This window comes from Streptomyces sp. NPDC059169, from assembly GCF_042755225.1.
Classification (GTDB): domain Bacteria; phylum Actinomycetota; class Actinomycetes; order Streptomycetales; family Streptomycetaceae; genus Streptomyces.
The window spans coordinates 57,672-109,458 of record NZ_JBHZCF010000024.1 but is presented as its reverse complement, the minus strand read 5'-3'; the positions used below and the strand labels follow the sequence as shown (position 1 = coordinate 109,458).

The 51,787-nt window shown below is 69.9% G+C and carries 48 protein-coding genes and 6 pseudogenes (1 of these 54 running past the window's edge); 23 read left to right on the top strand and 31 right to left on the bottom strand.

Going from position 1 to position 51,787, the window contains the following annotated elements; genetic code table 11:
• A partial coding sequence (locus ACFXOM_RS32705; protein ID WP_385040917.1) for a hypothetical protein occupies positions 1-399 on the bottom strand: 399 nt, incomplete at its 3' end.
• Positions 400-443: 44 nt separating this feature from the next.
• Between ACFXOM_RS32705 and ACFXOM_RS32700 the strand changes: the two genes are divergently transcribed.
• Positions 444-935, top strand: coding sequence for a hypothetical protein (locus tag ACFXOM_RS32700; RefSeq protein WP_385040914.1), 492 nt, complete (start codon positions 444-446; stop codon positions 933-935).
• Positions 936-945: 10 nt separating this feature from the next.
• Here ACFXOM_RS32700 and ACFXOM_RS32695 read toward each other — a convergent pair whose 3' ends face one another.
• A complete protein-coding gene (locus ACFXOM_RS32695) occupies positions 946-1,347 on the bottom strand; it encodes a hypothetical protein (protein WP_385040928.1) in 402 nt (133 codons plus the stop codon).
• Positions 1,348-1,556: 209 nt separating this feature from the next.
• On the opposite strand from ACFXOM_RS32695, the gene ACFXOM_RS32690 reads away from it, so the two are divergent.
• Positions 1,557-2,651 (top strand): hypothetical protein, encoded by a 1,095-nt coding sequence (locus ACFXOM_RS32690; RefSeq protein WP_385040911.1) that lies wholly within the window; start codon positions 1,557-1,559, stop codon positions 2,649-2,651.
• Between the two features lie 195 nt (positions 2,652-2,846).
• Here the strand turns inward: ACFXOM_RS32690 and ACFXOM_RS32685 are convergent, their stop codons facing one another.
• From ACFXOM_RS32685 to ACFXOM_RS32675, 3 genes and pseudogenes are all read right to left on the bottom strand, one after another.
• Complete coding sequence (locus tag ACFXOM_RS32685) at positions 2,847-3,209, bottom strand: hypothetical protein (RefSeq protein WP_385040931.1); 363 nt, start codon at positions 3,207-3,209, stop codon at positions 2,847-2,849.
• A 61-nt stretch (positions 3,210-3,270) separates the two neighbouring features.
• Positions 3,271-3,363 (bottom strand): annotated as a pseudogene (locus ACFXOM_RS32680) (single-strand DNA-binding protein); the annotation flags it as partial.
• Positions 3,364-3,420: 57 nt separating this feature from the next.
• Positions 3,421-3,639, bottom strand: a pseudogene (locus ACFXOM_RS32675) (peptidoglycan-binding protein); the annotation flags it as partial.
• Positions 3,640-3,851: 212 nt separating this feature from the next.
• Here ACFXOM_RS32675 and ACFXOM_RS32670 point away from each other — a divergent pair.
• From ACFXOM_RS32670 to ACFXOM_RS32660, 3 genes are read left to right on the top strand one after another with little or no spacing between them, the layout of a single operon-like run.
• The gene (locus ACFXOM_RS32670) at positions 3,852-4,928 is read left to right on the top strand and encodes a tyrosine-type recombinase/integrase (protein ID WP_385040908.1); all 1,077 of its coding nucleotides are present in this window, start codon (positions 3,852-3,854) and stop codon (positions 4,926-4,928) included.
• Complete coding sequence (locus ACFXOM_RS32665; RefSeq protein ID WP_385040906.1) at positions 4,925-5,257, top strand: helix-turn-helix domain-containing protein; 333 nt, start codon at positions 4,925-4,927, stop codon at positions 5,255-5,257. The genes ACFXOM_RS32670 and ACFXOM_RS32665 overlap by 4 nt, the downstream gene beginning before the upstream one ends.
• 4 nt (positions 5,258-5,261) lie before the next feature.
• Positions 5,262-6,854 carry a hypothetical protein gene (locus ACFXOM_RS32660; protein ID WP_385040904.1) on the top strand — a complete coding sequence of 531 codons (1,593 nt, stop codon included), beginning with the start codon at positions 5,262-5,264 and terminating at the stop codon, positions 6,852-6,854.
• Between the two features lie 52 nt (positions 6,855-6,906).
• Here ACFXOM_RS32660 and ACFXOM_RS32655 read toward each other — a convergent pair whose 3' ends face one another.
• The 6 genes and pseudogenes from ACFXOM_RS32655 to ACFXOM_RS32630 form a co-directional block, all read right to left on the bottom strand.
• Positions 6,907-7,314 carry a hypothetical protein gene (locus tag ACFXOM_RS32655; protein ID WP_385040901.1) on the bottom strand — a complete coding sequence of 136 codons (408 nt, stop codon included), beginning with the start codon at positions 7,312-7,314 and terminating at the stop codon, positions 6,907-6,909.
• Between the two features lie 337 nt (positions 7,315-7,651).
• On the bottom strand, positions 7,652-8,656 hold the full coding sequence (locus ACFXOM_RS32650) for a recombinase family protein (protein ID WP_385040898.1): 1,005 nt from the start codon (positions 8,654-8,656) through the stop codon (positions 7,652-7,654).
• Between the two features lie 195 nt (positions 8,657-8,851).
• On the bottom strand, positions 8,852-9,370 hold the full coding sequence (locus tag ACFXOM_RS32645) for a GNAT family N-acetyltransferase (protein ID WP_385040896.1): 519 nt from the start codon (positions 9,368-9,370) through the stop codon (positions 8,852-8,854).
• Entirely contained in the window at positions 9,339-10,847 is a 1,509-nt protein-coding gene (locus ACFXOM_RS32640; RefSeq protein WP_385040893.1) for an MFS transporter, read from the bottom strand. Before ACFXOM_RS32640 ends, ACFXOM_RS32645 begins: the two co-directional genes overlap by 32 nt.
• Positions 10,844-11,440, bottom strand: coding sequence for a helix-turn-helix domain-containing protein (locus tag ACFXOM_RS32635; protein WP_385040890.1), 597 nt, complete (start codon positions 11,438-11,440; stop codon positions 10,844-10,846). The genes ACFXOM_RS32640 and ACFXOM_RS32635 overlap by 4 nt, the downstream gene beginning before the upstream one ends.
• A 99-nt stretch (positions 11,441-11,539) precedes the next feature.
• Positions 11,540-11,763, bottom strand: a pseudogene (locus ACFXOM_RS32630) (Tn3 family transposase); the annotation flags it as partial.
• A gap of 344 nt (positions 11,764-12,107) precedes the next feature.
• Between ACFXOM_RS32630 and ACFXOM_RS32625 the strand changes: the two are divergent.
• Positions 12,108-13,001: a pentapeptide repeat-containing protein gene (locus ACFXOM_RS32625; RefSeq protein ID WP_385040887.1), complete on the top strand. Its 894-nt coding sequence runs from the start codon at positions 12,108-12,110 to the stop codon at positions 12,999-13,001.
• 123 nt (positions 13,002-13,124) lie between these two features.
• Entirely contained in the window at positions 13,125-13,676 is a 552-nt protein-coding gene (locus tag ACFXOM_RS32620; RefSeq protein WP_385040886.1) for a hypothetical protein, read from the top strand.
• A gap of 31 nt (positions 13,677-13,707) precedes the next feature.
• Here the strand turns inward: ACFXOM_RS32620 and ACFXOM_RS32615 are convergent, their stop codons facing one another.
• The 6 genes and pseudogenes from ACFXOM_RS32615 to ACFXOM_RS32590 form a co-directional block, all read right to left on the bottom strand.
• Positions 13,708-14,127 (bottom strand): DUF6262 family protein, encoded by a 420-nt coding sequence (locus ACFXOM_RS32615; protein WP_385040883.1) that lies wholly within the window; start codon positions 14,125-14,127, stop codon positions 13,708-13,710.
• Between the two features lie 5 nt (positions 14,128-14,132).
• The gene (locus tag ACFXOM_RS32610) at positions 14,133-16,286 is read right to left on the bottom strand and encodes a tyrosine-type recombinase/integrase (protein ID WP_385040880.1); all 2,154 of its coding nucleotides are present in this window, start codon (positions 16,284-16,286) and stop codon (positions 14,133-14,135) included.
• Positions 16,286-17,218 carry a tyrosine-type recombinase/integrase gene (locus ACFXOM_RS32605; RefSeq protein WP_385040925.1) on the bottom strand — a complete coding sequence of 311 codons (933 nt, stop codon included), beginning with the start codon at positions 17,216-17,218 and terminating at the stop codon, positions 16,286-16,288. The genes ACFXOM_RS32610 and ACFXOM_RS32605 overlap by 1 nt, the downstream gene beginning before the upstream one ends.
• Positions 17,219-17,287: 69 nt before the next feature.
• Positions 17,288-17,410, bottom strand: a pseudogene (locus tag ACFXOM_RS32600) (site-specific integrase); the annotation flags it as partial.
• A gap of 118 nt (positions 17,411-17,528) precedes the next feature.
• Positions 17,529-20,535, bottom strand: a pseudogene (locus tag ACFXOM_RS32595) (Tn3 family transposase); the annotation flags it as partial.
• Positions 20,536-20,811: 276 nt separating this feature from the next.
• Positions 20,812-21,369 carry a TetR/AcrR family transcriptional regulator gene (locus ACFXOM_RS32590; protein ID WP_385040877.1) on the bottom strand — a complete coding sequence of 186 codons (558 nt, stop codon included), beginning with the start codon at positions 21,367-21,369 and terminating at the stop codon, positions 20,812-20,814.
• 93 nt (positions 21,370-21,462) lie between these two features.
• Between ACFXOM_RS32590 and ACFXOM_RS32585 the strand changes: the two genes are divergently transcribed.
• Positions 21,463-22,065: a DUF2867 domain-containing protein gene (locus tag ACFXOM_RS32585; RefSeq protein ID WP_385040874.1), complete on the top strand. Its 603-nt coding sequence runs from the start codon at positions 21,463-21,465 to the stop codon at positions 22,063-22,065.
• Between the two features lie 322 nt (positions 22,066-22,387).
• Here ACFXOM_RS32585 and ACFXOM_RS32580 read toward each other — a convergent pair whose 3' ends face one another.
• The 4 genes from ACFXOM_RS32580 to ACFXOM_RS32565 form a co-directional block, all read right to left on the bottom strand.
• Positions 22,388-23,017: an MBL fold metallo-hydrolase gene (locus tag ACFXOM_RS32580; protein ID WP_384928792.1), complete on the bottom strand. Its 630-nt coding sequence runs from the start codon at positions 23,015-23,017 to the stop codon at positions 22,388-22,390.
• Positions 23,017-24,102, bottom strand: coding sequence for an S-(hydroxymethyl)mycothiol dehydrogenase (locus ACFXOM_RS32575; protein WP_384947193.1), 1,086 nt, complete (start codon positions 24,100-24,102; stop codon positions 23,017-23,019). The genes ACFXOM_RS32580 and ACFXOM_RS32575 overlap by 1 nt, the downstream gene beginning before the upstream one ends.
• A 339-nt stretch (positions 24,103-24,441) precedes the next feature.
• Positions 24,442-25,509 carry an MBL fold metallo-hydrolase gene (locus ACFXOM_RS32570; protein ID WP_384928796.1) on the bottom strand — a complete coding sequence of 356 codons (1,068 nt, stop codon included), beginning with the start codon at positions 25,507-25,509 and terminating at the stop codon, positions 24,442-24,444.
• 504 nt (positions 25,510-26,013) lie between these two features.
• Complete coding sequence (locus tag ACFXOM_RS32565) at positions 26,014-27,396, bottom strand: S1 family peptidase (RefSeq protein WP_384928799.1); 1,383 nt, start codon at positions 27,394-27,396, stop codon at positions 26,014-26,016.
• A gap of 402 nt (positions 27,397-27,798) precedes the next feature.
• Between ACFXOM_RS32565 and ACFXOM_RS32560 the strand changes: the two genes are divergently transcribed.
• The 4 genes from ACFXOM_RS32560 (at position 27,799) to ACFXOM_RS32545 (ending at position 32,470) form a co-directional block, all read left to right on the top strand.
• Positions 27,799-27,960, top strand: a complete 162-nt coding sequence (locus tag ACFXOM_RS32560) for a hypothetical protein (protein WP_385040871.1) — start codon at positions 27,799-27,801, stop codon at positions 27,958-27,960.
• A 303-nt stretch (positions 27,961-28,263) separates the two neighbouring features.
• Complete coding sequence (locus tag ACFXOM_RS32555; protein WP_385040868.1) at positions 28,264-30,327, top strand: discoidin domain-containing protein; 2,064 nt, start codon at positions 28,264-28,266, stop codon at positions 30,325-30,327.
• Positions 30,328-30,387: 60 nt separating this feature from the next.
• Positions 30,388-31,026, top strand: coding sequence for a TetR/AcrR family transcriptional regulator (locus ACFXOM_RS32550; RefSeq protein WP_384947205.1), 639 nt, complete (start codon positions 30,388-30,390; stop codon positions 31,024-31,026).
• Positions 31,027-31,234: 208 nt separating this feature from the next.
• Positions 31,235-32,470 (top strand): cytochrome P450, encoded by a 1,236-nt coding sequence (locus tag ACFXOM_RS32545; RefSeq protein ID WP_384928807.1) that lies wholly within the window; start codon positions 31,235-31,237, stop codon positions 32,468-32,470.
• An 86-nt stretch (positions 32,471-32,556) separates the two neighbouring features.
• Here ACFXOM_RS32545 and ACFXOM_RS32540 read toward each other — a convergent pair whose 3' ends face one another.
• Positions 32,557-33,177 (bottom strand): hypothetical protein, encoded by a 621-nt coding sequence (locus ACFXOM_RS32540; protein ID WP_384947208.1) that lies wholly within the window; start codon positions 33,175-33,177, stop codon positions 32,557-32,559.
• 56 nt (positions 33,178-33,233) lie between these two features.
• Positions 33,234-34,154, bottom strand: coding sequence for a zinc metalloprotease HtpX (htpX, locus tag ACFXOM_RS32535; protein WP_384928810.1), 921 nt, complete (start codon positions 34,152-34,154; stop codon positions 33,234-33,236).
• A 369-nt stretch (positions 34,155-34,523) separates the two neighbouring features.
• Here htpX and ACFXOM_RS32530 point away from each other — a divergent pair, with 369 nt between their 5' ends.
• Positions 34,524-35,405, top strand: a complete 882-nt coding sequence (locus tag ACFXOM_RS32530) for an RNA polymerase sigma factor SigF (RefSeq protein ID WP_384928813.1) — start codon at positions 34,524-34,526, stop codon at positions 35,403-35,405.
• A 473-nt stretch (positions 35,406-35,878) separates the two neighbouring features.
• Here the strand turns inward: ACFXOM_RS32530 and ACFXOM_RS32525 are convergent, their stop codons facing one another.
• Positions 35,879-36,925 carry an alpha/beta hydrolase family protein gene (locus ACFXOM_RS32525; RefSeq protein ID WP_384928816.1) on the bottom strand — a complete coding sequence of 349 codons (1,047 nt, stop codon included), beginning with the start codon at positions 36,923-36,925 and terminating at the stop codon, positions 35,879-35,881.
• A gap of 82 nt (positions 36,926-37,007) precedes the next feature.
• Positions 37,008-37,955: an alpha/beta hydrolase family protein gene (locus ACFXOM_RS32520; protein ID WP_384949073.1), complete on the bottom strand. Its 948-nt coding sequence runs from the start codon at positions 37,953-37,955 to the stop codon at positions 37,008-37,010.
• 240 nt (positions 37,956-38,195) lie between these two features.
• On the opposite strand from ACFXOM_RS32520, the gene ACFXOM_RS32515 reads away from it, so the two are divergent.
• Positions 38,196-38,786 (top strand): TetR/AcrR family transcriptional regulator, encoded by a 591-nt coding sequence (locus tag ACFXOM_RS32515; RefSeq protein ID WP_384928821.1) that lies wholly within the window; start codon positions 38,196-38,198, stop codon positions 38,784-38,786.
• A gap of 247 nt (positions 38,787-39,033) precedes the next feature.
• Here ACFXOM_RS32515 and ACFXOM_RS32510 read toward each other — a convergent pair whose 3' ends face one another.
• Positions 39,034-39,762, bottom strand: a complete 729-nt coding sequence (locus ACFXOM_RS32510) for a GntR family transcriptional regulator (RefSeq protein WP_384949070.1) — start codon at positions 39,760-39,762, stop codon at positions 39,034-39,036.
• Positions 39,763-39,938: 176 nt separating this feature from the next.
• Between ACFXOM_RS32510 and ACFXOM_RS32505 the strand changes: the two genes are divergently transcribed.
• Positions 39,939-40,886, top strand: coding sequence for a hypothetical protein (locus ACFXOM_RS32505; RefSeq protein ID WP_384928827.1), 948 nt, complete (start codon positions 39,939-39,941; stop codon positions 40,884-40,886).
• Between the two features lie 58 nt (positions 40,887-40,944).
• On the opposite strand, the gene ACFXOM_RS32500 is transcribed toward ACFXOM_RS32505, so the two are convergent.
• Positions 40,945-41,862, bottom strand: coding sequence for an alpha/beta hydrolase (locus ACFXOM_RS32500; protein WP_384928830.1), 918 nt, complete (start codon positions 41,860-41,862; stop codon positions 40,945-40,947).
• A 162-nt stretch (positions 41,863-42,024) separates the two neighbouring features.
• Complete coding sequence (locus tag ACFXOM_RS32495) at positions 42,025-42,462, bottom strand: ATP-binding protein (protein ID WP_384928833.1); 438 nt, start codon at positions 42,460-42,462, stop codon at positions 42,025-42,027.
• A 479-nt stretch (positions 42,463-42,941) separates the two neighbouring features.
• Between ACFXOM_RS32495 and ACFXOM_RS32490 the strand changes: the two genes are divergently transcribed.
• The 5 genes and pseudogenes from ACFXOM_RS32490 (at position 42,942) to ACFXOM_RS32470 (ending at position 47,049) form a co-directional block, all read left to right on the top strand.
• Positions 42,942-43,304, top strand: coding sequence for an STAS domain-containing protein (locus tag ACFXOM_RS32490; protein WP_384928836.1), 363 nt, complete (start codon positions 42,942-42,944; stop codon positions 43,302-43,304).
• Between the two features lie 90 nt (positions 43,305-43,394).
• A complete protein-coding gene (locus ACFXOM_RS32485) occupies positions 43,395-43,817 on the top strand; it encodes an ATP-binding protein (protein ID WP_384928839.1) in 423 nt (140 codons plus the stop codon).
• A 205-nt stretch (positions 43,818-44,022) separates the two neighbouring features.
• Positions 44,023-45,657: a PP2C family protein-serine/threonine phosphatase gene (locus ACFXOM_RS32480; protein WP_385040866.1), complete on the top strand. Its 1,635-nt coding sequence runs from the start codon at positions 44,023-44,025 to the stop codon at positions 45,655-45,657.
• Positions 45,654-46,738: pseudogene (locus tag ACFXOM_RS32475) on the top strand (B12-binding domain-containing protein). The gene ACFXOM_RS32480 and the pseudogene ACFXOM_RS32475 overlap by 4 nt, the downstream one beginning before the upstream one ends.
• Positions 46,735-47,049: an STAS domain-containing protein gene (locus ACFXOM_RS32470; RefSeq protein ID WP_384928846.1), complete on the top strand. Its 315-nt coding sequence runs from the start codon at positions 46,735-46,737 to the stop codon at positions 47,047-47,049. The pseudogene ACFXOM_RS32475 and the gene ACFXOM_RS32470 overlap by 4 nt, the downstream one beginning before the upstream one ends.
• A 257-nt stretch (positions 47,050-47,306) precedes the next feature.
• On the opposite strand, the gene ACFXOM_RS32465 is transcribed toward ACFXOM_RS32470, so the two are convergent.
• Positions 47,307-47,621 (bottom strand): DUF5133 domain-containing protein, encoded by a 315-nt coding sequence (locus ACFXOM_RS32465; protein WP_384928848.1) that lies wholly within the window; start codon positions 47,619-47,621, stop codon positions 47,307-47,309.
• A 385-nt stretch (positions 47,622-48,006) separates the two neighbouring features.
• The gene (locus ACFXOM_RS32460) at positions 48,007-48,699 is read right to left on the bottom strand and encodes a hypothetical protein (protein ID WP_384949067.1); all 693 of its coding nucleotides are present in this window, start codon (positions 48,697-48,699) and stop codon (positions 48,007-48,009) included.
• Positions 48,700-48,803: 104 nt separating this feature from the next.
• On the opposite strand from ACFXOM_RS32460, the gene ACFXOM_RS32455 reads away from it, so the two are divergent.
• Entirely contained in the window at positions 48,804-49,307 is a 504-nt protein-coding gene (locus tag ACFXOM_RS32455; RefSeq protein WP_384928852.1) for a MarR family transcriptional regulator, read from the top strand.
• A gap of 446 nt (positions 49,308-49,753) precedes the next feature.
• Here ACFXOM_RS32455 and ACFXOM_RS32450 read toward each other — a convergent pair whose 3' ends face one another.
• On the bottom strand, positions 49,754-50,149 hold the full coding sequence (locus tag ACFXOM_RS32450) for a cupin domain-containing protein (RefSeq protein WP_384928854.1): 396 nt from the start codon (positions 50,147-50,149) through the stop codon (positions 49,754-49,756).
• A 52-nt stretch (positions 50,150-50,201) separates the two neighbouring features.
• On the opposite strand from ACFXOM_RS32450, the gene ACFXOM_RS32445 reads away from it, so the two are divergent.
• Together ACFXOM_RS32445 and ACFXOM_RS32440 are read left to right on the top strand one after the other, a co-directional pair.
• Complete coding sequence (locus ACFXOM_RS32445; protein WP_384949064.1) at positions 50,202-51,224, top strand: GlxA family transcriptional regulator; 1,023 nt, start codon at positions 50,202-50,204, stop codon at positions 51,222-51,224.
• 250 nt (positions 51,225-51,474) lie between these two features.
• Positions 51,475-51,787, top strand: the start of a protein-coding gene (locus ACFXOM_RS32440; protein WP_384928860.1) for an ATP-dependent Clp protease ATP-binding subunit. 2,228 nt of this gene lie beyond the right edge of the window; 313 of the gene's 2,541 nt are visible here — the first part of the coding sequence; its start codon is at positions 51,475-51,477; its stop codon lies off the right edge, out of view.

The window sequence follows — 51,787 nt, the reverse complement described above, 5'->3', positions numbered from 1 at the left end:
AATAACGCGACAATCCACGCAAAGGCCCTCCGGCTCCTCAAGGACACGATCGGCTTCTTCTAACCCACCTGTCCACAGGTCTTGACGATTACTCGTGACCTGCTTATGGACAGCGGTGTCCTCCCGCGAGTCAACCGGCAGCTCCTGCTCTACCAACGCTGGCTGACCGAACGGCTCGCCACCATCGAGGAACCCGAACACCGTCAGCTTCTGCGGCACTTCGCCATCTGGCACCAGTTGAGGCACCTGCGGGCAAAGGCAGAGAAGGCACCCTTGGGACGCTCCCAGACCAACCACACCAAGCAGGAAATCACCCAGGCCGGCGCCTTCCTCGCATGGCTCGCCGACCGAGGGCGCACAATCGGGCAGTGCCAGCAGGCCGATATCGATGCATGGCACACCGAGAGCCTGGCCACCCGCCGTCCGTCCCAGTCATTCCTGCGGTGGTGCATGAAGACCGGCCGGATGCCCCGCCTCGCGCTACCGCCCGCCGTCATCACCCAATCCTCTATGCGCAACCCGTCAGCCGCATCGTTCGCCTCACCATCGACGACATCATCGACGACGAGACGACCGTCACCGTCCGACTGGGAGAGCCGCCATCTCCACTGCCGGAGCCCGTCGCCGAGCTGATGCGGGCCTACATCCGGTCCCGCCAGCACCTGCCCTACGCCAGCAGCAGGAGCTCAGCGTGGCTCTTCCCCGGCCGTCAGCCCGGACAGCCCATGAACCCGGTCAGCCTGCAAGTCCATCTGCGTGAGATCGGCGTCCCGCCGCAGCGCGGCAGGACCTCCGCCATTCGGCATCTCGTCCTCCAGGCCCCGGCTCCCGTCATCGCGAAGGCGCTTGGCTATCACTACAAGACAGCCACTCGCTTGGTCACGGAAGCCGGAGGAACATGGAGCCGATACGCCCCCGGTGACCACCAGCGATGAAGCGCGGTACTTACGCTGGGTCCGCTGAGCCGCGATTGTCCTCAACATGGACGACGTGAAGCTCGGTGCCGTCTCGGTGGCGCTTGGAACGTCCGAATAGCCCGACAGCGATCTGCGACTGATCCTGAGGCTCATCAGGGCCGACATAGGTAAGTACGTCGTTGTGATGCCCAGTGACGACCCATCCCTCGACGTCCTTGGGGTCGATCACCCCAAAGTCTCCTGCCGAAGATCCGGCATGAGCCGGGCCGAACTTCTTCAGGAGGTCGGTGGCTTGTTCAGCAAGCTCCCCTTCCGGAGTGGTCAGCACGACACAAGTGCCATGCTCGAACAGCACCCACGACTTGCGAGGGTCGGCTAGAAGCCGCTGCCAGACGTCTATCAGTATCTCGGTGTCCACGCTGGTCATCATGCCGCAGAGCACCGACACAGGGTGACGATCGGCCTGCGGCTACGGCGAATACGCGACACCTGAACATGCGGGCCTACCAGTCCCAAGGCCGGGCTCCGCCTGTCCCCACCGACCGCGAAGGCGGACCCATTCATTTGACAGCTTCTTTCAGGCTGCGGATCATCAAGAAAAACGGGGTGGTAGGACTAACCGGGGGGACGGTTCGAACGATGCCGGACGCGCAGGACATCACCGAAGGCGAGGACGAGGAGCACCTCTTCGTCGATCCGATCCTTCCCAGCGAGACACGAGATGCCCTGGAGGCATCCGCTGGCTATTTGTTGACTGCCGAACAGAAACGTGAGCTCCCCCGGGAACCCGCCGAGCGAAAGCGCAGTCCCGTCCTGCGCGCCGTCGGCTGGCTGCTGACGACGGCGGCTTTGATCGCCATGCTCGTGAGCTCGCAGTCCAAGATCGGGATCGCGATCACGGTGGTGGTCTTCGGACTGTGCTGCATCGGTGCCCTCGGCAAGGAAGCAGAGACGGCCAGCTGCCTCGCGGTCGTCTACGGGCTGGGCGTCCTCGTCATGCTGTTCTTCCTGCCGGCCGGGTGGATGGTGCTGGCAGCGGCCGGATATCTGGGCTGGCTGGGGCTGCTGGTCACCCTGCGTCCCGGCGGCTCCGGGAACCGTCTGGAGCGCGAGTACCGCCGCCACTACGTGCGCCTCACCGACCTCGACGGTGAGGGCCGAAGGATCGCACTGCGGACCGTACAGTCCTCGCTGGCCGGGGAGGAGCTAGCCGGGAGCGTGCCCGCAGATGTCAACGTTGCGCCCGCCTGTCAGTTGGTCGCGGAGCAGCAGTGGCACATCGTTCAGACGCTCGCACTGCGTGAGCAGCTTCGCAGCGAGCTGGCGGACCGGATCGGCTCCACCGGGTCCCCACAGGTGCTGGCTGCCGCAGGTCCGCAGATCGAGGTACTGGAGACCGTGCTCCACGTCATGGACAGCCAGGCCAGGGCTCTTGAGGAGTACGTGGCCCGCGTGCGGCGAGCCGTCGAGTTGGCCGACGAACGACGTCAGATCGTGGAGATCACCGACCGCAACGACGCCTATGCCGACCTGATCGCTCTGGCAACCGGCGGACAGCCGGTCGAGATGGCCATCGACTCCCATGACGTGACGGAGGCGGAGCGGGAGCGCGATCTGTTGACGCGGGAGATGGTGGACGCCGGGCGGTGGTTGTCAGCAGCCGCAGCCGAGGCACGCGCCGAGGTGGAAGCGAAGCTGACCACTTTGGCCAACCCGCTGGATCGATCCCACTGAGCGACTCTGATGCGTTAATAACAGCTGGTCAGAGTGGGTGTGAGCATAGCTGGCTGCCCGGTGGTCGCGGAGGACCGCCAGGTGTCCGGGCTGCTGGTCAGGCTGTGTCTTCCCTCGGGTTGAGGGTGACGGTGAAGCCAAGCTGGTTGAGCTGGTCGATCGCTCGGCGGGTAGCGCGTTCGGGGTCGCGGCGGGTCAAACAGTCGCCGCCGAGCTCGTGGTAGGGCAGAGTATGTGCCAGATCGCGGTGATGATCGAGTGTTCGACGGCGACCAGCGCCCTGATCGGGCCGCGGCGGGCGGTCAGCCGCTTGTAGCGGTGATCGAGCACCTGGGCGAGCAGCTGGGTACCGAGGACGGCTCGTGTATCAAGCGGTACACCGAGCGGCAGATGACGGCGTACGAGCACGCGTGGGAGATCCGGGGCTTGCAGGAATGAGTCCATGGTCCGTGCCGCACCGAACGCGGCCATCCCCAACGCCCCTTTCAGGTAGGGGTTGACACCACCTCCGACCTGGACGATCCGCTGGCCAGGCTCGACCGACACACCGCCGATCACCAGGAAGAATCCTCCGCCGAGCCAGCTACGTGATCAACCCCCGAAGGACTTCCGGACCGGACCACTTAGCTACTGCGGCGCCAGAGGGAGTGAAGCGGAGTTCGGGGTCTTCGACCAGGTTGCCTGCGACGGTGATGACGGTCTCGCCTGCCATGGACGGGCCTTTCGAGGGGAGGGGCCGGCCCGCGGGTGCGGGCCGGCTGGGAGGGGGTCAGGAGAACAGGATCTTCCAGGTCTGCGGTCCGGGGATGCCGTCGGCGTCGCCCTTGAGGGAGGCGTGCGCGAGCTGGAAGTCGCGGACGTTCCTGCGGTCCGCGTTCGACCACTTCGGCCCTGGGCCCAAGGCGTAGTGCTTGCCGAAACCCTTCCGGACGAGCTGCTGCCCGAGCAGGGTGATGGACGCGTTGTTCTTGCCGGGGCCGAACTTGGCAGCGCCGGGGAACGGCGGGGCCGGCTTCGCCGTGACCTTGTGTGCGACATCCCGCGAGTTCCCCTGAGCCCCGCTGGTTCCCTGGGCCCATGGCCAGGGGGTTCTTCCTCTTTCGCGTGCTTTGCTGGCTTGTGACGTAACTTCGGGATTCTTGAAGCGTTCTCATCTCGTCCGACCGATTCGCAGTCGGGTCGAAGGCGGGGAGGCTCGGGTTGGCGGCGCTGGCAGTCGTACGGGACCTGCGTGAGCACTGGGCGCCCGCGTCGGCTGAGGAGCTGGAGCGGTTCGAGACCGATGTGCTGTCCGGGTTTGTCCTGGCACGGGCCTCAGCAGGGCTGGCGGACGGCACCATCCGCGGGGACGTCGGTCACCTGGATCAGATCAGGACCTGGTTCGGCCGGCCCTTGTGGGACATGAAGCCAGCCGACGCGGACGTGTACTTCGGGAAGGTTCTGCGGCACTCACCCAGCGGCACCCGGCTGGGCCGGTCGCAGGCGCTGAGCACGTACTTCATGTTCCTGGAGCTGCGGCACAAGGTCGAGATCCATCGTATGACCGGCCGGGTGGCCGAGTGCCCGATCGACGAGATGAACCGGCCGCGCGGGGCCAAGGACGCCCAGCTGCGGATCCCGCCGAGTGAGCCGGAGATCGCGACGTTGTTCACCGGCTGGGGCGGCGAGCTGGCCACCTGCCGGAAGTTCCCCCCAACCCGGAACTACACCGCCTCGAAGTTGATGTCCCAGGTCGGCCTGCGGGTGAGCGAGGCGTGTGGGCTCGACCTGGACGACATCAAGTGGGACCTGGGCCGCTTCGGCAAGCTCCACGTCCGCCACGGCAAGGGGGCCCGCGGCTCGGGGCCGCGCGAGCGGATGGTTCCGCTGATCAATGGTGCCGACCGGACACTGCGGTGGTTCATCGAGGACGTGTGGGGCCAATTCGACGACGATCACACTCGCCCTGGTGCCCCGCTGTTCCCCTCTGAGCGCAAGAACACCGACGGCTCCGCCCGCCGGGTCGGCGACGACGCCCTGCGCAACGGGCTCGACAACGCGGTCCAGGCTCATCTGCCGAGCTGGACGGACAGGTTGACACCGCACGTCCTGGGGCATTTCTGCGCGTCCCAACTCTACGGAAACGGGCTGGACTTGCTCGCAATCCAGGATGTCTTAGGACATTCCTGGATCGCCACGACCATGCGGTATATCCACGTGCAGCAGACCCGGGTCGAGGACGCCTGGGCCGCCGGGATGGAACGGGCCGCGAAGCGGCTGGAAGGACTGGCCCGATGAGGTGGAACCTGCGGCTGACCGCCGCGAACAAGGGTATCTGGAAGGCGTCCGAGCTCCAGCGGAGCCTGGCCGAGCACGGCCTGGTGATCTCGGCCGGCAAGATGTCCGGGCTGTGGTCCGGCCAGCCGGTCTCGCTCAAGCTGGAGGACCTGGACGTCATCTGCGTGGTCCTCGGCTGCGAGGTCGGAGACCTGCTGATCCCCGAACCGGAGAAGGTCAGCCGCCCTGGCCAGGCAGAGGAGACGGAACGAGCCGCGGTCGGTGCGGGAACCGCCGCACCGAAGGTGATCCCCAAGCGCCGGGATGGCCGGTCGCTGCCGCCGGAGTGATCCGGTGGCACGGTTCCCGAAGGGCTACGTCAAGCCCACCGACTCCTGCGACAGCTGCCTGGCCTGGGGAAACTCCAGCGGCCGCCTCTGTCCCACCTGCTATATGTTCGGCCGCGGCCACGACGCGGCCGTATGTACCGGCTGCCGCCGCGACCAGCCGCTGAAGTGGAACTACTGCCGCCTGTGCTGGTGCCAGGCCCGCCTCAGTGCGAAGGCCGTCGTCGGTCGGCCCAGGGACGAGACGGACGTGCGGGACCGGCTCGCCGCCATCCGGCATCACCAACTGTTCTTCGTCGGGATGGACTACCGCAGGAGACCGACCCCCGCGGCTCGGACGCGCGGAGGACGGCGGGGAGCCACGCGCAAGCCGCCTCCTGCACCGGCCTGGCGCCCGGATCCCGGCTGGCGGCAGCTACCACTGTTCGCGCAGATCCCCCGTGACTACAGCCAGCTCGCCCTGGCCGACGCCGACCTGTCCAGCCCGTGGCTGGCCTGGGCAAAGTACCTCGCCCACCGGCTCGCCGAGACCCGCGGGTGGGGACGCAACATCCGCTTCGCCGTCAACCGCGGCCTGGCCCTCGTCCTCACCGGCCACGTCGAGGGCGACGTCATCCGGCACACGGAGATCTTCGCCCCGCTGCGGGCCCTGGACCTGCCGGTCGGCCACACCGTCACGGTCCTGGACGAGATGGGGATCTTCGAGGACGACAGCGAACCCTCCTTCGAACGCTGGCTCGCCGAGAGGCTGGAGGGTCTCGCACCCGGCATCCACTCGGAGGCGGAGCGCTGGACCCCGCGTCCTGCGCGACGGCGGCCCCCGCAGCCTCCCGCGACGGGAAGGCACGGTCTGGCTCTACCTCAACCGGGTCCGCCCGGCCCTGCTGGAATGGTCGAACCCCTACGACCACCTGCGGGAGGTGACCCGCGACGACGTCCTCACCTACATCAAGACACTGCACGGCCACCAGCGCCACGACCAACTCGTCGCCCTGCGCTCGCTGTTCACCTGGGCCAAGCGGAACGGGCTGATCTTCCGCAACCCCACCAGTCGGATCAAGGTCGGGCAATACGAGTACGCCGTGCTGCAAGCGCTCATCCCAGAGCAGGTCGATCGCTCCGTCGCGGCGGCCACCACCCCGGCGACGCGGCTCACCTCTCCCTCGCAGCGGTCCATGCCGCCTGGGTCGCCCAGATCGCCAACCTCATGCTCGACGACCTCGACATCGGCAACCGTCGGCTGACCATCGCCGGACGTGTCCGCCCGCTCGACGACCTCACCCTGAAGCTGCTGCTGGACTGGCTGGAGCACCGGCGAAACCGGTGGCCGAACACCGCGAACCTCCACCTGCTGATCAACAACCAGACCGCCACCAGGACCAGTCGCGCCAGCAACCACTGGATCAGCGCTTCGATGCGCGGGCAGGACGCGACGCTGGAGCGGCTCCGCGTCGACCGCCAACTCGAAGAGGCCCTGACGCACGGGCCTGACCCGCTCCACCTCGCCGAGGTGTTCGGCCTCGACGAGAAGACTGCGATGCGCTACGCGGACTCCGCACGGGCTCTGCTGCACCAGGCTGCTGAACAGCCACTTCAGTGACGTCTGCTTGACCGGTCCACTCCATTGCTGAGGATGAGCACGCCAGGCAGAGTCAGCATCCGGGGTCGATCGGCGGAGACGATGTCAGGGCGAGGGCAGCATTCCGCAACTGGGCCGCCCACGTCTGCTGGTCAAGCCTCAACGTGTACTCGATGCAGCAATCGCATTGCGGGATCAGCGCCACGAACGATTGCTCTGCCGCGGTCTCGACCTCCGTCTCCCACCAGTCGTCCGTCGCCAAGTCGGCGGGAGTTATCTCTCCAGCGATGAGTCTCGCCGCCATCCGGCGCAGAGCGTGGCGCCGCGCCAGGCCCCGATCCGGCAGCCCGATCCCGGACTCGGTAAGTGCTTGCTCGAACGCTTCGCGAATATCGCGGGCATCCGCGTTGCGAGGCCAACCGGCGAGCTCGCACAATGTCGGGGTGTCCAGTCCGGCTGCGAGCGCCTCAGCAGCGATCATCGGCAGATCCTCCGGGCGTATCTCATCCGCCTGATAACGACACGCCACCTCACCCAGAGTTGTGAGCCCACTCTGCACAGAGGTTTCCGGTTCCGGTGTCGTTCCTTCTGCTCTCATGACTCCTACGGTGTCAGCACCGACTTCAGGGAAGGCACCCAGGGGTGGGCCCGCTCGGCACCCACCCCGCGTGTTCGCATGAACCCGGTGCACGAACCCACGAAAACACGACCGTCCGCCCTCGGGTTCCCACGGAGAGCCCTTCAGTTTCCGTGAACTCGCGGGCCTCCAGGGGTGTGAGTAGTTGGCGTACAGGAAATCCCGGTGAGAACGATCATGGTTACGAGCTGAGCGCTGCGGCGTCCGGACGGGGTCGGGGAACGTCGTGGGTCTGGAGGGCCGCGAAGTCGGTGTGGGCCTGTTCGACGGCTTCGGGGTACTTTTCGCGCTTGGAGTGTTCGGCGAGCGCTCGGTAGATGCTGGCCACGGAGGGGTTCTGTCCCTTGCGCTTGCCGGTGCGGATGATCAGGTCGGGCTGGATCTGCTCGACGGACTCGCCGCCCGCGCGGCGCCGGATCACGGTGTGGAGCATGTCGTCGGTGATGACCGGGGGCCGGCCGCCGTGCTTGCCCTTGCGGGCCGCGGTGTCGAGCCCTTCGAGCGTGGACTCGCGGATGTTCTCCCGCTCGGTCTCCGCCATCGCGGCGAAGAACGCGAACAGCAGCTTTCCCGGGCCGGTGGGGTCGTAGATGCCGGGCAGGGGCCCGGCGAGCATCTCCAGGACCAGGCCGTGGGCAGTGAGGTGGTCGGCGAGCGCGGTGAGTTCGGCGGCGTCGCGGCCGAGCCGCTTCATCTCGTACACGGTGAAGATGACCCGGCAGTGCGGAGCGTGCGCCTTGACCTCCCGCGCCGTCCGCAGCGCCTCCTCGAACTTCGGCCGTACGCGGATACGGGTGCTGATCTTCTCGGCGAAGACCTTTTCCCTGGGGACGCCGTGCCCCGCGAGAGCGTCGAGCTGGGAGGCGAGTTCCTGCCCGAGGGTCGAGCAGCGGGCGTAGCCGATGCGGATGTCCGTGCTCGGCAGGGCCGGGTCGATCGGCGCCGGCGGCGGAGTGCCCGGGCGCCACGGCCGACCCGGGCCGCGGTCGGCGGGGGTCGGCACCCGCAGTTCCTTCTTCAAACGGGGGACCTGGGTGAAGCGGCGGGTGTGGTAGGCGGAGGCGACCGCGCCGCCGCGCGAGCGGCACGGCGAGCCGGGCTGCGCGTCGCACTTCGGACAGGAGTGCTGTTCGACGTCATCGGCGTCTGACCGGTCGGCCGGGGCAGGCTGCTGAGGGTCCGTCATGAGCCCGGATTTTCGCACAATGCAAGTCTCAGAAGGGGCCCCTCCCACTTTTGAGTGAGAGCGGGTTCTGCGAGTAAATCCGGGGGCGGCGGGTCCGGCGACCCGTGATTGATCTTGCTCGCGCAAAGGACCGTATGTGAGAGGAGCTTTCAGCTGCGGCGGTGGCCGGTTGGTGCCCGATGGCCCGAGTTGGGTTCAAGTGAGCTGCTTGTAATAGAAGCTGCCGTCTTGGAGGGAGCCTGCTGGGTCGGCTGCGTAGTCGGGGACGATGCCGTATCGGGTCCAGCCGGTGTTCTGGTACAGGCGTTCCGCAGCACTGCCGGTTTGGGTGTCCAGTAGCAGGAGGCTGGCCCCGGCTTGGGCTGCGGCTTGCTCGGCCTGTGCGAGGAGGTCACGGGCAAGACCCTGTCCACGGGCATCGCGGTGGACCATGAGCTTGACGATCTCGGCACGATGCCGGCCGTTGGGCTTGCGGTTCAAGGCCAGGCTGACGGTGCCTGCGATGCCGTAAGGGCTTTGGACGACCCAGACGATGAGGCTGCCTTCGTCTACCGCCGGCTGCTGGGTGTGCCACCAGGCGGCTGCCGCGTCCTCGTCGAAGGGGCTGAGGAAGCCGAGGGAGGCGCCGTCGGTGACGGCGTCGGCGAGTACGGCAGCCAGGTCCTTGACGCTGGTCCGGAAGTTATCGGGGAGCAGACGGGTGACGGTGTGCACGGGCGGGTTCCTTTGGTGCGCCGGGGGCGGCAATGGTCAGGGGTGTGGGTGGTGGTGCGGGTTCGTTTGGGGGTCTGAGGTGGCGGGTGGCCAGGCGGAGTGCCAGACCGAGGCTGGTGATGCACGCACAGGCCACGACGGCGTGCCCGTAGGCAAGGCGGAGTTCGGCCAGGGCGCTCGGGCGGTCGTTCAGGTACAGGCCGGATATGGCTGCTACGCACACGGCGGCGGCCAGCCGCTGGCCCATCTGGAGGAGTCCTCCGGCCACTCCGGCTGTTCGGGGCGGCGCATGGCGCAGGACCTCTGCTTGGAGCGGGGCGGTGAGTAGACCGACTGCGGCACCGAGTGCGAGTTGGGTGCCGCCGAGAAGGAAGGGCAGGACGCGTGGACAGGCGTGCTGGGCGGCGGCACCGGCGCCCAGGAGGCAGCACACGGATAGGGTGATGCCGGCGGTGACGAGGCGGGGGCCGAATCGGTCCGCCGCGCGGCCGGCCAGGCTTGAGGTGACGGCCATGGCCAGCGCCATGGGCAGCATCACCGCTGCAGCAGACATCGCGGACAAGCCCAGGCCGTCCTGCAGAAACATCGTCAAGGCGAGGGAAGCCGCCATCTGCGCGCCGAACTGCGTCGCCGCGATAGTGACCCCGGCCAGGTACGGGGCGCGCTGCAGCAGTGCGGGAGCGATGAGTGGTATGCCGCCGATGCGGATGGTGCGGCAATGGTGGAGCACGGCAAAAACAGCCAGCACGCCTACGGTGGCTGCGCAGTAGGCCAGGCCGGCTCCGCGCAGTGATGTGACCAGGGGCAGGAGAACGGCGAGTGTGGTGGCAGCGAACAGGAGTGCCCCTCGCACATCGACATCGGCCCGTGCGTTGCGTGCTGCGGCAGAAGGCAGACAACGTGTTGCAAGCGCCAAAGTGGCGGCGCCGAAGGGCGCTGCCAGGACGAGGACCAGGCGCCATCCCGGATCCGGGCCGGCGATCGCGATCAGTGCTCCGCCGAGAGCCGGCCCCAGCGCGGCGGCAATGCTCGCCGCTGCCGCGTACACGCCCAGAGCACGAGCCCGGGCGGGGCCCGTGAAGCTGTCCTGGATGATGCCGATCATCTGGCCGTTGACCAGGCCGGCCCCGGCTCCCTGCACGAGTCGACAGGCGACGAGTAGCCAGGCGTCAGAGCTGACGGCAGCCAGGAGGCCACCGAAGACGAACACGGCCATGCCGGCAACGAAGTACGGCTTGCGCCCGTGGGTATCGCCCAGCCGACCGCCAGGAACCAGCGTCAGTGCGAACATCAGCGAGTAGCCCGCAGCGATCCACTGCATCTGGTGCACGTCAGCCGCCAGCGACAGCCGCAGGGACGGCAGGGCAACGTTGAGCGCAGAGTTGTCCAGCAGGGTCGTGAAGCCCGCTGCCGCACAAGCCATCAGGACGGCCCGATCACGCTGACCGACTGTGCCCTGCGCCCGCCCTGTGATCACGGCAGGACGATCATTAGCGCATAGCGGACCGGATCAGGTCCCAGGCAGCGGAACCGCGAACGGTCCCACAGTCGAAAACGCAGGCAGTCCCCCGCCCCGACTTCGTACTCGACACCACCCGCGGTGACCTCCAGCGCCCCCTCCAGCACCCAGATGTGCTGCTCCAGTCCCCGCACGGGCGGCTCCTCGTAGGAGACATCCGAGCCCGGCCGAAGCACCCCCTCGACGATCTCACCGCGCAGCCCTGGATGAGGCGGTGACACCGACCTCCGTGTGAAGCCCGAAGCCTCATCCCGCCACACCAACTGCCGACCGGACCGCACCAACTGCGGCGGCTCGGACTCCACCTCGGCCAGCAACTGCGACATCGTCCGCCCGAACGCCGTGCACAACCTGCCCAGCAACGCCGCCGTCGGACTGATCTCCGCCCGCTCCAGCCGCGAAAGCGTCGAACGGCTCACGCCCGCGCGCCCTGCCAAGTCATCCAGCGACCAGCCACGCTCCGTCCGCAGCCCTGCAAGCCGGGCCGCCAAACGGGCCTCCACATCCTCGGGACTGGGATTCTGGGACGATCGCCCCTCCGGATTTTTCATAATCGGGAGAATATCCCACATGTGAGAAGTGGTCCACCCCGGCGGGAAAGGGTTCGACGCCGAGTTCGTCACAGCAGTCAAGCACTCCCGGTGGACCGATCAGCCCAGGACCTCGTCGTCCTCGTCCTCGGCGGCATCGGGGTCGCGGAAAGGGCGCAGGCCCTGGCCGGGGCGCTGGCCTTGATGTTGAACAGATAGCGTCCCAGGAAGTTGATGTGCCGGTCCTTGAGCGGGGAGAGGCGGGCGACGTCCTCGCCCTTGATGTCGTGTCCCTCGGCGCGGAGCCGGGCGACGGCAGCGTCCAGGTAGCGGGTGTTCCACAGGGTATCCGGAGCAAACAGGTGAAAGCGTTCTATTTCTGCAGTTAGAACGCTTACGGTCGCGTCCGTAAGGGCATTCAGCAGCGATCACGACTGGTGAACCATCTATGGTGAGCCACTGCAGAGGTAGCTTGGCCGTCGTGTACGACATAACCGCACCGACACCGTCCCTCGTCCCGCAGCCACCGGCTCTTTGTGGACACGGCGCTGATCCTGCAGACGGCTCAGGAGGCTGCGATGCACCCGTGCTTCCGGGGCATGGCGTATGCCTTGCCCATCTCGACACCGCCACCCTCGGCGCCTATCTGTCTACTCTTCGTCCCGGAGCGGACATCCACGCCCCTGGTGTGACCTTCACTCCGGAGCTGCTCAACGATGTGCTCAATGCGGTCCGGGATCCTGCCACCGGTGTGCCCCACCTGGGCGGCGCCGAGTTTGAAAACGCGACTTTCATGGATACCGCCGAGTTCACCGGTGCAAGGTTCACGGGCTGGGCGCGGTTCGATCAGGCAACCTTCGCCGGAGGTGCGTTGTTCATGGGGGCGGTGTTCGGGAGCAACGCACGTTTCGGTCAAGCGGCCTTCGAGGGAGGTGGCGCCTTCATCGGAACGACTTTCGAAGATCAAGTGTCGTTCGGTGAGGCAACCTTCAACTATTGGGCCAGCTTCGACCAGGCAACCTTCAACGGCGAGATCGCCGACTTCGGCAAGGCAACCTTCATGGGCGACGCGCGTTTCAGCGGAGCGCAATTCACCCGTTCGGGAAACTGCACCTGGCACTTCGGCAGGGCGAGGTTCGAGACCGCCCGAACTCTTGGTCCGCTGGCCTGCAGCGGGCGGCTGAGTCTGGACCACGTCGAGTTCGCCGGTCCTGTGACGGTGGAGGTGGCTGCCGAGCGAATGTCCTGTGTCGGGACGAGGTTCGACGGTCCCGCCACGCTCCGGGTGAGTTATGCGGAGGTGGATCTGTCTGAAGCGGTCTTGGCGCATCCGGTCACCGTGGTCTCCAATGCCCGACATCGTGGCCCTTTGCCGACGGACCTCGCTAATCGGCCAGAGGCGACTGCCTCTGTGCTCTCTGTGCTCCGGGTCGACGCGGCCCTGCTTGTACTGACAGACGTCGATCTGCGTCGGTGTACCTTCTCTGGCGCGCACCATCTGGATCAGCTCCGTCTGGAGGGTGAGTGCCACTTCGATGCCCCGCCCAAGGGGGTGCGTTGGGGTCTGCGGCCGGTGCGGTAGACCAGGCGGCAGGTGCTCGCTGAGGAACATCACTGGCGGGCTCAGGCAGGACGTGTCCCGGCGCGGGAGGGGTGGACACCTCATTCGCAGGGCCCGGACTATAGGCCGCCGGGTCCGGCGGCCTTGGTGGTGGTGTATCGGCAGCTCCGCAAGGCGTTCGAGGACGGCAAAAACGAACCAGGTGCCGCCGACTTCTACTACGGCGAGATGGAAATGCGCCGCCGCGACCGCCGCCGCGACGGCCGTGGCACCACCCGTACGGAACGCTGGCTCCTGCACATGTACTGGGCACTGTCGGGATACGGCCTGCGTGCCTCGCGAGCATTCTGCTGGCTGACTGTCACGGTCACCGCCACCGTGCTCGCGCTGATGCTCTGGGGGCTGCCGAACAGCGACCCCAAGCCTCAGGTCACTGGAACCCAGGCCAGTGCCGGCCGCGAAGTGGCCCTCATCATCGACACCCCGGACCCGGTCCTGAACAGTGCCATAGCTGACCGGTTCAGTTGGAAACGCACGGAGAAGGCCGTGCGTGTGGTCGTGAACTCGACCGTCTTCCGCTCCAGTGGCCAGAATCTCACGACCTGGGGCACCTATATCGAGATGGTCAGTCGACTCCTCGGAGCGCTCCTTCTGGCCCTCATGGTGTTGGCCATTCGCGGGCGCGTCAAACGATAGGAATCCGGGCACTGGGCACAGAATCAGAAGATCAGGGCTCGGGGCGGGCGGTGTGCCGGGGGCCAAGGCGGCGTCGCAGTTCGAGGTTCTCGCTCTGGGCGGCTTCGAGGGCCTGCCTCAGGGCCTGGACCTCGTCACGGTGCTGCCGCTTGAGTTCGGTGAGCTGGGCGGTGAGGGTGCGCACGACGCTGCTGGGCGAGTCGTGTGGCGGCTGTGTGGTCGGCCGCGGCGGGTGGCTTCGCTGCTGGGACCTCAGCTGTTCGACACGTCGGCGGAGTTCGGTGCAGCGGTAGAGGAAGTCCAGAGAGACGTCGGCGGTCTGGGCGAGGCCGCGGAAGGTGATGGGTTGTCCGCGGCGGATCATCTCCCGCAGGCCCTTCTCGGCGCGGGCCTGGGCGGCAGCGCTCTTGCGGGCGGCGGCCTGGCGGAGATTGTCGGGGTTGCCGCGCATGCCGGTCAGCTCCCATCCTGGCTGCGGGTGATTGCGTCGGTGCGGGCGTCGACGCCGGCCCCACGGACGGCCTGGGGTGGCCCGTCGGCGAGGCGGGTCTGTTCTAGCTTGAGGATGATGCGGCCGAGGGCGTCTTGTTCCTGGCGGCGTCCGGCGAGCCAGACGTTTTCCTCGCTCATCGGCTGCCCGGTCCGGGCAGTGAACGCGTTCTGCCGTTCCTCGATGAGCTGGCCGGTGCGTTGTTGCTGGGCGGTGAGTTCGGGCAGGAAAGTGGCGTCTGTGGCGAACTTGTCGCAGGTCAGGCAGGCATTGCCCTTTGCGCATGCCTGGCGGGGCGGCAGCAGACACAGCCCGTTGGGCAGGATGCGGTCGGTGCGCTTGTCCAGCTCCAGCATGTCGTAGAGGTCGCGCGGGTCTGTGTCCAGTTCCCGGGCGTCGGCGGTGATCTTCCGGTAGCGCAGGAACTCCCGCTCGTGGGTCTCGGCGAGGGTCTGCGCGTAGTGCATCAGCATGGCCGGCGACAGGTGGCCGAAGTAGCGCTGGACGACGTGCAGCGGGACACCGGCGTTCAGGAGGCTGGTGGCCTTGGTGTGCCGGAATCGGTGGGTGCGGTTGAAGTCGACCAGCCGCCCGGCACTGTCGCGGATGCCGAGGCGGCGGGCGAACTCGGACAGCGTCTGGTGGATGCGCTCGACGGGGTAGTGCCTGTCCGCGTTCCGGTTCATCTTGTGGGCCAGGAAGAGGTACTTGGGGCTCGAGCCCGCCGCCCAGCGGGGCCCGAGGTGAGTGTCTGCCCACTGCTGCTGGGCGCGGATGATGGCGACGACCTCGGCGTCGACGAGGATGGTGTCCGGCGCCTGATCGATCTTCGTCTGCTGGTAGCGCAGCCTGGCGACGAAGGCGCCGTCGGCGGCGTCCTGCTCGTCGGGACGGGTGAGCTGGTTCAGAGCGGACAGTGGGTCGCGGTCGAGCATCCGAATCTCGCTGATCCGCCGGCCGAGGCGGGCCTGGAGCATCATGATCCGCATGACCTGCTCGTCGCCGAACCCGCCTTCCTCGACCGGGGCGCCGAGCAGGTGGAGGTTGGCCATGATCTGGGAGAACGCGGTGTCGTCGATGACCTCCCAGCGCTCCGGCTGGACCGCGGGCCGGCCCTTTTCCCCGTGGCGCCAGAGGATGGCGTGGTAGGGAGTCAGCCGCAGCCAGGCCGGTTCCTCCAGCACCCGGGCTGCCGTTTCTCGGTAGTCGGTCATGTGCGCGTAGAACTTCTCGACGTCGGTGATGATGTCGTTCACGCGCAGCGCCGAGAGCGGCTTGCCCCGGTTCGGCCCTGACCTGGCGGTCTGGGCGCGGACATGGCTGAGGTAGTCCAGCATGAACGCCCTCACCTCGGCGGGGTCATCGCGCAGCCAGGTGGGAGGGGCGGGGTGCTGTCCGGTGATCCAGTCGCCGAAGACCTGGATCCCGGACCGCCGGGCCCGGGCGGTGGTCCAGGTCAGGCCCCCGGTCTCCAGGGCGATCTTGAGGTACCACTGGAAGCCGTGCCGTAGCCAGAGCGGCTGGAGGGACTGGAAGTACAGGCTGTGGTCGCCCAGCGGTTCGTGGGCCCGCAGGGGGATCCGCGGGTCCAGCATGGGATCCCAGACCTCGCGTTGCCACCAGGGGCGCTGGTCGTAGGCGGTCCACAGCATCTGGTAGTAACGCCGCAGCACGGTCCCGGTGTTGAGGCCCCAGCCCTTGCCAGGTAGGCGGCCGTAGTGCCGTGCGTAGGCCGCGGCCAGGGACCGCTCCCACTCGCGCGGTGTGCGTCGCATCAGCGAGCCGCGTAGGTCCGGGTGGTCCTCCACCGCTCTGGCCAGTGAGTTGATCAGCGACTGCAAGGATCCGACCGGGACCCGTCCGCCGAGTTCGACGAGGCGCGAGCAGCACCAGGCCATCTCGCGATCCATCGGAGCGGGCAGCAGGAAGAAGCGGAGCCGGAAGCTGTGCTGGTGCTTGCCCAGCGTGAAGGCGCCGAGGTCCGTGGGCTCAAGGCCAGCCGAGGCCAGATCGACCGTGCGGAACCGCTCCGGGACGGAGGCCCACGCGCTGTCCAGCACGTCTTGCTGAAAGTAGCCGGAGGTGTCCCGCATGTTCTCCAGCAGGAGCTTGGCGCTCATCAGCGTGGTCCGATCGGTTCGGTGTCCAGCGCAGCTCGCCAGCTGGCGGTGAGTTTCGTCCAGTCGGCCACGGCCCGCAGCTCGGCGTCCTCGGTGACGTGGGCATACGTGTTCATCGTGGTCTGTACGTCTGCGTGGCCGAGTCTGCGGCTGACCACGTGCATCGGGACCCCGGACAGGAGAAGCGCTGTGGCGTGGGTGTGCCGGAACCAGTGCGGCGTCCAGCCGTCCGGGACCTGCCCGGCGAGCTCGCGGCGAAGCCGGTCCACCAGGTCGTAGACGCTGTCGGGCTTCCACGGTGCGAACCGAGGCTCGCGGTCGAGGTTGACGAAGACGTACGAGGCGTCGAAGTCGTCGGTGACCAGGTCGGCGCCGGCCTCGCACAGTTGCCAGACGTACTCGCCGTAGAGCCGGTCGACTTCGTCGGAGACATACAGGCGCCGGTAGCCGCTCTTGGCGCGGACCTCGTGCTGGTGCTCGCGCGCGACGACTTCGATGAACGGGGTGTCGCCCCGGCCTGTGTGCCAGTCGCGGTGTTGCAGCCCGAGCGCCTCGCCCAGGCGGAGTCCGGACTCGGCCAGCAGGGCCCACAGCAGTCGGTTGCGTACGGACCCCCGCCATTCACGGGCCGCGTTATCCCAGTACGCGCAGGCATCGCAGATCCGGTCGATCTGCTGCGGAGTGAGTGTGGGCGGGGCTGCGGCGCGTTTCTGCCGGACACGGATCGTGGTCCGCCGACGGCCCTTGCGGCGGGCGATGTGTTCCAGGAACGGTCTGTAGTTGCCGCTCCGGCCGTGGGTGATCCGGTGCAGCTGCCGTCCGACATCTACCCCGTTGAGCTCGTGGTAGGTGTAGCAGGAGAGCACCGCCCGCAGGCGCACCGCGACCGTCGACTCCGCAAACCTGGCCTGCCCCGGATTAAGCGCGGTCACCTCCGGGCCTTCGCCGGTCCGAAGCCATGTCAGGAAGGCCCCGAAGTCCTCCAGCGTCACCAAGTCCCAGGCCAGCCCGAACACGTCGAGGTACTGCCACCACAGCGCCAGCGCTCGGCCGTAGGACTTGACTGTGTTCGGCGAGACCTTCTGCGTCCGCAGGTACTCCAGGTACTCCTCCGCCGGCTCCACCACACGGTGGTCCCGGCCCAGCACGGTCCAGGTCCGCTCGCCAGTGCTGAGAGTGAGGCGTTGCGTACGGTACCCGGAGAGATTGGCTACGGTCGTCACGAGCTGTAACGTACGCACCCCGGATACGCCGTCCGCGACAGCGGACAGTACACACCCGGAAGTCCACTCGTACTGCGTAGCGGACGGCCTCCGGCCGCCCCAGATAACACAGCACGACGGCGTTGAGCACGAGACCCAGACTGGCCAACTGGTCCTCCTTGCCCTCGCGGTACGCCTGGCGGATCTGCCCGCGGCCGCCGTGGCAGATCGCGCGGGCGAGGCGGTGGCGGGATTCCTGCACGGTCAGCTGCCGGTTCATCAGTCGGCGGTAGGTGTCGTCGACGGGGTCGACCAGGGCGAGCAGGTGCAGGGTCTTGTCGATGCGGCCGTACTCGGCGAACGCGGCACCGGGCGGGGTGGGGTGGCCCTCGCGACCGAACATCCGCAGCAGGTCGTAGGCCCGGACCTGGTTGGTGATGAGCGACCCGGCAACGCGGAGCATGTCCGGCCAGTGCGTGGCGATCCGCTTGAGGTTGACCTTGTTGCGAGCCACGGCCTCCAGCGGCCCGTACCCGGCGGCCGGCGCCTCGCCGTCCGGCAGGTCGGCCCGCCAGAACCTCTGGTCCGCGAGGTCGCGAAAGCGCGGGGCGAACCGGAAGCCAAGCATCTTGTACAGGCCGAAGGCCATGTCAGAGTACGAGGCGTTGTCGGTCGCCACCATCTCCGGCTTCACCCCGCCGTCGAGGTTCAGCAGCGTGTCCAGGGTGTAGAGGCTGTCGCGCGGGGTTCCCCGTACGACCATCGCACCGATCCCCGCGACCTGGTCGTTTACGGCGTTGAGCCAGGTCACGCCTCGCTTGTAGCCGTAGTACTTGGGCGAGGGTCCGGTGTTGATGCTCTTGACGGGGACGACGAACCGCAGGCCGTCGACGGAGGCGAGCAGCCCGCCGCCCCACATCTGGGCCAGCTCGATGCGGGACTGGGCGGTGATGAGCGCGGCGTTCGCCGCGGCGAGGGTGTCGGCGCGCAGGTAGTTCTGGTCGACGTGGGACAGCCGCGAGCGGGTCAGCGCCTTGTTCTCCGGGTCGATGACCGAGGTCAGGCCGATGTTGCCGCTCTCCGCCACCAGCAGCGCAATCAGGGAGACGAGCAGGCCCTCCGTGCGGGTGCGCCGGTCCGAGACGTGGCCGAACGAGTCGAGGAATCCGGTCCAGGAGTGGACCTCGAACAGCAGGTCCGGCAGGTCGATCCTCGGGAGCATCGCCTCCGTAGTGGTCTTCAGCCAGGTCAGCGACTCCGGCTCGCCCACCGCGCCAAGCTTGTCCACCGACAGGCGGGCCCGGCCGCCTCCCTCGGGGACGACGACCTCCACCTTCGCGTCGTCACCGGCCTCCTCCAGCCGGTCGGCCATCTGCCGCCACGCCGCGTCCAGCCCCCTCACGAGCCGGGCCAGGTGCTCGCCGGCGTCCTCGGTCAGGGACAGGCCCGCCAGCACGTTCGCGCGCATCGCCTCCCACCGCGCCCCGTCCAGCAGCCTTGCGCGCGGGTCCGCCCACCGGTTCGACGGGGCGGCGAACACATCGCACCGGTTCAGCGCGCGGTGCAGCTGCTCCAGCACGCACACCACGTACGCGTCCCGGTCGACCGCGCCCTGCGGCAGCTTGGCGTTGGAGAACACTGCGCGCTTCCACATCGCCGGCACCAGCTCGGCGTCGACCTCGCGGGGCAGCAGCGGCCGGTCCTTGACCCGACGCCGCGAGAGCGCGGGCAGGCGACGTACAGCCTTGAGGATGCGCCGCCCGGCCGGTGCCGCGCCCAGCGCGTCCGACTCGCCGAGCAGGGACAGGAACGGGCGCACGGTGTTGTAGCGCAGGGCCAGCTTCTCGCGCATCGCCGCCTCGGCCGAGCCGTCGTCCTCGGGCACCAAGGCCTCGACGGTCGCCACCGCGCCGGCCACCACTGTACGCGGCACGGCCTCCTCCACCACCGCCCACAGGGCGGCGACGTCCAGGTCCGCCTCGTGCTCGGCGACCAGGTCGAGCTCCTCGGTAATGATCTTCGACGCCTTCGCCAGAACGCGGGCTGCCTTCTCCAGCTGCGGCAGCATCGCCAGGCGCTCACGGTCCGAGGCACGCCGCGCCGGGCTGATCAGCCGGTTCGCCATCAGTACCGCGAACAGGTCGAGCGCGTCGTCGACCGCCTGCGATTCCAGCTGGCGCACCACCGCCGTCAGCAGCGCGGTCCGCCGCCTCCGGTGCCCGCTCGATGGTCTGCGCCTTGCTCAGCTGCCCGTACCGGGCCAGCGCGGACAGCCGGTTCACCGGCACCCGCGACAGGTTCACCCGGCCCAGCGCGAACGCGGAGAGCTCCCCCACCCGCTCCATCGCGCGGACCATCGCCGTGCCCGTCGACTTCACTGGCGGCGTGCGCAGCCGCTCCAGCTCCGAGACCCGCTTGCCCTCCGGCACCACCAGCAGTTCGGCCAAGGCTGGCGCGAGCGCCGCATCAGCCCGGACCGTCGCCCGGGCCACCGCCTCGTACAGGCGCCGCTCGGCCGCCGTACGGGCCTCTGCCACCTGCCGGGCCAGCACCGACACCCCCGGCAGCAGCACCCGGTTCCTCCGCAGCCACGTTACCGCGTGGTTGAACAGCGCCACCGGCCCCTCGGCGTGGGTCCACGCCCGCCCGTACAGGAAGCTGCGGAACTCCCGCCCCCACCGCCAGTCGGTGAAGTCCCGGTAGGTGAAGCGCTCCTGGATCTGGCCCGCGTGCTCGTACACCGTCGACCGGCGCTCCGGATACTGCTTCACGCACGCGGCGTCGGCGATGCCGAGCTGCCCGGCCAGGTACTCCACGACCTCCCACGGCACCGCGAGCGGGTCCTGGCCCAGGAACCGGCCGACGTAGCGGACGGTGCAGATCTGCACCGCCATGCCCAGCCGGTGCGCGTCCGTACGACGCAACGCGATCAGATCACGGTCGTCATCGTCGAGGAAGAAGAACCGCTCCAACTCCGGGCGCGTAGACGCCTCGGTGAACGTCCCGTACGCCTCAGCCTGCTCATCGGTCAGAAATTCCACCGGCACGAGCGGACCGTAGCCAGCGCCCTGGCCCGCCTGGCGATCTTTCCTCGAACCCCAGCGTCAGCCGTATGCGGTGTGCTAACCGACCATGATCGTTCTCACCGGGACTTCCTGTACGCCAACTACTCACACCCGGACCTGCGGGCACTCCACGCCGGCGGCCACACCCTCCAGACGCAGCCCGGCAGATGGCCGACGAACACCCCGAAGGGGCAGGCGCCACCAACGGCCGTGCTCCCCAAGGGCGGTAGCCCCGCCACACGGGGGCGGGGCCCGGCGTCACCTCAGCAGCCACTTCCTCGTCAGCTCCATCACGTCCGCACGACTGCGATGTCCGTGGTCGGCGGCGATGAAGTGGTGGCCGACCCGAACCGAGAAGGCGAGCATGCAGCGGACCTCGATGTCGTCCTCGTCGCGGCAGAACGACCCGAACAACGAGCGCAGGTAGTCCATCCGTCGATTGTCGACGCGCCGCAGCCGCTCCGCTACGGCCTCGTCCCGTCGGGCCCAGTCACGAACGGCCAGTTCCACCCGGACGCCGGTCATCGCCCCGTCGACGGACGAGGCAATGGCGAACAGTCGTTCCAACTTGCCCCTGGCGTCTCCCCCGCCGCTCTCGACCTGCTCGATCACGTTCTCGGTGACCTCGCGCTCCCAGGCGTCGAGCATCTCGGCGAGCAACGCCTCCCGGTTGCGGAAGTACCCGTAGAAGCCTCCCTTGCTGACACCGAGGGACTGGGCGAGCGACTCGATCCGGACGGCTTCCGGACCGCCCGCGGTGAGCGCCCGCAACCCCTCCTCGATCCACTTGCCGCGTGGCGTGCGGGCCTGGGCCATGGTGTGGTTCCCCTCACGTTCTCCGCATCTATACGGCTGCGTATAGATGACCTAACCTCTTCTATACGGCATCGTATAGACAGGGGCCAGCTCATGAGACTCCCCAGCACCGCACACACATCCCGCCCTTGGCGGATCCACGAGGTCACCGGCGACTTCCACCTCGAGGACGTATGGGTCCTCCCGACACCGGGCGGGCCGGACGACCTCCACCACCTGGTGCGTCAGATCACGAACGGCAGGAACGACAAGACCACCATCGACTCCCCCGCGTACCGTGCGCTCTTCGCGATCCGCTGGAAACTGGGGAGGTGGTTCGGCTGGGACACGCCGCGCACCGGCGTCGGAGCCCGGGTACGAACGCTGCGCGACCGGTTGCCTGCCGACCTCCGGGAGGTCCCTCGTGGCTCCGACCCGCAGTCGGTGCCCTTCTCCTCCCTCTACCAGCTGCACGACGAGTGGGCGGCGGAGATGGCCAACCGAACCGTGCACGCGGTGATGCACATCGGCTGGGTGCCGGACGAGTCCGGCGGCTACCGCGGCCAGATGGCCGTCCTGGTCAAGCCGAACGGCGCGTTCGGCACGCTGTACATGGCAGCCATCAGGCCGTTCCGGTACGTCGGGGTGTATCCGGCCCTGTTCCGGGCGATCGGACGCAGGTGGCAGGCGAGCGCCGACGAGAGGCGCCGAGGATGACCGGGCGCGGGGCACGGCCGGGTGCCGCCCGAGGCCCGGCGCTCACCCCGGCGCACGGGCACCGGCCCCGCGGGCACGGCGGCTCCGGAGCGGACGACCGTGCCCGTGGGGGTTCGGGTGATGTCGTGCGCGAGGAGAGGCCCACCACGGGGGTGTGGGCCCCTGCTCGCGTGCCGGCGCCAGCCGCCCGGACAACACCCCCCGCAGGACCGGTGAAGGAGGCTGGAAGCACGGAACGTCGCCTCGACGGCTCCGCGACCACTACCTTTCGGTCGTGGTCCGCGCGGGAGGGGAACCTCCGTCGGGGCCGCCGGCTCGGGGCTCAGTGGCCGCGGTCGATCCACTCCTTCAGGTGCGGGGCCTCCGCACCGACGGTGGTGGTGTCGCCGTGGCCGGTGTGGACGACGGTCTCCTCGGGCAGCGTCAGCAACCGGTCCCTGATCGAGTCGATGATCGTGCCGAAGTGGCTGAAGGAGCGCCCGGTCGCTCCGGGACCGCCCGCGAACAGGGTGTCCCCACTGAACACGGCACCCAGAGAGGGGGCGTACAGGCAGACGGCCCCGGGCGCGTGGCCCGGCGTGTGCAGCACCCTGAGATCGGTGCCCGCCACCGTGAGGACCTGCCCGTCGGTCAGGTCCGCATCGGGCAGTCGCCCGGGGTGGGTCTGCTTCCACAGCGGCAGGTCGTCCGGGTGCAGCAGGATCGGAGCGCCGGTCCGATCGGCCAGCGCGGGTGCGGCGTCGATGTGGTCGTTGTGGGCGTGCGTGCAGATGATCGCACGCAGCGTACGGCCCCCCAGAGCGGCTGCGATCACGTCGGCGTCGTGCGCGGCATCGATGACGACCGCTTCCGCGTCGTCGCCCACGATCCACACGTTGTTGTCGACGTCCCACGTGCCGCCGTCGAGGGAGAACGTGCCTGACGTGATGAGCCGTTCGATCTCCACGGACATCACAGCACCACCACCGAGCGCAGCACGTCGCCGTGGTGCATCCGCTCGAAGGCCTTCTCCACGTCGTCGAGCGGGATCGTCTCGGACACGAACGCGTCCAGGTCCAGGCGCCCTTGCAGGTGGAGGTCGATCAGCATCGGGAAGTCGCGGCTCGGCAGGCAGTCTCCGTACCAGGACGACTTGAGCGCGCCGCCGCGGCCGAAGACGTCCAGGAGCGGGAGTTCCAGCTTCATCTCCGGGGTCGGTACGCCGACCAGGACGACGGTCCCGGCCAGGTCGCGGGCGTAGAACGCCTGTCGGTACGTCTCCGGGCGCCCCACGGCCTCGATGACGACGTCCGCGCCGAAGCCCCCCGTGAGTTCCCGGATCGCCTCCACGGGGTCGGTTTCCCGGGAGTTGACCGTGTGCGTGGCCCCGATCTTCTTCGCCGTGGCGAGCTTCCGGTCGTCGATGTCCACAGCGATGATCTTCGCCGCACCCGCGAGCCGGGACCCCGCGATCGCAGCGTCGCCGACGCCTCCGCACCCGATGACCGCGACCGAGTCGCCCCGCCCCACCTGGCCCGTATTGATCGCCGCGCCGATGCCCGCCATCACCCCACACCCCAGCAGGCCCGCCACGGCGGGCGACACCGCGGGATCGACCTTCGTGCACTGCCCGGCAGCCACGAGCGTCTTCTCCGCGAAGGCACCGATGCCGAGGGCGGGGGACAGCTCCGTGCCGTCGGCGAGGGTCATCTTCTGCTTGGCGTTGTGCGTGTTGAAGCAGTACCAGGGCCGACCGCGCAGGCAGGCGCGGCACTGCCCGCACACGGCACGCCAGTTCAGGATGACGACGTCACCGGGCGCCACGTCGGTGACGCCTTCGCCAACCGCCTCGACCCGACCGGCGGCCTCGTGGCCCAGCAGGAAGGGGAAGTCGTCGTTGATGCCACCCTCGCGGTAGTGCAGATCGGTGTGGCAGACGCCGCAGGCCTCGACCTTCACCAGGGCCTCTCCCGGGCCGGGATCCGGTACGTTGATCGTTTCCAGGCTGACGGGGGCACCTTTCCCCCGCGCGACGACAGCACGGACCTGGTGCGTCATGGCCACTCCTCGACTGATCTGAACCGATGGAACAGGCGTTGCTTATTACGGCACGGATCTCACGTGTCGCAACACCAGCATCGTAGCGGCCCGACCCCCGGTCAAGGATCCCGCGCACACCAGGCGTGGCCCGATACGTGACCCATCCTGCAGCAATCCGGCCGCGGTTGCGGCGGCCCGCATCGAGCGTCCGCCGGCCGCAGCGGACCGCGCACCAGTGGGGACCTCGCCCGAGTGAGGCCGGACGAACGCTTGCACGGCCCGGGCGCGACGAGCCGGGACGGCGGGGCCGCAACGTCCCGACCGCCGCGACGCCGACCTACCGGGCGGACGGCGGAATCAGGGGCGGATACCGAACGGGCCGAGGACGCCGTGGTCGATCCTCAGCGACTCGTGCATCACGTGGGCGTTGTCCAGGGTGAAGACGTCCGCCGCTCCGAGCCGGCCCCGCCAGGTCGGCAGCATCCTGCCGGTGGCCTCCTCGGCCACGGCGTCCAGGTAGGACTTGAAGACGGCCCAGGCATTGCCCGGATACTTCGCGAACATCGGCGCGGGATCCACCGACGCGGCCGCTTCACGGGTGAAGCGTTCCAGGTCACGCACGTACGCCCGCTGCACCTCGACGTCCCGGCGCGTCCCCAGCCGGGTCAGGTGGCCGCCGATGAACGTGTCGAACGGGAACGACAGCGCCTGGTCGTGCGCCTTGATCCAGCCCGGGATGTCGGAGGAGACGGCGAGACCCTTGAACGGCACCCACCCCGGGAAAATCACGTCGGCGAGCATCAGCACCCGCTGCGCCGGGGCGTGGATGAAGATGTTGTCCGGGCTGTGGTTGGGCCCCTGGTACGACAGGTGGAGGACCTTGCCACCGACCTCCAGCCGGTAGGACTCGGAGAACACCCGGGTGGGCAGCGGCCGGTTGGGGTCCCCGTCCTCGCGCAGCAGGTGCCGCGCCCGCTCGTGGGCGATGCGCACCACGCCCTTCGGGAAGATGCCCGCCGCGCCGATGTGGTCGGCGTGGTGGTGGGAGTACACGAGGTGGGTCACGGGCCTGGCGGTGACCTCACCGATCGCCCGCAGGATGTTGTGCCCGAGGGTCGGCGGGGCGTCGACCACGACGACGCCCTCCCCGGTCACCAGGAACATCATCTGGTAGGTGCCGTCGGTCAGCCAGTACAGTCCTCCCCGGACCTCCTGGACGAGGTAGCCCTTCGCGGGGATCTCGGGACCGAGGGCAGTGGGGGGCACGGGGTCGTAGGCCGTCTCCGCCGCCTCGGCCGCACCGGGCCGCAGCAGTCCGCCCACGGCGGGAACAGCGGCGGCGAGTGCCGAGTACCTGAGGACCGACCTGCGGCTCGGCCCGCTCTCAGTCCCGGCGGAGTGGGGCTCGTGGTTCGTGGTCGACATTGGCTGGATCTCCTTGTTCCGCAGTGCCGTCTACGAGGCGTCGGCCGGAGGGGCACCGAAGGGCCGACGCGGCATCTCCGGCCCCGCGGGGCAGAGATAGTTGATGCGTCATCCATACCCTTCGGACGGTAGAACCATAAAATTGATATGTCAACTACATGGACGGTGGTGACCCGAAGATCGGGGTCGGCCCCGGGCGCGCATCAGGCGGGACGTGCCGGAGCACGCCTACGTGCGCCGCTCGTACGGCCACTGACGGCGCGAAGGGATCGACCGGCCGGGGTGAGCAACACCGGCGCAGCCGCAGCACTCCCAGGGCCCACCGTCAGAACACCGCGCCGTCCGTCGTGCCGAAGGCGGTACGGTCTCCCCCCGGCATCCGGGCCGGCGGGGCCCCCGGGCCCCGCGGTTGGGCCCCGGGGCCGGGCCGGCGGTACGGTGCGCCCGGACCACGCCGCCGCAGTCCGCCCCGGGCCGGAGCCTCACAGGGCGGGGTGCACCCGATCAGGCCCAGGTCTGCGAGTAGTAGTCGCGGTAGTTCTTGCGACCCTGGGCCGTCTGGATCCAGCGACTGGCGATCAGCAGCAGAAGGCTGGCGCCGACCACCCCGACCCCCGGCCCGACCGCACCCAGCGGACCGAGTCCATCGGCGATGCCGGTGACGATCCCCGGCCCGATGGCTCCTCCGGCCGAGGGAGGAGCCGCACCCCCGGCCCCGCCCGGCCCGGCGTTCGCCCCCGACGGGTCCGTCTGCGAACCCGGCTGTTGCGCGGTCCCCGTACCCGCGCCGGCGGGGGCCTGGCCGGGCAGCGTCACCCCGAGGTCCGCCATCGCCTTCGTCGCGGGCTGGAAAAACGTCACGCCTCCGGACGCGCAGTCCCCGTTACCACCGGACGTCACCCCGAGCGCGAGTCCTTGGGCGATCAACGGTCCACCGCTGTCGCCGGGTTCCGCACAGACCGTGGTCTCTATCAGACCGCTGACCGTGCCCTCGGGATAGTTGACCGTCGCGTTCAGGGCGGTGACGCGACCATCGCGGAACCCGGTCGTACTGCCGCTGCGGAAGACCTGCTGTCCGACCACCGGATCCGCCACACCGGTGATCTTCACACCCCGGCCGCCGCCGATCTCCACGATTCCGGGCGCCGCGGGCTGCTCGCCGTTCTGGTACTTGATCAGGGAGTAGTCGTTGCCGGGGAAGCTGGACGAGACCGTGGTGCCGAGCAGCTCGTCCGCCCTCCGGTCGCCGAACCAGGCGGTCCCGACGACACCGCAGTGCCCGGCCGTCAGGACGAACGCGTCCCGGCCGTCGGTCACGTTGAAGCCCGCCGAGCAGCGACTGCCGCCCCCGAACATCGCGGCTCCGCCGTTCACCCGGGTCGTGAAGGCTCCCTTCGTCCGTTCCATGTGGACGAAGCCGCCGAGTCTCCCGGCGAATGCGGACATGCGCGACCAGTCGGAGGACGACACCGTACGGTCGGCGTGCACCACGACCTGGTTCGACGCGTAGTCGACCGCCCAGGCCGTACCGGACACCCTCGGCGCCCGCCGCAACGCCTCGGTCGCATCCCGGAGCCGGTCCATGCTGTGCCGGACGACCTTGGCACGGGCCCCCGCCGCCTGCACCTGCGTCGCCGCTTCGGCGTCGGTCACGGCGACGACCCGGTGGCCGTCGGACCCCATCCAGGTGCCCGCGGTGCGGGACGTACCGAGCTGCGACATCAGCTTCACCGCCGGGTCGACGGCCGGCGCACCGCCCCCGCTCAGCGTGCCCGGTTGTGCCGGTTCGCCCGCCATGGCGTCCGTCACCATCAGCGAGCCGCAGACCAGCCCACCGACAGCCGCCAGCCGGACGATCCGCTGGAGGTTCCGTCGTGTGTGCCTCATCCGCCGCCCCAAGGTCGTACCGATACGGTGTCACCAACAGTGCAGGGCCCCGCGATGCGATGCCCCCGCCGTCTCATACGTGGCGGCGGGCAGAGTTGTTCAGCCGTCCCACGGATCCGGGTGCGCGACGGGTGGGGCCCGCCGGGACGCACGCCCGCCCGGCCCGCTGTGTGGAGCACCGGCCGTTCGCCGTCAGTACGCGTAGCTCGACCTTCCCGACCCGGTGGTCGTGACGCGTATGACGCCGCTGCCCGCGGGGAGGACGACCACCGGCTTGGTGCTGGCGATGGTGGTGCCGTCGCCGAGCTGGGAGTTGGCAGGAAGGAGGACTACCGGCTGCCCGCGGTCGTCGACGGGCCGTCCCGGGCGGTTCCGGACCGTGTGCTGCAGCGCACCGGTCCCATGTCCGAGTCGGAGAAGCAGGGTTGCACCGCGGCACGTCCCATGACGTCGACTCCGGTGGGGGCGGACGCCCCGGCCGGGTCGGCGGACAAGGGACTGCCGGAGATCCCGCCGCCGACCGCACCGGGAGGACGGGCGCTCCGCACCATCCCGCTGCCGTGACCGCCAACCCGTGGTGACGCGGACCGGGTCGCCGAGGCGGCCCGGCCGCGTGCGGTCGGCCGAGCACTACTCCCCCGGCGTCCGGCGGAACCGGTCGACCTCCATCAGGACTTCCTGTGGGCGAGTTGGGGAGATCCTTCGCCTCATCAGGTCGTCCGTCCCGGACTATTGACTCCGCATGGGAGAGTCGCGATCCTCATCGCGACCGTTTACCAGGCCATGACAATCCCTTCGGGGGAGGTCGTGCCCACGGACGGCCCCGGCTCCTCGACCGCATCGTCCGCTCACCCGAAGACATGAGTGATGACCATGACTCGACATCGGCACCTCAGACGTAGGCCGCTCGCGGTCCTGCCGTTACTGCTCACCGTGATGGCCCTGATGCTGGGCACCGCCTCCAGCTCCTCGGCCGGAACCGGATGGTGGATCCCGACCGCGCGGCCCGCTCCCGACTCACAGATCAACGTGACGGGCGAGCCGTTCAAAGGCACCGACGCCCAGGGGCACGTACGGGGCTTCGTGGACGCACACGATCACCTGATGTCCAATGAAGCCTTCGGCGGCCGGCTGATCTGCGGCAAGACCTTCTCGCCAGCGGGAATCGCCGACGCACTCAAGGACTGCCCCGAGCACTACCCGGACGGCTCGCTCGCCGTCTTCGACTTCATCACCAAGGGCGGGGACGGCAAGCACGACCCCAACGGATGGCCGACGTTCAAGGACTGGCCCGCCCACGACTCGCAGACCCACCAGCAGAACTACTACGCCTGGGTCGAGCGGGCCTGGCGCGGCGGCCAGCGCGTGCTCGTCAACGACCTCGTCACCAACGGGGTCATCTGCTCGGTGTACTTCTTCAAGGACCGCAGCTGCGACGAGATGACGTCGCTGCGCCTGCAGGCACGGAAGACGTACGAGATGCAGGACTACATCGACGCGATGTACGGCGGCCCCGGCAAGGGCTGGTTCAGGATCGTCACCGACTCCGCCCAGGCCCGGGAGGTCATCGAACAGGGCAAGTTGGCCGTGGTGCTCGGGGTGGAGACATCCGAACCGTTCGGCTGCAAGCAGATCCTCGACATCGCACAGTGCAGCAAGGAGGACATCGACCGCGGTCTGGACGAGCTGCACGCACTGGGCGTGCGGAGCATGTTCCTCTGCCACAAGTTCGACAACGCCCTCTGCGGGGTCCGGTTCGACTCGGGCAGCATCGGCACCGCCGTCAACGTCGGCCAGTTCCTGTCGACCGGCACCTTCTGGAAGACCGAGCAGTGCACGGGACCGCAGGCCGACAACCCGATCGGGCTCGCCGCGGCCCCCGAAGCGGAGAAGAAGCTCCCGCCGGGCGTGAAGGTCCCCTCCTACGCCTCCGGCGCGCGGTGCAACACCCGCGGTCTCACCGCGCTCGGCGAGTACGCCGTCCGCGGCATGATGAAGCGCAAGATGATGCTCGAGATCGACCACATGAGCGTCAAGGCCGCGGGCCGCCTCCTCGACGTCCTCGAGTCGGAGTCGTACCCCGGCGTGATCTCCTCGCACAGCTGGATGGACCTCAACTGGACCGAGCGCGTCTACCGTCTCGGGGGGTTCATCGCCCAGTACATGCACGGTTCCGAAGGCTTCAGCGCGGAAGCCCGGCGCACGAAGGCGCTGCGCGACAAGTACCAGGTCGGCTACGGGTACGGCACCGACATGAACGGCGTCGGCAGCTGGCCGGGACCGCGCGGAACGGACACCCCGAACCCGGTCCGGTACCCCTTCCACAGCGCCGACGGCGCCTCCGTGATCGACAGGCAGACGACCGGGGAACGCACGTGGGACGTCAACACCGACGGTGCCGCGCACTACGGCCTGGTCCCGGACTGGCTGGAGGACGTCCGGCTGGTCGGCGGCAAGGGCGTCATCGATGACCTCTTCAAGGGTGCCGAGTCCTACCTGCACACCTGGAAGGCATCCGAAGACCACAAGGCCGGGGTGAACCTCGCCTCCGGTGCCTCCGCCACCGCCAGTTCGTCGGAGTGGAGCCTGTTCACCAGCTACAAGCCCGACCGGGCCGTGGACGGCAATACGAAGACCCGCTGGGCGAGCGGCTGGAGCGACGACCAGTGGCTGCGCATCGACCTCGGCGCACCGAAACCGATCAGGCGCGTCACGCTCGAATGGGAGCGCGCGTACGCCAAGGCGTACCGCATCGAGGTCTCGGACGACGGCACGAACTGGCGGTCCGTGTGGTCCACGTCCGCCGCCGACGGCGGCCTGGACACCACGCAGTTCCCCGGCACGACGGCCCGCTACGTGCGCGTCCACGGGCTGGAACGCGGGACCAAATGGGGCTACTCCCTCCGGGAAGTCGGCGTCTTCAGCAGCTGACGGCACTGACGGAACGACCACGGGGCCGGGACGGCACGGCACGAAACCGGAGGGAACCACATGTCACGGATGCCGTCGGCCGAGCGGCGCCGACAGTTGATCGAAGCAGCGATCCGGGCGATGACCCGCGACGGCGTCGCGCGGACGACGACCCGGTCCATCGCCGCCGAGGCGGATGTCTCGCTGAGCGTCTTCCACTACTGCTTCGACTCCAAGCAAGCCCTGCTCGAGTCCGTCATCTCGACGATCACGGACCACTCCCGCGCAGTGGTGAAGGAGGCGATCCGCCCGAAAGCCACCCTCAGAGAGACCATCAGGGCCGGATTCCGAGCTTACTGGGACCACGTGTCCGCCCATCCCGGTGAGCACATGCTCACGTACGAGCTCACGCAGTACGCACTGCGCCAGCCGGGCTTCGAGCACCTGGCGCGACGGCAGTACACGCTCTACTCCGAGACGTACGCCGAGCTCATCGAGCAACTCCGGTACAGCATGGCGTTCGAGCCCCGGGTGCCGGTCCCCGTGCTCGCCCGCTACCTGGCCGTGATGACCGACGGTCTCACCCTGAACTTCCTGGTGCTCGGTGACGACACCGCCGCGGCGGCCGTGCTGGACACGATCGTCGACCAGGTCGTCGGCCTGGCGGGGGAGGTCACCCGTCCGCTGGCCCCGGGTACCGATGCGCGGACGCGCGGCTGAGCCCGGCCCCGCACGCACGACCCCGGTCGGCGGCGCCCGGCGAGGCGCCGGTGGCGCCCGTCCCGGAGCGGTGCGTGACCCGTCCACTCCGGCACGCCCGACCCGAGCGTCACCCTTCGTGACGCCCCGATTCGCGGGCCGGCTTCGGGTACCCCACGCTTGACGGGACAGACGCGGCTGTGACGCGAGCGACCAGCAAGGACCCGTCATGACTCACACGCTCCTGCGGCAGATCCTCGACTACGAAAGCCGCGCGAACCCTTACCCCCTGTACGAGCAGCTCCGCAAGACGCCGGTGATCGAAGAGGACGGCGCCTACGCCGTGAGCACCTACTGGGAGGTGCAGGGGCTCCTGCACGACCCCCGGGTCAGCTCCGACCGCCGCAAGCGGACGACGGAGGACAAGTACGGACTGACGGACGCCGAGGGGGACGACACCACGCTGCCGCCCCCCTTCATCCGACTGGACCCGCCGGAACACGACCGGCTGCGCCGCATGACGAACAGCTCCTTCGGGCCCCCGCACAGCCCGCGCCGCATCCACGACATGCGCGGGGACCTCGGCGGCATCGTCTCCGGCCTCATCGACGGACTCGGGAACACCGAACGCATCGACCTGGTCGAACAGTTCTCCTACCCGTTCCCCGTCACCATGATCTGCCGGCTGCTGGGCGTCCCCCGGGAGGACGAGGCCCGCTTCCACACCTGGGCCGACACCCTCGCCGCCAGCCTGGACCCCATGCCCGGACAGGACCCCACCGAGCGGAACAAGGCCACCCACGACGCCCAGATGCAGCTGGGCATGTACCTCGCCGAATTGGCCGAGGAACGCCGCAAGGACCCGGCCGACGACATGCTCTCCGACCTGATGACCGGTGACCACGGTGTCGACGGCTCGATGACGACGATGGAGGTGCTCAGCACCGCCGCCCTGCTGCTGATCGCCGGCCACGAAACGACCGTCAACCTCATCACCAACGGGATGCTCACCCTGCTGCGCAACCCCCAGGTGCTCGAACGGCTGCGGAACGAACCGGGGCTGGCCGTCCCCATCGTGGAGGAACTGCTGCGCTTCGAACCTCCGGTGCAGTTGATCCCGAACCGCACGCCCCTGACCGACATCGAGGTCGCGGGCGTCACCATCCCCAAGGGGGTACCGCTCTGGCTCGTGGTCGCTGCCGGGAACCGTGACCCGCGACGCTTCACCGCCCCGGACACCTTCGACCCGGACCGCAAGGACATCGAGCACCTGGGCTTCGGCAGCGGGATCCACAGCTGCTTCGGCGCGCCGCTCGCCCGTCTGGAGGTGCAGATCGCGCTGAGCGAGCTCGCACGCCGACTGGTCAACCCGAGGCTTCTGGAGGACCCGCCGGAGTACCGCCAGAACGCCGTCCTGCGCGGACCCCGGCATCTGCTCGTCACCTGCGACGACATCCGGGCCTGAGACGTCCCGGCCCGCAGGCGTCCCTCCGCGAGGGCCGGGACGGCCGGTCCCGGCGCAACGGCCCCGCGGTCCCGGACCGGACGGGTTCAGTCCGCGCCCCCACCGGCACCCGGCGCACCGCCGAGCCCCGGCGCACCCCACACCGGGAACCACCGGCTCAGGTCCGTCTCCAACCGGAGGTCGTCCGTCAGCAGCGCCCTCACCTCGAGTTCCAGTGCGTTGTCCCGCCGTTCCGTCGCTCCGGGGAGGGGCGCGAACGGGTAGAACGTGCCCCGTTTGTAGAGGTAGACCAGGGCCAGGGCACGGTCAGCCGTCGCGTCGCGGAAGCCGACGAGGGAGCAGAGCAGCTGCGGGCCGAACCCGGCCTCCTCGAGGGCCGTGTTGACGGCATGGAGGTCGTTGACCAGAGCGGCCGTGTCGTCGGCGGGGTGGCGTGCGAGGAGCCAGGTGTACCCGTAGGCGTCCCGGCTGATGTCGACCGGCACGCCGCCGCGGTGGGTGTCCGCGTCCAGCAGTTCCCGCACCTCGCCACGGAGTCGCGCGAAGGCTCCGCCCTCGACGCTGGCGAAGCAGACCGACCCGGCGCCTGTCGGTGTGAATCCGGTCGCCGCCTGGAGGGTGATCGCGGCTGCGGGAAGGCCGAACAGTTGGTCGAGGTCCGGGCGCACGGGTTTGCTCCGACCGAGGATGACGTCGAGGAGTCCCACGGGTGCACTTCTCCCTGTCTTCGTGTCACCGAGCCGGTTGCCTCGTCGTTGCCTCGTCAGCGGGTGCCGATCTGGGTCGAGAGCCTGCCGAGCTGCTCCAGGCGCTGCTCCAGGGTCGGGTGCGAGGACAGCAGCCTGCTGAGGCTCTCCTTGGAGGAGAACGCCGGGGCGAACCAGAGGGCGTTGAACGGCTCCGCCTTCCGCAGGTCCTCGGTGGGGATCCGTGCCATCTGGCCGGTCACTTTGGTGAGGGCCGAGGCCAGTGCCGACGGGCGCCCGGTCAGCAGGGCTGCCGCCCGGTCCGCCGAGAGCTCCCGGTAGCGCGAGAGCAGCATGGTGAGCAGGAACCCGATGACGTACACGGCAGCACTGATCAAGGGGATCACGAGCATCGCTATCGCGGTGTTGCTGTCGCGGCTCTGCCCCGCCCTGCTGAAGCCGCCCCAGATCGCGATGCGGGTCATCATGCCGGCGAGGACTCCGAGGAAGGAGGCGATGGTCATGACGAAGACGTCGCGGTGGGCGACGTGCGAGAGCTCGTGCGCAAGGACGCCTTCGAGTTCCTCCGGTTCCAGGCGGCGCAGCAGACCGGTCGTGGCGCAGACGAGGGCCGTGCGCTCGTTGCGGCCGGTGGCGAAGGCGTTCGGCACGTCGCTGTGGGCGATCGCCACGCGCGGCTTGGGCATGTCGGCGAGGGCGCAGATGCGGTCCACGGCACCGTGCAGCTCGGGAGCCTCCTCGGGAGTGACCTCTCGGGCGCCCATGCTGTAGGCCGCGATGCGGTCGCTGAACCAGAACTGGGCCACGAACAGGGTGCCCACCAGGAGCAGGACGAAGGGCCAGGAGCCCCGGAGAACGACCAGCAGGACTCCGACGAAGACCACGTACAGCAGGCCGATCAGGAACATCGTGGTCACCATGCGGGTGGTGAGCCCCTTGTCCACGACGTACCGGGAAGGAGAACGGGCTCCCGACATCGGAACACCCTCCTGACGCTTCGAAGCGACACTGTCGCTTTTTTCCTTGTGCAACCGTTCTGTACCCGCGCCACGGGCCCGGAACCCTGACGCCCCGCGCGAGGGCGATGAGGCGGTCGACACCACGGGGAATTCGCGTGCCCACCCCGCTACGGAAAGGAATAGGCACAGGTCGGGCTGCTGCGAGTCGCGGGCGTCCGCCATGCGTCCGCGCGCTCTCACCATCCGGGACGGTCACCCCGCGGACCCTTCGCGAGCACCCGGGCCGGCCGATCACCCTTGTGCCTCCGTGAGCGAGGAGTGCATCCCAGCGCCCTGGGTAGGCGCATCTCCTACACCAGGGGTCGTACGGGGCAGAAGGGGCACGACATGGCAGCCGCGATCACAGCGAAGTCCGCCGCGCAGCAGACGACGGCACCCCTCCCCTCCGCACCCTCCGTGATCGAGGACCCCCTGAAGGTGACGCCCCGGGACGCGCGCGAGCTGTCGCGGCAGTTCTTCGCCCGTCTGGCGACCCTGGAGGAGGGCAGCCACGAGTACCAGTACGTGCGGAACACCCTGATCGAGATGAACCTCTCCCTGGTCCGGTACGCGTCCGGCCGCTTCCGCAGCCGCGGCGCGGACGAGATGGACGACATCGTGCAGGTCGGCACCATCGGGCTGATCAAGGCCATCGACCGGTTCGACCTCTCCCGCGAAGTGGAGTTCACGACCTTCGCGGTCCCCTACATCGTCGGCGAGATCAAGCGCTTCTTCCGTGACACCAGCTGGGCCGTGCACGTCCCGCGACGCCTCCAGGAAGCCCGGGTGGAACTGGCCAAGGCCACGGACGAGCTGAGGAGCCGCCTCGGCCGCACGCCCACCGTGAAGGAACTGTCCGAGCTGATGTCCCTGCCCGAGGCGGAGGTCGTCGAGGCCCGCAAGGCGTCGAACGCCTACGCCCCCTCCTCGCTCGACGCGGCGCTGAGCGGCGACGCCGCCCAGGACGGCGAGGCGGCTCTCGCCGACTTCCTCGGCGAGGAGGAACCCGCCCTCGAGCTCATCGAGGACTTCAACTCCCTGGCACCCCTGATCGCCGCACTGTCCGAGCGCGACCGACAGCTCCTGCACCTGCGGTTCGTCGAGGAACTCACCCAGGGCGAGATCGGGGAACGCCTGGGCGTCTCCCAAATGCACGTCTCGCGCCTGCTGGCACGCATCATCGCGCGGCTGCGCGCGGGACTGGGATTCCTCGACGGCGCCACGCGCTGAAGGTCCTCCCTCCTCGTTCCGGGACCCGGTCAGCGTCACTCCGCGGGGCGCCCCCGGCCTGCGGGCTGTGGGATTCGCCGAGTGCAGACTTCGCCGCGCCATCGCTGCCTGTTACGCCGCACCCACGCACCCCCTCACCGCAACAGGCCCCACCGGTCCCGGAATCCCCGTCTCGCACGTTTTCCGCGGGGGACCGGCACGCGCGGGCCGCGGAGCAGTGCGAGGTGCTGATCGCAGCGTGGGACGGTGAGCCGGCCCCTGGACGGGGAGGGACCACGGACGCCGTTGCGCACGCACGGCGCCTCGGCCGTACGGTTCACGTGGTCCTGGCCCCCGGGCGCGCGCAGGGCCTGACGCGCTCTGCGCACAGCCGCGTTCCCCCGACGGACGGCCGCCCGGTGACCGGTCGGCGACGGGCCAGGTACCGGCGGGTCGCCGATGCGGAGAGGACGACGGCGCCCGAGGCGTGCGCCTCACGCTTCCTGTTCACGCACGCGGTGGTCTTCCACGACTCCCTGGTCCTTGCCGTGTCCGGGGATGCCGTGGTCGGCAGCGGACTCCTTGGATTCGACGCGCCCGACCGGGTGAGGTCCGGTCACCAGCGCCTCGCGCGCCTCCTGCCACGCGGTGTCGCCGGAGTGGAGCCGGGCGTGGAGGTAGGCCGCGGTCAGCCGTGCGAGCGTGGCGACCAGCCCGGGGTTCTCATCAGTGGTCTCGGCGGCGTCGTACCCGGCGATCCCGCCGAGTCCGTGCTCCGCGCCGAACAGGGTGAGCAGGTCCTTGGGGCCGGGGGCGAGGACGTAGGGGTCGACGTGCCAGGCCGGACCCATGTCGGTGAAGTGCCGCGGGTCGTCCTTGTCGCCGGCGACGACGAGCGCGGGTGTGCTCATCGTGGAGAAGTCCGTGGTCCGGAAGAACGGGGTCTTGTCGGCCATGGACCCGTTCAGGATCTCGCCGCCCCTGCCGGGTGCGGCGAGCAGCACGCCGGCCGTGATGCGGGGCTCGATGAGGTCGACCTGCTGCCCGGTGTCGGGGTCGTCGATCCGGGCGCCCAGCAGCTGGCTCGCGGTGAAACCGCCGAGGGAGTGTCCGGCGACGGCGACCCGGTCGCGGTCGAGCCGGCCGGCGAGCTGCGGCACGGCCTTCTCGATCGCGTCGAGCCGGTCGAGGACGTGCGTCATGTCCCCGACCCGCGAACGCCAGAAGAAGGGTGCCCCGGGCAGGTCGGCCAGCTCGCCTGCCAGGGTCCTGGAGTTGAGGTGGGTGGGCTGGATGACCACGAAACCGAGGGCGGCCCAGGGGTTGGCGATCGGTCCGTAGCCGTTCAGGGAGGAGAGGTTGTTCGACGGGCCGTGCCCGTGGGAAAGGAGGATGACGGGCAGACCGGTCCCCGTCGCGGGTGCGGTGACGCGCACCTGCAGGTCGACGGGCCGTCCGGGGACGGTGAGGACCACCGGACTGTACGACAGGACGGGAGCGGGCGGGCCGGCTGCGGGCGTGTTGTCGGTGGACGCGCTCATGGGGCTGCTTCCTCGTCTCCTGGGTGTGCCGCCGCCCGGCCGGTGCCGGGCAGCGAGGGGCGGGGGCGGTTGGTCGGGTGCACTACTTGCTCTTCAACGTGCCGAGTGGGTGAGGGTCCTCCCCCAGTGCAGTGGTCGCCGCGTGCCAGGCGGCGTCTTCGCCGTACAGGGTGCTGCGCAGGTAGGCGGTGGTGAGCTGCTGGATCAGGGCGACCCGTGCGGGGCTGGCGTCGGTGGTCTCGGCGACCTCGTATCCGGGGATGCCGCCGAGGGAGTGCTCCGCGCCGAACAGGGTGAGCAGGACCTTGTCGCCCGGACTGTGGGCGTAGGGGTCGGTGAACCAGTCCGGTCCGCGGGTGGACAGGTGGGACTGGTCGTGGTCCCCGGCGATGATGAAGGCCGGGGCGGTCATCGTCTCGAACGAGGGCTTCATGAAGGGGAAGTTCTCGGCGGCGAACGGGACCAGGTCGTCCCCCAGGCCGGTCAGGGCGAGCAGCACGCCCGCTGTGACGCGGGGGTCGGACATGTCCTCGCCCGGCGTGCCGTCGGAGTCGAGGACGCGTGCGCCCAGCAGGGCGCTCGCCGACTGTGCTCCCCAGGAGTGCCCGGCCACGGCGATGCGGTCGCGGTCGAGGCGGCCGGCCAGGCCGGGCACGGAGGCCTCCGCGACGTCGAGCCCGTCCAGCACACGCGTGAGGTCCTCTATGCGGATGCGCCAGATCCGTGGTGTACGGGGGTCTTCGGCGGGGATGCCGAGGGTGCGGGAGTCGAGGTGGGTGGGCTGGATGACCACGAAACCGTGGGCGGCCCAGTAGTCGGCCAGTGGGGCGTAGCCGTCCATCGACCAGCCGAAGCCGTGCGAGAAGACGATGACGGGCAGGCCGGTGCCGGTCGCAGGGGCGGACACGCGGACCTGGAGGTCATCACCGCGGCCCGGTGCGGACAGGACGACGGGCCGCGCCGATATCACCCTGGTGGGCGCATCCGCGGTCTGCTGCGGATCCGTGGGCGCGGTCGTGGATTCGGACATGGAGGTGCCTTCCGTCGGGTGCTTGCGCACTCTTGGGTTCGGTGGGACGAGGAGCGATTCTCATGCGGATCCGCAGCGGCACCGGGGCGTGGCCGTTCCGGTTCCGGACGGAACGTGCTGACGCCGGAGGTTGGCCCCTGACGTGCCGGTCTGCCATCATGACTGAAACGGAACTTTGTTCCACATACAATACGGAACCATGTTCCGCTTTGCAAGGTGGGACGTGGAAGGAGTGCTGCGGTGAACGACGACGACCGGAGCCCGGGAAGCTCAGCCAGGTCCAAGCGCAAGGACGCCCGGCGCAACCAGGAGGCCCTGCTGGACGCGGCCGCCTCGGTCTTCGTCACCTCGGGCGTGGAGGCGCCGGTACGCGACATCGCGACCGCGGCCGGCGTCGGGGTGGCCACGATCTACCGCCACTTCCCCACCCGGGCGGACCTCGTCGTCGCCGTCTACCGCCACCAGGTCGACGCCTGTGCCGAGGCCGGCCCGACCCTGCTGGCGGCGGGCCCCACTCCCCACACCGCCCTGGCGCGCTGGGTCGACCTCTTCGTCGACTTCCTCGTCACCAAGCACGGTCTGGCGGCCGCGATGCAGGGGGAGGGCACGGGCTTCGAGAGGCTCCACGCCTACTTCCTCGACCGCCTCCTGCCGGTGTGCGCCCAACTCCTCGACGCCGCCCGCGCCTCGGGCGAGATCCCCTGCAACCTCGACGCCTACCAGCTCATGCGCGGCATCGGAAACCTCTGCATCGGGGCCGAGAGCGACCCGCGCTACGACCCGCGCCGACTGGTCGCGCTCCTCGTCGCCGGGCTGCGCCAACCGGGCTGACACGTCGCTCACGCAGGACCGGCGCCTGCCGAGCCGCAGCGGCCAGCCGCGACCGGCCTCCCCCTCGAAGCGCCGGCCCGTCCCCTCCCCTCCCCCGCCGGACTCCGGGGCAGCCCGAGCAACCGCCTCCACGGCGCTCCCGGCCGATCCGGGACGAGGACGACGGCCGCGATCACCGACCCGGGTACGGCTGCCGGGAGTGGGAGGGCGCACACACAGGCGTCCACGCGAGCGAGGACGTTGGGGCCTACCGGTCAGGGCCCAGGGCACCGGGGTTGGGGCACCGGGCCTGGACCCGACCTGAATCGTCGCTCAGGGCAGCCGCCGTCAGGGTGAGATGCCGAGCCAGCACCGCGGCCGCGGTGTCGGCGTCGCGAGCCAGCACCGCCTCCTCCAGCAAGCGGTGTTCCTTCACGCCGTCCCGGCCGGGGTTGCGATGGGCCGACCAACGGCGAGCCAGCTCGCTCGCGGTCCACAACCGGTCGAAGGTCTCCAGCAGGGTGGGATTGCCACACCCCTCCAGCAGCGTGCGGTGGAAGTCCCGGTGCGCCTCGGACCAGGCGCCGCTGTAGTACTCGCCCTCCTCCGGCACGTGCGCCGGGGTGCGAACCAGCCGATGGTGGGCGGCCCGCACGCGGGCCTCCCAGTCGACGTCACCGCGCTCGATGGACATGCGCAGGACGACCGGTTCGATGACCCGGCGCGCTTCCGCGATCTCCTGCCAGCGGCGGTCGGAGAAGGACGGGACGGCGAATCCGCGGTTGGGCAGCCGGTCGGCGAGCCCTTCGCCGACCAGCCGGACGAGCGCCTCGCGCACGACGGCCAAGCTCACGCCCCGCTCCTTGGCGAGGTCCTGCGGCTTGAGGGCGTCACCAGGGGCGTAACCCCCGCGCATGATCACGTCCCGCAACTGTGCGTGGACCTGCTCGGAGAGCATCTGCTTCCCGGGGGAAGCCGGCGTCGTCGTGCCAGTCATGGGCTCAGCCTAGACGATCTCTTCAATAATCGATTATTAATGTTAATGTCGATTAAACGGGTACCGAGGGGCGTCGACTACGTCGTTCCGCCGACGCTGCGACCCGATGAACGGCCGCACCACCGCCGAAACCGCCGCCCGACGGCGCCGACCAACTTCCGGGAGAAGCAACCGCGATGCACCTCGACGACCTTTCCGCCTCCGCCCGCCCAGGCGACGGCTCGATGGACCCGAGCACCGTCCGCGAAGTCAGCCGCGCCGTCAGCGCGGCCCACCTGTTCATCTACCTCACCCCCGAGATCGCCCAGGAGGCGGCCAGGCTCGGCGTGACCGATCGCGGACCGGCCTACCTGGCCTTCCGGTCGGCCGCAATGGGAACGGTTCCGTGGCAGGTCACGCTCGCGGCCTTCTACAACTTCAGCCCGCGGGCGGTGCGGGCCATGGCGGGCGTGTGGGACACCGCTCCACCGGAGCAGTGGCAGGCCGCCCGCTTCCTGGCCGCCGAGCAGGCGATGCGGCGCGTCGGCGTGCGTCTCACGGACGATCGCATCTCCGAGGCGCGATCGCTGATCGACACGGTCGTCGCCGGTGCCGACTACGCCGGCAAGGTGCTGGCCGCCGCGAACGCGTCGGTTGCGCTTCCGTCCGATCCGCTCGTCGCGCTGTGGCAACAGCTCACGGTGGCGCGCGAGTGGCGCGGCGACGCGCATCTCGTCGTACTCGCCGACAACGGAATCGGGCCGTGCGATTGCCTCGTTCTGCACACCGCGACGGGTGGCCTCCCGACCGCCCTCGCCCGGGCGACCCGCCAGTGGGACGACGAGGAGTGGACGGCGGCGACGGCACGTCTCGCCGCGCGCGGCTGGCTCGACTCCGACGCCAGGGCCACCGACGCGGGCAGCGCGGCCCGCGAGCGGATCGAGCTCGAAACGGACGAGCACTGCGCCGCGTTGTGGGCGCCGATCGGCAACGCGGGTGCCCGCCGCTTCGCCTCGCTCATCGCACCGATCACCGACGCGTTCACCGCGGCGGGGACCTTTCAGGCCGTTCTCTCGACTGAGGCCGAACGGACGGTGACACCACGGACGGCGGGATCCCGCACCGGCGGCCCTTTGCGCGCATAGGGCCGAGGACGGCGGGCGCGGCCCGCCGGGCGGCCCCTTCGAGACCGCCGTTCAGTCCCTACGACTGCGTCATCAGGTCGCGCAGCCAGGAGTGGACGCCGCTGAGCGCCGTCCTGGCCATGGCCGTGGGGTGGCCCGTGAAACCGTGGGGTGACTCGGGGTAAACCCGGAGCTCGACGTCGTTGCCGGCCGCCGACAGGCGACCTGCCAACGCCAGATTGTCTTCCAGCAGCACGTCGAGGCTTCCGACGACCAGCAGCGTCGGGGGAAGCCCGCGAAGAACACCGTAGACGGGAGAGACGTCGGGAACGGTGCGGTCTTCCACGTGGCCGACGTACGCCTCGATGAAGTACTCGTCCGCGATGCGACGACCGGCCGGGGTTCGCGTGCTCACGTCGTAGGTCCCGAATTGGAGCGCAGCGCCGACGAATCGGCCAACAGCACCTCTGTCTCTCAGCCGCAGCAGGGTGGCCAGGGCGAGCGTGGCTCCCGCGGAGCTCCCGCCGATCGCAAGGCGGGACGTTCCGAAGCGGGCATCGGCTTCTTCGACGAGCCAGAGCGCCGCCGTCTCACAGTCGTCGGGTGCCGCCGGCCAGGGGTGCTCGGGGGCCAGCCGGTAGTCGACGCTGACAACGGCGAGGTGCAGGGCGTCCGCGAGCTCGCGGTTGCGTCTGTCTCCTCGCGCCGCGGAGTCCATATAGAAGCCGCCGCCATGTATGTCCAGGTAGACGCCCCGCGGCGGACCATCGACAGGAGTGAAGATCCTGACAGGGACGCGCGCCCCCGCGGCTTCGATCGTCTCCTCGATGGCGGGGGGATCGGCGGCCTGGGGAGCAGACCTGTTCGCTCGGGCTTCCCTGAGCTCCTCCAGCGTGCGGGGGCCACGGCCCGCCGCTCTCGAACGGTAGAAGTCACGGGCCTCATCGACCTGCTCGGCGGGCACGTCGGCGAGCAGTGCGTCCAGCGCGAATCGCACGAGCCCTCCCCCACATCCTCGTCATCCTCGTCGCTCGGGTCTCAACTCCACGCTACCGAGGAGGTGTGGGCTGACGTCGCCGGGGTGGTGTCAGTCCGTCGACGCATCCCGCGGGGCACCGGGGAGAGGAGGTCGGCGGCCGCTGGACGGCCGTCGCGGAGGTCAGGAGGTGGCCACCCGTACCGTGATGCGCTTGCCGACCGGTTCCCGCTCGATGGCGAAGCCGTCGCAGAGGGCGAGAACGATCTCGAGCCCGTGCTGGCCCACCCGCCGCGGGTCGGCCGCCCGGACCACGGGAAGGGCCGTACCGCTGTCCCACACGGTGACCTCCACTCCGGACGCGATCCGCTCCAGATCCAGCGCACACGGGCCTGAGGTGAACTTGCAGGCGTTGGTCACCAGCTCCGACACGATCAGCTGGACCGCGCCCACGGTGTCCGACGCGGGATCGAGCCCGTGCTCGTCCACCAGGAAGCCGGTCGCGAAGCGTCGGGCCTCAGCGATACACCCCGGGCCGCCGTCGTAGACGGCGGCCGCCCAGGACGCCGCCGCCCGCGTCGTCGCCGCTGCCGAGCCGTCGCCCATCATCATCGATCCCATGTACTGATCGCCCCGTTCACCTGTCGCACCTCGGGAGTCACAGACGCGTGTACCCCCGATCGGCGTCGGCAGGCCTCTTTCCTTTCGCCGCGTCCGAAGACGGCCGCGCGTGTCACCCCGCCCGGTTCCATTCCAGGTGGAGAGGAGCGCGACATCGTCACCGTGGTCGCACTCGTTCGCCGACGGCCGCGGAGCCTACGGTCGGTTCCGACGGGCCGGACCCCGGTCCACCGGCAAAGCCCGACCGGCTGGGCACCGCCGCGCGGCGGACGGGACCGGTCGGGGTCCCCGTGCGGCAGGCGCGGCGTTTACGGCGGCCTCCCGCGGCAACGAGCCGTAGGGGAGCGCCTCGCGTGGTGCACGACCCTCCGGACGAGCCCGGCCCGCCCGCACGGCCGCACGGCCACGGCACGCGGCGGAAGGTCACCGTTCGGTGACCTGGTGTCAGAGCCGGGTCCGTCAGCTGGGAGGATGAGCGGATGCATGAGGAACCGAAGGTCTCGCAGCACTTGGTCGACGGGGTTCGGGTGATCCGCGTCGAAGGAGACGTCGACGTCGACGGCGCGGAGCCGCTGAAGGACAGCCTCTCGTGCACGGACACCGGTTCGACCGGGGGTACCGTCGTCGATCTGTCGGCCGTGCGGTTCGCCGATTCGACCATGTTGCACATCCTGCTGGAAGCCCAGCGCGCCCACCGGGCGGCCGGGCGCCAGTTGGTCGTCTCCGGACCCTTCGGTGTGATCGTCGAGCGGCTCTTCGACGTCACCGGCACCACGTCGTTCTTCACCATGGCCCCCTCGACAGAGGCCGCGCGAGACCTGGCCGGGTCGTCGGGCGGATGATCGGAGACTCTGCTCACCGTGTGCCGTGGCGCGCGAGGGGCAGACGGTATCGAGGAAGGCTTCGGGAGGTCGGACGGGGAGAGCCGGGACATGACCACAGACGAGACGGCACTGGCCACGGACGGGGTGGCCTCACGCCCGGTCACCGCGGCCGAGGCGCGTGCCGCGGTACGCCGGCTGCTGCACGAGGAATTCTGCTCCGAGGCCGCAGGGACGAGCGAGGACGTCGTCCTCGCCAACGCGCTCTTGGTGACGTCCGAACTGGTGACCAACGCGATCCGCCACGGCGGCGGACTCGTGCGGTTCTCGGCCCACGTGTCGGACCACGGCCTGCGCCTCGCGGTCACCGACCGCACCCGTGTCCGACCCGCCACCGTCCCCTCGGCGAACGACGCTGCCGCCATGAGGTCCGGCGGCTACGGGTGGCGGCTCGTCCAGCGGCTCAGCAGCGACGTCGCCATCCACCCCGCGCCCGGGGGCAAGACCATCGAGGTCCTCGTACCCCTGATATGACCGGGGCCGTCCGCTTCGGACCGATGGCCAGGGCCTGCGCACAGTCGGAGGCCCTGCGTGGAAAGCGTGAACGAATCCGCAGACCGGTTGCACCGCGCGCATCGCATGCGAGAAGGTTGTCGCCTGTAAACACTTTGACCATAAGGAAAGGTGGTGGGGTCCGCAGCCGCGGATCCCGTGCCATGCTTACTTCCCAGGTTCGCCTGTGAACCCGCTGAACACAGGGAGCACCACCCTGTGGAACCAGGCCCCGTGTCCCGCCCTGGTGGCCGACACCGCGGGCGGGATCATCGCGCTGAACCAGGCCGCGGCAACGCTGTTCCCCGGCGCGGGCCCCGGTGACTGCCTACAGGACACGGCTCCCACCTGGCTGATCGACGCTCATGTCCACCTGTCGGGTGGCGTCGGCGTCACGGTCGGGGGCCTGACGTCGGTGCGCGGGCGACTCGGCGATCGCGACTTCCTGGCGCACGCGACGCGCGCCGACGACGAAGTGGTCTGGTGGCTGTTCGACGACACGGAGCGCCGGCAGGCGGAGCAGACGCTGCGTGAGGAGCGCGAGCGGACGGCCCTGCTGGCCGACGCGTCGAGCGCGCTGCTGTCCTCCCTGAACCTGGACCGCTGCATGGAGGTCACCGCGCGGACGGCGTCGACGCACCTCGCCGACGCCGCCGTGATCATCGCGCCCGCCGGGGCGCGACGACATCCCGTCACGTACTGCCACCGGGGCGGGCCGGTCACCCATGTGCGCCTCGACATCGATCCGGCCGTGATGCCCGGGCTCAGCGAAGCACTCCAGGGATTCCCACCGGTGCCGTCCCGCTGGATCGACCCGTGCGAAGTGCCCCCGTGGGCGATTCCGGACGGTTTCACCGGCCCGGTGGGGTCCGTGTCCGTCGCACCGCTCCCGGGGCACGGCGTGCCCGCCGGCGCGATCGTGCTTCTGCGGGACGGCAGGGCGGCGGCATTCAGCGAGAGCGAGGAGCTCTTTGCCCGGCTCTTCGCAGCGCGTGCCGGAGCGGCGCTGTCCGCGGCCCGGATGTACGCGGAGCAGGCGGACATCACCGCGACGCTGATGCGCGAACTCCTTCCACCGACCCTCCGGCGGGTGCACGGCGTCGAGTACGCCGGTGGCTACCGCGCCTCCGTCCAGACCGACCGCGTCGGTGGCGACTTCTACGACGTGCACCCCGGCGGCAGCGACGACCAGGAGACGCTCGCGGTACTCGGAGACGTCTGCGGCAAAGGTCTGGAAGCCGCGGTCCTCACGGGCAAGATCCGCAATACGCTCCAGGCGCTGCTACCGCTCGCACAGGACCACGCACACGTCCTGCAGTTGCTCAACGACGCGTTGCTGACGTCCCACCACACGCGCTTCGCGACCCTCGTCCTCGCGTCCGTACGGCGTGAGGAGACCGCCGTCCGGCTGCGCCTGACCAGTGCGGGGCACCCTGCCCCGCTCGTCGTCCGCGCCGACGGCACGGTGGCGGCGGCGGCGACGCGCGGCTCGCTCGTGGGAGTGCTCCCCGAGGTCAACACGCAGACGGCGACGGTCGAACTCCGCCCGGGAGAAACGTGCTTGTTGTTCAGCGACGGCATCACCGAGGCGAGAGGCGGGCCCCTCGGGGACCACCTGTTCGGCGAGGCACGGCTGCGCCGTGCACTCGCCGGGTGTGCGGGCATGCCCGCGCAGGCCGTAGTGGAGCGCGTCCAGATGCTCGCGTCCGACTGGGTCGGCACCGGGCGTCACGACGACATGGCACTGCTCGCCGTCACCGCACCCCGCACCACCCGTCTGAGCGCGGTGGACGGACGGACACGGGGCAGGTTCACCACGTGACCACCGGCACCGACCGGCGCGGCTCCAAGCAGTCCGCCGAAGCGCTCCGTTCGCTCCTGTGGACGGCTGTTCTCGACGGTGACGAACACACCGCGGTCGACACCGCCTTCGCCGGACTGGAGGGCGGCTTGGGCGCCGAGACGGTCCTGCTCGACGTCATCGCCCCGGTGCAGGGACGCGTCGGAGCGGAGTGGGCCGCGAACCGGATCAGCGTGGCCCAGGAACACGCCGCCACAGCGATCAACGACCGGGTGATCGCGGCAGTGGCCCGCGAGGCGACCGTGCGCGGCCACGCCCAGCGGGGTCGGGTCACCGTCGCGTGTGTCACGGGCGAGTGGCACGCCCTCCCGGCGCGCCTGGTCGCGGAGGTACTCGCGCTACGCGGCTGGACGGTGGACTTCCTCGGCGCACAGGTCCCCACGCCCCATCTCGTCGCGCATCTGCACCGGACCGACCCCGCAGCACTGTTGCTTTCGGTCTCCATCCCCACGCACCTGCCGACGGCCCACGCCGCGATCAGCGCCTGCCAGGCCATAGGGATTCCGGTCCTGGCGGGAGGGGCCGCCTTCGGACCGGACGGCCGTTACGCCCGGCTCCTCGGAGCAGAAGGCTGGGCGCCCGACGCGAAGGAAGCGGCGGCGTTGGTGGGCCGGGGGGTCGAGCGGCCCCGGCCGGGGGGCTCCACCTTCCCGTCGAGGACCTGCCGCACCTCGCCGACCAGGAGTTCACGCTGATCAGCCGGACCAAGCCGCTGTTGGTCAAGCAGACGCTGTCCGATCTGGAGGAACGCCTTCCCGCAATGCGCGCCTACAGTGCGCGGCAGCGTGAGCACACCGTCGAAGACGTCGCCCACATCGTGGACCACCTCGCCGCGGCGCTGTACGTGGCGGACGGCGAGCTGTTCACGGACTTCGTCCGGTGGACGGCGGACGTCCTCGCCTCCCGTGGCGTCCCGGTCGCGTCGCTGTTCCCGGCACTGGATTCGCTGGGCGAGCAGATGAACGACTTCCCCCGGGCCCGCGCACACCTCAACGGCGCCCGCAAGGCACTGACACCTCCCGGCCAGGACACGCTCGCATGATCCCCTCCTCTTCCTTCCAACTCAGCAGCGAGGTCGTCGACGGCACAGTCGCCGTCCGGGTCGCCGGCGACCTCGATCACGACACCAGCGACGAACTGGTCGGCCTGGTCGAGGTCCTCCTGCTCGGCGAGCCGCGACCGACAGCAGTACGCATCGACTTCGGGCGTCTCGGGACGCTCGACTCCATGGGGCTGGCCGCGCTGCTGATGGTGCGTCGTCTGACCCGGACCGCCGGCGTCGCCGTGTTCCTCGACCAGCGCCCGCCCACCTCGACCGCTTCCTCGACCTCACGGGAACGCTGGACCACCTGACCGGTCCGAACCGCCTCGACGACACGGATCCGCCGTCCGAGCGGGCCAGGACGGCGGGACGGGGCGCGCCGGCCCCCGGATAGGGAGGCGGTCGCGGTCGCTGGATGCCGGTGCCTCGCCGCCGCCCAGCACCGTCGGCGGCTCCGACGCCCTGCCCGCGGGCGGGCCGGTGTGCGGCGCGACGGGATGCGGCAGCGTTCCGCCTGCACCGCGCAGCGTGCGCTGGCGCACGGGTGTTGCGGCGGCCGCGTGGGGCATCAGGCGACGAGCGTGACCCCGCCGTCGTCCACCGGCGGGGCGGCCGCGGCGGGCACGGACGGGGTCGACACACCGGGAACGGGCGTGGACGCCGCGTCCCGCGACACGTGGCCCCCCGCCCGTGCCCCGACCTCACCCTCGAGCAGGTCGTCGGCCGCCTCGATCGCGTCCTCGATCGTGCCCGTCGCCGTCATCACGCACAGCGTGTACGACACGTCGTCGAGTGCACGACGGGACGCCTCGTCGTTGCGTCCGACAATGCGCAGATCGGCGTATCGCGCCAGAAGTCTCCGCAGCACCTTGGGGTCCGGCATCACCACAGGGTCCACTCCTTCTCTCGATGTACTCACCATGTGCCCCCTCCCACGGAACCATGCCCAGGTCCTGACACACCTTCATGAAGGGTTCATACATACGTTCCACGCACACACGGGGGCATCGCACGCGTGCACCGGCGGACGACGTGCCGTTCCGTGCCGCGCACGCTCCGCCGCCTCCGAAGGCCCACAGGGAGACCACCTCCTGGGCGATGCCCGCGAGGCCCCTCCGTGCTGCCGGAGGACACCGGCCGCCGCCCTCGGCAGCCCTGTGGCCGCCCCGCTCCTGGGCCGAGCGCCCGGAGGGGCCCAGCACTCCACCGCGCCGGTCCTGCGCCGGAGACGACGGCTGGAGAACGCTCCGGTGCCGCCCCGTTTGACCTCACCCGACGGGGGCTCCGGGCCTGCCCCGCCAGTCCAGGCACAACACGGCCCCGCCGCCCGACATCCCCGCTCCGCTGGTCACGATCTCCCGGTAGACGGCGCCTGGTGCGCTCGCACAGGTCAGACCGCCCGCGGCTTCGACCGCACGGCCCACCAGCGCGTCGCTCGGGGATGCGGGCGGACGCCCGGACGGAGCTGCCCGGCGGCAGATGCGTCCGGGGAGCAGTTCCCACTGCATTTCCGCCGGCGGGGTCAGGGCGCGTGCCCGCCGCGCCTGCCGGTAGACGTCGGTGTCCCGGTCCGCTACGCGCAGCGCGTGTCCGAGCATTTCCGAGATGGCCGCGAGGTCCCGGACATTGTCCGGCGAGGCGGCCCCCGCCGGCAGGGTGACGACGAGCACGCCGCAGCGGTCGCCGCGTACGGTGACCGGCAGGTACGCGGTCCTCATGGGGTCGGGGCCGGTGGAAAGATATGGTTGTTGTGCGGCAAAGACCTCGTCTGCCGGGCTCGACTCCCGGGGCACCGACCCGTCGACTGCTGCGGAGCGATCGAAGGGACGGAGTGTCACGTGTCCGTAGTCGGCCAGCAGGAGGGCGACGCCAGTCGCGCCGAAGTGCCGCGCGAGGTTGACGCGGAGGGAGTCGAGGAGCCCGTGGGCAGGCGCGGCACGCAGAGCGCGTTCGACCGTCACGCGTCGTTCCACCGGACCGGTACCACTTTCTGGAGAGATGTGGAAGTGAAGTTGGCGGCGCAGTTCCGACGCCACGGGGCGACCGATGCGGGGTGTCAGTAGCTATGGACGTGAACCGCTCCGCCTCTCGAGCCGGCCAACACGAGAGCGCCCAGGCGGCGCGCGAGCTCATCGAGCTCCTGGAGGTGTTGTGGGAACGCGGCCGGGACATGGCGCCCACGCCCGTGTCCGCGTCCCAGCTGCGCGTGCTCTACAGCCTCGACCGCGAGGAGGGGATCAACCTCCGGACGCTCGGCGAGTTGCTGGGATCGGCTCCCCCGTCGGTGAGCCGTCTCTGCGACCGCATGGAAGCACTGGGCTATGTTCGGCGGGTACCCAGCCCGGTCAGCCGGCGCGAGCTCGAACTCCATCTCACCAGCCGCGGACGGGCCTACCTGAAGGAGCTGCGGGAGCGGCGCGAAGCGGCGCTGCTGGAGGCGATCACCACGATGAAGCCCGCCGTGCGGAAGGCGCTCCTGACGGGACTCACGGGCTTCCAGGAAGCACTGGCCGAGGCGGGGCACGCTCCGGTCAGGCGCCGCCCGGCCGGGGACGCCCGTTCGGCCTGACCCCGGGACGGCGTGCGACCTGATCCACGGTGTGACGTATCCGTGTCCCCCAAGTCCCACCTGTCCCCCCTCGATCGGCTATCGGCCGTACGACGTCCCGCGCGACCCGACGACGGCCACACCTGTTTCCCTAAGGATACAGTTGCCACAAGGCAATCATCGCCGGTGGGGGAAGGCCGACGCTTGCTTCCCCCTGCCCCTCCCTCGGCGTCCTTTCCACTGCCACCGCACGGTGCGGAGCCTGGCCACCGCGCCCGGCGGACCTCCCGCCCACCGACGTCGCCGCACGCGTGGAGGGCGCACGACGGGGCACCCTCGCCGCCGTGCCAGTGCTCCGGCCGCCCGGATCGGCCCCGGTGGCCCGGGGCCCAGCGGCTCCGGCGCGCGGAAGGATCCCGCGGCTGCCGCGCCGGAGCCGAAGTACCCGGCACCGGGCGCCGGGCCTGTCATGCGTCGAGTGCGCGTCCGGTCGTCGCGTCGACGTGGTGCGGGACCTCGTCGTGACGGTCGCCCACCGTGAGGGTCCCGGTGGGCTCGAACATGAGGATCGCCGCACCCGTGGGCGCGGACGGCTTGTGCTCCGTACCGCGCGGCACGGTGAAGACCGCACCCCGCGGCAGCCGGACCGTGCGCTCCCCCGCCGGCTCGCGCAGGGAGATGAACAACTCCCCGTCGAGCACCAGGAAGAACTCGTCGGTGTCGTCGTGCACATGCCAGAGGTGCTCGCCCTCGGTCTTGGCGATGCGGACGTCGTAGTCGTTGACGCCGGTGACGATGCGGGGGCTCCACACCGCGTCGAAGGAGGCCAGGGCCTCGCTCAGGATGATGGGTTCACTGCTCATGCAGGAACCCTCGCCGATGGAGCCCCGTCCACGGGAGTGCTAGTAATTGCATATGTCGCACGGATCCTCGCAACCCGTCGCCACGGTGGACCCGCACCGCGTGGTGGTGATCGTGGACGAGAACTCGAACCCCTTCGAACTCGGTTGCGCCACGGAGGTCTTCGGCCTGCGCAGACCCGAGATCGGCCGGGACCTCTACGCTTTCCGGCTCTGCTCGCCCGAGCCGCGAACCCCGATGCGGGACGGCTTCTTCACGCTCAGTGGTGTCGCGGCGCTGGACGCCGCGGACTCGGCCGACACCCTGATCGTGCCCAACAGGCCGGACATCGCCGTCCCCCGCCGCACGGCCGTGCTCGACGCCGTCCGGCGGGCACACGCACGAGGGGCGCGCCTGGTGGGCTTCTGCAGCGGTGCCTTCACCCTCGCCGAGGCCGGTGTACTCGACGGACGCCGGGCCACCGCGCACTGGCAGTGGGCGGACGCCTTCCGGTCCCGGTTCCCCTCCGTCCGGTTCGAGGAGGACGTACTGTTCGTGGACGACGGGGACGTCCTCACCGCCGCGGGCAGCGCGGCCGCACTCGACCTCGGGCTGCACATCGTCCGTCGGGACCACGGGGCGGAGATCGCCAACGCGGTGAGCCGACGGCTGGTCTTCGCGGCGCACAGGGACGGCGGCCAGCGGCAGTTCATCGAACGCCCCCTGCCCCGCATCCCTGACGAGTCGCTCGCGCCCGTGCTGGCCTGGGCCCAGGAGCGGCTGGACACCCGGCTCACGGTGGCCGACCTCGCGGCGCGGGCCGCGGTCAGCCCGGCGACGTTGCACCGCCGCTTCCGTGGACAGTTGGGCACGACCCCACTGGCCTGGCTCACCGGCGAACGGCTCGCCCTGGCGTGCCGGCTGATCGAGCGCGGCGAAACGCGCGTCGAGGTCGTCGCCCGGTGCAGCGGGCTGGGGACCGCGGCCCGTCTGCGGGCGCTGATGCGGCGCGAGACGGGGCTCTCGCCTTCCGAGTACCGGCGCAGGTTCGGACCGGTCCCGGGTGAGCCGGTGCCGTTCCGTCCCGCACCCGGATGAAGGGCCCTCGGGTGCGCGGCGTCGCCGCTTCCTGAGCAGCACCCCGCCGGCGTCCCGGGGCAAGAACGGCACGACACCCGGGCCGACCGGCGCTATCATCCCGGCGCGCAGCCGACCGCCGTGCTCCTGCGGTCGCACACGACGCCGACCCGTCGAACAATGGCCATGTCCGGAACAGCCTCTACGGGGCACTTCGACTACGGCAGGCTGCACGCGGCCGTCGTGCCGCCCGCCGGACGGGACGGTCCACGTGACGACTTCGCCCTTCGGGTCCGGCGACCCGTTCTCCGACCTCTTCGACCGCTTCTTCGGCATGAGCCCGGCAGCCTCCCCGCCCGCCGTCCAGCGGGTGCCCGTCGGCCGCCTGCTCAGCGACTCCTCGCACGAACTACTGGCCGCGGCCGGCAACCGCGCCGCCGAGGACGGATGCGATCTCGACACCGTGCACCTGCTGTGGGCCGCGACGCAGGTCCCGGCCGCCAGGCAGGTGCTGGAGCAGGCCGGCGCCGACCCGGACCGCCTGGCCGAGGAACTACGGGAATCACTCCCCACCGGCCACGGTG

What these genes read in the sequence shown, in the direction of transcription:
- ACFXOM_RS32545 (WP_384928807.1), top strand. Translation starts at nt 31,235, where the DNA reads ATGACTCACACGCTCCTGCGGCAGATCCTCGACTACGAAAGCCGCGCG.
- htpX (WP_384928810.1), bottom strand. Translation starts at nt 34,154, where the DNA reads ATGTCGGGAGCCCGTTCTCCTTCCCGGTACGTCGTGGACAAGGGGCTC.
- ACFXOM_RS32470 (WP_384928846.1), top strand. Translation starts at nt 46,735, where the DNA reads ATGATCCCCTCCTCTTCCTTCCAACTCAGCAGCGAGGTCGTCGACGGC.
- ACFXOM_RS32560 (WP_385040871.1), top strand. Translation starts at nt 27,799, where the DNA reads ATGTCCGAGTCGGAGAAGCAGGGTTGCACCGCGGCACGTCCCATGACG.
- ACFXOM_RS32665 (WP_385040906.1), top strand. Translation starts at nt 4,925, where the DNA reads ATGAGGTGGAACCTGCGGCTGACCGCCGCGAACAAGGGTATCTGGAAG.
- ACFXOM_RS32510 (WP_384949070.1), bottom strand. Translation starts at nt 39,762, where the DNA reads ATGACTGGCACGACGACGCCGGCTTCCCCCGGGAAGCAGATGCTCTCC.
- ACFXOM_RS32570 (WP_384928796.1), bottom strand. Translation starts at nt 25,509, where the DNA reads ATGTCGACCACGAACCACGAGCCCCACTCCGCCGGGACTGAGAGCGGG.
- ACFXOM_RS32550 (WP_384947205.1), top strand. Translation starts at nt 30,388, where the DNA reads ATGTCACGGATGCCGTCGGCCGAGCGGCGCCGACAGTTGATCGAAGCA.
- ACFXOM_RS32565 (WP_384928799.1), bottom strand. Translation starts at nt 27,396, where the DNA reads ATGAGGCACACACGACGGAACCTCCAGCGGATCGTCCGGCTGGCGGCT.
- ACFXOM_RS32495 (WP_384928833.1), bottom strand. Translation starts at nt 42,462, where the DNA reads ATGGGATCGATGATGATGGGCGACGGCTCGGCAGCGGCGACGACGCGG.
- ACFXOM_RS32530 (WP_384928813.1), top strand. Translation starts at nt 34,524, where the DNA reads ATGGCAGCCGCGATCACAGCGAAGTCCGCCGCGCAGCAGACGACGGCA.
- ACFXOM_RS32695 (WP_385040928.1), bottom strand. Translation starts at nt 1,347, where the DNA reads ATGATGACCAGCGTGGACACCGAGATACTGATAGACGTCTGGCAGCGG.
- ACFXOM_RS32485 (WP_384928839.1), top strand. Translation starts at nt 43,395, where the DNA reads ATGACCACAGACGAGACGGCACTGGCCACGGACGGGGTGGCCTCACGC.
- ACFXOM_RS32450 (WP_384928854.1), bottom strand. Translation starts at nt 50,149, where the DNA reads ATGAGCAGTGAACCCATCATCCTGAGCGAGGCCCTGGCCTCCTTCGAC.
- ACFXOM_RS32590 (WP_385040877.1), bottom strand. Translation starts at nt 21,369, where the DNA reads ATGGCCCAGGCCCGCACGCCACGCGGCAAGTGGATCGAGGAGGGGTTG.
- ACFXOM_RS32455 (WP_384928852.1), top strand. Translation starts at nt 48,804, where the DNA reads ATGGACGTGAACCGCTCCGCCTCTCGAGCCGGCCAACACGAGAGCGCC.
- ACFXOM_RS32615 (WP_385040883.1), bottom strand. Translation starts at nt 14,127, where the DNA reads ATGCGCGGCAACCCCGACAATCTCCGCCAGGCCGCCGCCCGCAAGAGC.
- ACFXOM_RS32465 (WP_384928848.1), bottom strand. Translation starts at nt 47,621, where the DNA reads ATGCCGGACCCCAAGGTGCTGCGGAGACTTCTGGCGCGATACGCCGAT.
- ACFXOM_RS32690 (WP_385040911.1), top strand. Translation starts at nt 1,557, where the DNA reads ATGCCGGACGCGCAGGACATCACCGAAGGCGAGGACGAGGAGCACCTC.
- ACFXOM_RS32575 (WP_384947193.1), bottom strand. Translation starts at nt 24,102, where the DNA reads ATGACGCACCAGGTCCGTGCTGTCGTCGCGCGGGGGAAAGGTGCCCCC.
- ACFXOM_RS32585 (WP_385040874.1), top strand. Translation starts at nt 21,463, where the DNA reads ATGAGACTCCCCAGCACCGCACACACATCCCGCCCTTGGCGGATCCAC.
- ACFXOM_RS32655 (WP_385040901.1), bottom strand. Translation starts at nt 7,314, where the DNA reads ATGATCGCTGCTGAGGCGCTCGCAGCCGGACTGGACACCCCGACATTG.
- ACFXOM_RS32555 (WP_385040868.1), top strand. Translation starts at nt 28,264, where the DNA reads ATGACCATGACTCGACATCGGCACCTCAGACGTAGGCCGCTCGCGGTC.
- ACFXOM_RS32635 (WP_385040890.1), bottom strand. Translation starts at nt 11,440, where the DNA reads ATGAAAAATCCGGAGGGGCGATCGTCCCAGAATCCCAGTCCCGAGGAT.
- ACFXOM_RS32505 (WP_384928827.1), top strand. Translation starts at nt 39,939, where the DNA reads ATGCACCTCGACGACCTTTCCGCCTCCGCCCGCCCAGGCGACGGCTCG.
- ACFXOM_RS32445 (WP_384949064.1), top strand. Translation starts at nt 50,202, where the DNA reads ATGTCGCACGGATCCTCGCAACCCGTCGCCACGGTGGACCCGCACCGC.
- ACFXOM_RS32610 (WP_385040880.1), bottom strand. Translation starts at nt 16,286, where the DNA reads ATGAGCGCCAAGCTCCTGCTGGAGAACATGCGGGACACCTCCGGCTAC.
- ACFXOM_RS32650 (WP_385040898.1), bottom strand. Translation starts at nt 8,656, where the DNA reads ATGACGGACCCTCAGCAGCCTGCCCCGGCCGACCGGTCAGACGCCGAT.
- ACFXOM_RS32580 (WP_384928792.1), bottom strand. Translation starts at nt 23,017, where the DNA reads ATGTCCGTGGAGATCGAACGGCTCATCACGTCAGGCACGTTCTCCCTC.
- ACFXOM_RS32525 (WP_384928816.1), bottom strand. Translation starts at nt 36,925, where the DNA reads ATGAGCGCGTCCACCGACAACACGCCCGCAGCCGGCCCGCCCGCTCCC.
- ACFXOM_RS32490 (WP_384928836.1), top strand. Translation starts at nt 42,942, where the DNA reads ATGCATGAGGAACCGAAGGTCTCGCAGCACTTGGTCGACGGGGTTCGG.
- ACFXOM_RS32520 (WP_384949073.1), bottom strand. Translation starts at nt 37,955, where the DNA reads ATGTCCGAATCCACGACCGCGCCCACGGATCCGCAGCAGACCGCGGAT.